The organism is Bacillus sp. UNC125MFCrub1.1, assembly GCF_000701305.1.
Taxonomy (GTDB): domain Bacteria; phylum Bacillota; class Bacilli; order Bacillales; family Bacillaceae; genus Bacillus; species Bacillus altitudinis.
In genome coordinates this window covers 230687-277184 of the sequence record NZ_JNIG01000013.1, presented here as the reverse complement: position 1 = coordinate 277184, position 46498 = coordinate 230687, and the positions used below count along the sequence as shown (strand labels likewise).

Below are 46498 nucleotides of genomic sequence, written 5' to 3'. Positions count from 1 at the left end.
ATGTGCGGACGGGATAAGTGCTGAAAGCATCTAAGCATGAAGCCCCCCTCAAGATGAGATTTCCCATTCCGCAAGGAAGTAAGATCCCTGAAAGATGATCAGGTTGATAGGTCTGAGGTGGAAGCGTGGTGACACGTGGAGCTGACAGATACTAATAGATCGAGGACTTAACCTATATTCTAATGTGAAGCATGAACATTGTTATCTAGTTTTGAGAGAACATTCTCTCCATCAGGTTTGGTGGCGATAGCGAAGAGGTCACACCCGTTCCCATACCGAACACGGAAGTTAAGCTCTTCAGCGCCGATGGTAGTTGGGGGTTTCCCCCTGTGAGAGTAGGACGCCGCCAAGCTTGTCATTTTATATCGTCGCGGGGTGGAGCAGTTCGGTAGCTCGTCGGGCTCATAACCCGAAGGTCGCAGGTTCAAATCCTGCCCCCGCAACCAAATTATTTTACCTATTAAGTAGCGAGTGCTCATTGAGTACAGCCAAAATGGTCCGGTAGTTCAGTTGGTTAGAATGCCTGCCTGTCACGCAGGAGGTCGCGGGTTCGAGTCCCGTCCGGACCGCCATTTTTATGACTTGTAAACGAAAACGTATAGTTTCGTTTTTTTTTATGTCTTTTTCTTTCAATAAGTATCCTAGATGCAATGAAACTCCTTGTGTTTGGCTACACTAAATGTGATAAGAAAAGATCATGACTTCAATAAACAACGCCTGGTTTTTTTATACCAGGCTTTCTTTATATCGTTTTTAGTTGGAACCGAGGCTCATATTCGCTACACTAATACTAACTGTGTCTGACATCATGTTTGCTCAATCAGTTGATTGTATGAAGGGGCTGTCTTTTATGGATGAATTTGATCTTATTCGCCGAATTACACCAAAAGAAACGCATCAGCGTTCTTTGGTCATAGGCATCGGTGATGATGCTAGTGTTTATCAACCTCATTCACATTGTGAAGAGGTCGTTTGTGTTGATACAATGGTAGAGCATATCCATTTTCGATTTGATTTTTCCACACCCTTTGAGGTTGGATTTAAAGCGCTGGCAGTGAATATCAGTGATATTGCAGCCATGGGAGGAACCCCTAAGTATTATCTTGTATCAATCGCGATCCCGCCTCATGGGGATGAAGCAATTGTTGCAGCTTTTTACGAGGGAATGAAAGCATTGGCTGACAGATATCATATGGATTTAATCGGTGGAGATACAGTAGCCACCCGCAGTGACTTTGTCATCACAGTAACGGTCATTGGTGAGATTCCAAAGGGATCAGCCTGTTACCGTCATAGTGCTCAGACAGGAGACGTTGTCTTTGTCACAGGTGAACTAGGTTCATCAGCTGCTGGGCTATCCCTTTTAATGAATGAAGTAAATGCTGCACATTCGATTGACACTGCTTTTTTTCTAGAGCGACACAAAATGCCGCAGCCGCATATTGCTGCTGGCCTTATTTGTTCAAGCTTCCCCCGGGTGACCTTGAATGATGTGAGTGACGGATTAGCGAGTGAGTTAAACGAAATAGCGGAAGCCAGTCGTGTGACGATTGAAATTGAAGCTGATCAGCTCCCAAAACATCCACATCTACCGTTGTTACATAAAGAATGGCTTGAATGGGTCTTGTTCGGTGGAGAGGATTTTGTCTTAACTGGTACGATCCCTGAAACGGATTGGAAGCGATTTGAGACGCAATGTAAAAAAGATCACATTCAGGTCACGCGTATTGGACAAGTCAAAGATGACCGAGCGTCCAGCGTTATTTTAAAAGACCATGATCAACAAACAATTTTAATGAAAAAAGGATATAATCATTTTAAGAAATGAGGTGACTCCACCATGAAGTTAACGTGGACAACAAAAGGTGCGGATGAGACGAAACGAATTGCTGCTGCCTTGGCTACACTTGTGATGCCTGGCGATGTCTTAACATTAGAAGGAGACTTAGGTGCAGGTAAAACGACTTTTTCAAAAGGTTTTGCAGAAGGCTTAGGTATTACCCGTATCGTCAACAGCCCTACTTTTACAATTATTAAAGAATATACGGATGGCAGACTGCCACTTTATCATATGGATGTGTATCGTATGGAAGATGCGGAAGAAGATATTGGACTGGGCGAATATTTTGAGGGGGAAGGTGTGTGTTTGGTTGAATGGGCACATCTCATTGAACCTCAATTGCCTTCATCGTATTTAAAAATTGAAATGCTGAGAACAGAACGTGAAGAAGAACGTCATCTCACGTTTTATGCAAAAGGGGAGCGTTATGAGGCCCTTTGTAAGGAGATGAAAAACATTGACCATACTGGCAATTGATACGTCAAACCATACACTCGGAATAGCTCTTATCCGTGATGACACTGTGGTTGGGGAAAGTATTACGTACTTAAAGAAGAATCATTCAGTACGTGCAATGCCGACAGTTGAAGCACTGATGAAAGAATGCGGCGTAGCACCGAGCGAATTAAGCAAAATTGTTGTAGCCAAAGGGCCCGGTTCTTACACTGGCGTTAGAATCGGTGTGACCATTGCAAAAACACTTGCTTGGACGCTGTCTATTCCGATAGCTGCTGTTTCAAGTTTAGAAACGCTGGCGGCAAATGCTCGATATTTTGATGGAATGATTTCTCCTATATTTGATGCAAGAAGAGGACAAGTTTATACAGGGTTATATACATTTGAAGGTGGAAAGATAAAAGAAGTGAAACCAGATCAAAATATCCTGCTCACTGATTGGCTTCAAGAGCTGAAAAAGGAAGGGAACCCTGTTTTATTTCTTGGACATGATGTGCATCTTCATCAAGAGAATATACTCTCCATACTTGGAGAAACCGCCGTTTTAGCAGACGAGGCATTTCACAACCCAAGACCTTCAGTGCTCGCATTTTTGGGGGCAGACCGCCCTGCTGAAGATGTCCATCAGCTTGTTCCTAATTATATTCGTTTGGCAGAAGCGGAAGTGAAATGGCTTGAAGGACAAAAATAATCTCAACACAGTAGAGATGCGAAGAATGACAGTAGAGGACATCCCAGAGGTATATACGATTGAAGTGCATTCATTTACAGCGCCTTGGAAAAAAGAGTCGTTTGTCTATGAAATTCTCCATAACCAATACAGCCATTATTTCCTCATTGAAGAAGATGGTCAGCCTGTTGGGTATTGCGGCGTTTGGATTGTCATGGATGATGCACAAATTACGAATATTGCGATTCTCCCTGAGCACCGGGGAAAAGGATACGGGGAAGCGCTGCTTCGATATGTCATGGAATTTTGCAAAGAAAAAAAGACAGATCATCTTTCACTAGAAGTGCGGGTATCAAATACGCCAGCACAATCCCTTTATGAAAAGCTAGGTTTTAAACCAGCTTCTATTCGAAAGAATTATTATACGGATAACGGGGAAGATGCATTAGTCATGTGGGTGAAGATAAATGAGTGAAAAAAAAGATCGATTCATATTAGGTATAGAAACAAGCTGTGACGAAACAGCTGCGTCCATTGTGAAAAATGGGAAAGAGATCGTAGCGAATGTTGTCGCCTCACAAATAGAAAGCCATAAACGATTTGGCGGCGTGGTACCAGAAATCGCTTCAAGGCATCATGTGGAACAAATGACGATCGTATTAGAAGAAGTCATGACGCAGGCCAATATGACCTTTCAGGATTTAGATGCCATTGCTGTGACAGAAGGTCCAGGCTTAGTTGGTGCACTTTTGATAGGTGTCAATGCAGCCAAAGCACTGAGTTTCGCACATCAAATTCCGCTTGTAGGTGTTCATCATATTGCTGGACACATTTATGCGAACCAGCTCGTTGGTGAACTGGTGTTTCCTTGTTTAGCTCTAGTCGTCTCTGGTGGGCATACTGAGCTTGTTTTGATGAAAGAGCATGGGTCTTTTGAGGTTATTGGTGAAACGTTGGATGATGCGGCTGGAGAAGCGTATGACAAAGTAGCTCGGACAATGGGTCTGCCATATCCAGGGGGACCTCACATTGATCGATTGGCACATGAAGGGGAGCCAACGATTAAGCTTCCTCGAGCATGGCTTGAAGAAGGGTCCTATCATTTTAGCTTCAGCGGTTTAAAATCAGCGGTCATCAACACACTACACAATGCGTCTCAAAAGGGTGAAACCATTGCGCCAGAGGATTTGGCTGCAAGTTTCCAAGAAAGTGTGATTGAGGTGCTGGTTGGAAAGACATTAAAAGCGGCTGAAGCGTATGGTGTGAAACAAGTCGTTCTAGCTGGCGGGGTTGCTGCCAATAAAGGTCTTAGAGAAGCCCTTACTTCAGCATTTGCGAAGCTACCTGAAGTGAATGTCATGATTCCGCCATTGTCTCTTTGTACAGACAATGCAGCCATGATTGCTGCTGCGGGAACCATTGCATTTGAAAAGGGAATAAGAGGCGACATGGCAATGAACGGTCAACCTGGACTGCCGCTTGTCTCCTATGAATAAGAACTCCTGTTGATACAGGAGTTTCAGCGTGTAGACAAACCCTCGCATTCTTTGTCAGTCCTGCGTGCTGGTGCTCACGAATATCAAATTCGCTCCGCGCCAGTAATCGTCTTTCCTAGACTTCAAGGGCTTTCTATCACGCTGAAAAGAAGACAAAGGGCTAAAATCAAGTTCATTTTAGCCCTTTGTCAACAATTTGGAACTCCGGTGGATATACAGGAGTTTTTTCTATTGAAATGAAAGCGATTTATTCACATGTAAACGTTATATATCCACAATTGTTAGAAAATTCGTTTTAAAATGAAGAGAATGTGTATAAATGTGATCTTTTATGTGGATATGTGATTAAAATACTGTGGATAAAGTGGATAACTTTAAAATATTTAAGAATAATCAAGATGTTATTGTGGGTATCATTGTGGATAAAGATTCTCACCTTAAAAAAAGAGCACCCGTTAGGGCACTCTTTATGCATCTGATAGATCTTCCCATTCCGCAAAAAGTGATTCCATCTCTTGATTGAGCGCATCATTTTCTGTTTGAATGGCTTGTACTTTCTCGTGATCTTGGAAAATAGCAGGATCACATAGAAGCTCTTCGTTTTCAACGAGCTTGTCTTCGATGACAGCGATACGCTCTTCAATTTCTTCAATTCGGCGCTGCTTTTGTCTTTCTTTCTTTTTGAGTTCTTTCTCTTCTGCATAGGAAAGTTTTGCTGTTTCTACTGGTTTTTCTGCTTGTTTTTTATGCGTCTCCTGAGTTTGGAGTGCTTCAAGCTCTAATTGTTCGTTTTTCTTTTCAAGATAATAGTCGTAGTCACCGAGGTATTCTTTTGTTTCATTTGGTGACAACTCGAGAACTTTTGTTGCCAAGCGATTGATAAAGTAACGGTCATGCGAAACAAACAAGATGGTGCCTGGATAATCAATTAGTGCATTCTCTAATATTTCCTTACTGTCTAAATCAAGATGGTTCGTCGGTTCATCGAGAATGAGGAAATTGGCTTTTTGGAGCATCAGCTTTGCCAGTGCAAGTCGTGCTTTTTCTCCACCACTTAAAGCATGTACAGGCTTTAAGACGTCATCACCTGAAAAAAGGAAGTTTCCTAAACAAGTCCGAATGTCTTTTTCAGTCATATGGGGATAATCATCCCAAAGTTCATTTAACACTTTTTTGGAGGATGTCAGCTTGGCTTGTTCCTGATCATAGTAGCCAATCGTCACATGAGAACCAAAGCTGATATCGCCTTTTACTGGTTTTAACGTATCCGTTAAGGTTTTTAAAAGAGTTGATTTCCCGATACCATTAGGACCGATGAGTGCCACGCTATCCTCCCGTTTAATATGAAAAGAGAGGGAGGAGAGGAGCGGCGTTTTTTCATCGTAACTAATATCGAGATCATGCACCTTCAGCACGTCATTTCCGCTTTGCCTCATAATATCGAAATGGAAGTTTGCGGATTTTTCATCTCCTAACGGCTTATCTAAACGATCCATCCGTTCCAGCTGTTTCCGCCTGCTTTGAGCACGCTTTGTGGTGGAGGCTCTTGCTAAGTTGCGATCCACGAAATCTTGAAGCTTCGAAATTTCTTCTTGTTGTTTTTCATACAGCTTCATATCACGCTCTAGCTGCTCAGCTTTTTGGTCAAGATACTTACTATAGTTCCCAGCGAACTTTTTCATCGCTGTTCTTGACACTTCATATACATGGTTCACGACCTTGTCTAAGAAGTACCGGTCATGGGAAACGATGAGAATGGCTCCTGTATAATTTTGCAAATACTGCTCAAGCCATGATAAGGTATCAATATCTAGATGGTTGGTTGGCTCATCCAAAATCAAGAGTTCTGGTTTCATCAATAATAGCTTTCCAAGCGCTAGACGGGTTTTCTGACCGCCGCTTAAGGATTGGACGGTTGTATGATCTTCAAAATGACTAAAGCCGAGTCCGTGTAAAATGGAGCGGACATCTGCTTCATATTGATAGCCGCCTTGATCTTTAAATGCTTGCTGCAGTCTGTCATAGGTTTTCATTAGAGAATCTAATTCTGTTCCTGTGGAAGAAGCCATTTTCTCTTCTATGGTTCTCATCTCTTGTTCCATTTCTTTTAAATGATCGAAAACGGATAGTAGTTCGTCTTTTAGCGTACGTGTAGACGTCACATCTGTATGCTGTGCTAGATATCCAATGGATAGGTCTTTCGGTTTGATGATCTCACCTTGTTCGTAAGACATTTGACCGGCAATGATTTTTAAAAGCGTGGATTTTCCTGCACCGTTACGACCGACAATGGCAATACGATCCCTCGCTTTGACTTCCAATTTTATATTCGTTAAAACGGTATCAGCGCCAAACGATTTGGACAGCTGATTCACTTGTAGAATCATCATGTAACTTCACCTCTGCTATAATATGTTAAGTGTAGCTTATCAGCAGTAAACCGGCAAATCTTACATACGGCTGCCATGGTCAAATGAAAGACAGATAGGAAAAAATAGTGTATGATTTGAGTGAGGGAGCGTTGAAAGATGAGTCAATTTAGCCACTTTAACGAACAAGGAAGAGCAAAGATGGTCGACATTAGTGACAAATCGTCTACAGTGAGAACTGCCGTTGCTGTTTCAAGCGTTCGTATGATAAAAGAAGTATTTCATCAAATACAAAAGCATGGTATTGGAAAAGGGGATGTACTATCTGTCGCACAGGTAGCTGGCATCATGGCAGCAAAGCAAACATCTACTATCATTCCAATGTGCCATCCGCTTGCATTAAAAGGTGTCGATATCTCCTTTGATTGGGAGGAAGACGGAAATGCGTACATTCTGAACATACAAGTACAGGTGAAAACAAAAGGAAGTACGGGTGTGGAGATGGAAGCGCTCACTTCTGCCTCAGTATGTGCACTGACCGTTTATGACATGTGCAAAGCAATAGACAAAGGGATGATTATCGGCCCGACCTATCTAGTAGAAAAAACAGGCGGGAAAAACGGTGATTTTCACAGAGCATCTGATATTTAAGTTGGAGGATCTTATATGAATATAGACCAGTCAAAAATTCCACAAGCGACAGCCAAACGTTTGCCGCTTTACTACCGTTTTTTAAAAAATCTGCATGCATCAGGAAAACAAAGGGTGTCATCGGCAGAGCTTAGTGATGCAGTCAAAGTGGATTCTGCCACCATTCGCCGAGATTTTTCTTACTTTGGTGCACTTGGGAAGAAAGGGTATGGCTATAACGTCGATTACCTCTTGACCTTCTTTAGAAAGACCCTTGACCAAGATGAAATGACGAATGTCATGCTCATCGGTGTCGGGAATTTAGGGACTGCTTTTTTACACTATAATTTCATTAAAAATAATAATACAAAAATTTCAATGGCTTTTGACGTCAATGAGAGTAAAATAGGAAGTGAGATAGGCGGCGTGCCTGTCTATGATTTGGATAAGCTTGAAGAGCATGTGCAAGAGGTAGGAGATATTCCTGTTGCGATTTTGACAGTGCCTGCCGTAGCAGCTCAATCCATTACAGATCGTTTGATTGCCCTTGGCATCAAAGGAATCCTTAACTTTACGCCGGCTCGATTGAATGTGCCGGAACACATTCGAATTCATCATATAGATTTGGCGGTTGAACTTCAGTCTCTTGTGTATTTCTTAAAGCATTACTCTGTTACACAGGAGGACTGACGAAAAGGGGTAAAGGGGGTGGAGCAAATGGGTCCGATCGGTCCTGGAAGTTTGGTTCTGATTGCGGTTGTTGCGCTCATTATTTTTGGGCCGAAAAAGCTTCCTGAATTAGGAAGAGCAGCAGGAGATACATTACGTGAATTCAAAAATGCCACAAAAGGTTTAGCTGATGATCAGGAAGAAAAAAAGAAAAAAGAAGATCAGTAGAATAGGATGAGCTTCATGAATGTCAAAGATATGCCGCTTATGGAGCATATTGTGGAACTGCGAAAACGTTTAGTGATCATTGCGATGTTTTTTGTCACTTTTATGGTGGCAGGTTTTTTTCTCGCTAAGCCGGTCATTGTGTATTTACAAAATACCGATGAAGCGGCCACACTGACATTGAACGCATTTAAGCTCACAGATCCACTGTACGTGTTTATGCAGTTCGCTTTTGTCATTGCTCTTGTTTTGACGTGTCCCGTGATCTTATATCAGCTTTGGGCGTTTGTGAGTCCTGGCTTATATGAAAAAGAAAGAAAGGTGACACTTGCTTATATTCCGATTGCACTGCTTTTATTTCTGAGCGGTGTGGCTTTCTCTTATTTTATTTTGTTTCCATTTGTCGTCGATTTTATGATACGGATGTCAAATGATTTACATGTGGAGCAAGTGATTGGGATTCATGAGTATTTTACATTTCTGATGCAGTTAACACTTCCATTTGGCTTTTTGTTTCAGATGCCTGTCGTGTTGATGTTTCTCACTAGACTGGGTATCATTACACCGATGTTTTTATCAAAAATACGGAAGTATGCCTATTTTGTCCTCCTTGTCATTGCCGCACTGATTACACCGCCAGAGCTCGTTTCTCACCTCATGGTTACCTTGCCAATGCTCGTTTTGTATGAAGTGAGTATTGTCATTTCAAGAGTGACCTATCGCAAAATGCAGCAAACAGAGACAGAGGAGAAAGAAAATGATGTTGTCTCATAAAAAAGCATCGTGATCCAAATAGGGGTCACGATGCTTTTTCTATTGTGAAAGAAATTGATTGATTGCTTGAAAGAGATGCTCATAATAGGCAGATTCATGCGGGACAAAATCATGTACATGGACCTCTCTCTTTTCCTCACGTCGCTTGCCGTCTGCATCCACTTCAAAGCCCTCGATGTTCATTTTTTCGCATTCTCTATTTAAAAGCTGCTGTGCATCCATCAGCCTTGCTCTATAAAGTCCAGCAACTTCTTCTTTCTGTAGATGGACATCCATGTGCTCTTTTTGATCCATATAAAGATACACATGGCAAAACTCACGATCGGTAAACGATGGCATATGGATTTCATCTTTAATGACACCAGCAAAGGTAAGGTTCTCAAACGAGATGGAGAGACCAAGCTCTTCTTCGACTTCTCTGATGCCATCAGAAGGCTGTTCATCTGCGAGAAGGTGGCCTGCTGCTGTGATATCAAATAGAGAAGGGAAATCCTTTTTGGAGGGACTCCTCAGCTGAAAATAGAGAAACACTGTGTCATCTTCCTTTTTTAAAAGCCAGAAATGAAAGGTCTCATGCCAAAGGCCCTCAGCATGGATATCAGATCGAGCGGCTGTACCAATCGTTTCATGCTGATTGTTCATGATGTTCAGTTTTTCGTGTTCCATGAAAACATGACCTCCATAAAAAAACCATTTTCCAAACGACGGAAAATGGTTTCTGCTTTATTTTTGCTGTTGTTTTTTCATTTTGACAGAAAAAGCAAACATTTTTAACGCGATATTAATATTATAGGCCGCAAACACCATCAGCAAAATGCTGTAAAATGACCACATGTCACCTGGATTTTGAATGGCCATATAGGTGAACGCCACACCTACGGCAAAATAAATAATGCCCCATACGACAGGGTTTCTCATGAGAAAAAGCCTCCAATAATCATTTGCATTGTTTGAGATTGTTCTTCAATTATTTTTCTTACTGGCTCAATCTGCACAAGAATGACGAGCGAGTTCATCAGCATGTGTGCGCCGATTGGCACAATGATTCGTTTTGTTTTCGCATATAAAAAGGCAAAGGTAAAGCCCATTGCGGTATAGAGCAAGATATGTGGGAAATCATTGTGTACAGCAGCAAAAACCACTGAACTGACAAGTGCGCCAATGAAAAAATTCGTTTTTTCATAAACGACACCAAAAATGATTTTTCGAAAAATGATTTCTTCTAATATCGGTCCAATCAGAGCGATGACGATGACAAGCCATGGAACTGCATCCATAATGGCTAAAATGTTTTGAGTATTTTCGGATTCTCTGCTAATGCCAAATGCATATTGTTCAATCGCCCCCGCAATGGATTGTGCAAAGAGGGAAAGAAAGAAACCGCCAATGATCCAAGCGATTGCCACGCCGACTGATGCCGGTGCTTCATTTCGAAGTGAAGCTTTTGGTACAGTCCGAAGGATGAGCAGAATAATGATTAGTCCAATACAGAAGCTGATGATTGTCCATGTTCCTGACAATTTGGAGAGCTCTGCTTGTGTCATCGGTGTCTGAATGTAACCTAACCACTTCATGATGAACACATACGGAAACGCAGAAAATTGCACCAATATATACGTTAAGATGATGTACCAATATTGTTTTTTCAAGTAACGAAAACCCCTTTACTAAAAGAACTAGATTTATTGTAACACAAGTCTTCTTTTTCGTTGAAAAGGAAAGAATCTGAGTTGAAAAAAGATCATGAAAGCGTAAAAATTTTTAAAGGTTTTTACTTGAAATTGCAGAAGACATTCTTTATTATAATAAATGTGTTAGCACTCGCTAGTGATGAGTGCTAAAAAAGACTACATATAAAAATTGAGGAGGTTGTTTCTTATGTTAAAGCCATTAGGCGATCGCGTAATCATTGAACTCGTTGAATCTGAGGAAAAAACCGCTAGCGGTATTGTCTTACCGGATTCTGCAAAAGAAAAACCGCAAGAAGGTAAAATTGTTGCAGCAGGTTCAGGTCGTGTACTTGAAAGTGGTGAGCGCGTTGCGTTAGAAGTAAACACAGGCGACCGCATTATCTTCTCAAAATATGCAGGCACTGAAGTGAAATATGAAGGAAAAGAATATTTAATCCTTCGTGAAAGCGACATTTTAGCTGTTATTGGTTAATCACATAAACAAAGATTGAGATATATTTCTAAAAAGACTGAGGAGGTTTCGTTATTATGGCAAAAGATATTAAGTTCAGTGAAGAAGCACGTCGTGCGATGTTACGTGGTGTAGATGCACTTGCAGATGCTGTAAAAGTAACTTTAGGACCTAAAGGACGTAACGTGGTTCTTGAGAAAAAATTCGGTTCTCCACTTATCACAAATGATGGTGTAACGATTGCAAAAGAAATCGAATTAGAAGATGCATTTGAAAACATGGGTGCAAAACTTGTGGCTGAAGTTGCAAGCAAAACAAACGATGTAGCTGGTGACGGTACTACGACTGCAACGGTTCTAGCTCAAGCGATGATCCGTGAAGGTCTTAAAAACGTAACAGCTGGTGCAAACCCTGTTGGCGTTCGTAAAGGAATCGAAGAAGCAGTGAAAGTAGCACTTGAAGGCTTGCATGAGATCTCTAAACCAATCGAAGGTAAAGAATCAATTGCTCAAGTTGCGTCTATTTCTGCAGCAGATGAAGAAGTCGGTAGCCTCATTGCTGAAGCGATGGAGCGTGTAGGAAACGACGGCGTCATCACAATTGAAGAATCTAAAGGTTTCACAACTGAGCTTGAAGTGGTTGAAGGAATGCAGTTTGACCGTGGATATGCTTCACCATACATGGTCACTGATTCTGATAAGATGGAAGCGGTTCTTGAAAATCCTTACATCTTAATCACTGATAAAAAGATCACAAACATTCAAGAAATCCTTCCTGTACTTGAGCAAGTCGTACAACAAGGAAAACCATTATTGATCATTGCTGAAGATGTAGAAGGCGAAGCACTTGCAACACTGGTTGTGAACAAACTTCGTGGAACATTCAACGCAGTGGCAGTAAAAGCTCCTGGATTCGGTGATCGTCGTAAAGCAATGCTTGAAGACATCTCTGTTCTAACAGGCGGAGAATTAATCACAGAAGACCTAGGACTTGACCTGAAATCAACTGAAATTGGTCAGCTTGGCCGTGCGTCTAAAGTGGTTGTTACAAAAGAAAACACAACGATCGTAGAAGGATCAGGAGATTCTGCTCAAATCGCAGCACGCGTGAACCAAATCCGTGCGCAAGTAGAAGAAACAACTTCTGAATTCGATAAAGAAAAATTACAAGAACGTCTTGCAAAACTAGCTGGTGGCGTTGCTGTCATCAAAGTTGGTGCTGCAACTGAAACAGAACTAAAAGAACGTAAACTACGCATTGAGGATGCACTGAACTCAACTCGTGCAGCAGTTGAAGAAGGTATCGTATCCGGTGGTGGTACAGCACTTGTGAATGTATACAATAAAGTTGCTTCCATCGAAGCTGATGGTGACGTTCAAACAGGTGTGAACATCGTTCTACGTTCTCTTGAAGAGCCAATTCGTCAAATCGCTCACAACGCAGGTCTTGAAGGATCAGTCATCGTTGAGCGCTTGAAAAACGAAGAAATTGGTGTAGGCTTCAACGCAGCAACAAACGAATGGGTAAACATGATTGAAAAAGGAATCGTTGACCCAACAAAAGTCACTCGCTCTGCACTTCAAAACGCAGCTTCTGTAGCAGCTATGCTTCTTACAACTGAAGCAGTCGTAGCTGACAAACCAGAAGAAGGCGGCTCAGGCGGCGGAATGCCGGATATGGGCGGCATGGGCGGCATGGGTGGAATGATGTAACACCCCTCGAAAACCCCTTGAAATATAGGGGTTTTTGTTTTGTCTATTTTTTGGTTAAGAGCGTTAAATGAATTGAAACTTTCACCGCTTTACATCCGTTAACTAAAGAGACAGTGATTTTTTTGGTTTTATCTAACATAAAGAGATGATTTTCAAAAGAAAAGCGGTGATCATATGGGCTTTACGACTTGGGTGGCGATTATTGTTGCACTGGCTGTCGTGTTTGGATTGTTTGGATCGAAGAGGCGTGATAAATAAGAGGTTGAACCCACTTCCAGAGAGGAAGTGGGCTTTTTATTGCATATACAATATTCATGAGCTATACTAATTTTTAAAATTTATGTAAATACAATAAAAAAGAGGCGTGATAAATGAGAGAAATTTTGCGGGAGATTGGCGTGATTGCTCGGGCGCTTGATTCCATTAGTAATATTGAATTTAAAGAGTATGATTTAACGAAGGGGCAGTATTTGTATCTTGTGCGTATTTGTGAGGAGCCTGGCATCATTCAGGAAAAACTAGCGGAGATGATCAAGGTAGACCGAACAACGGCGGCCCGGGCTATTCAAAAATTAGAGCTGCATGGTTTTATTGAGAAAAAGGATGACACAGTGAATAGGAAAATCAAGAAGCTGTTTCCAACTGAGAAAGGAAAAGCCGTCTATCCAATGATCAAACGAGAACATGATCATTCAAATCGGGTAGCGCTGGATGGATTTTCTGAAGAGGAAGCGGAACAGATTTATGAGTATCTTCTAAGGGTGCGAAAGAATATCGAAAAAGATTGGGAAGATGTGAAAAAAGGCAAAAAGAGAAGCTACTAATTAAATAAGGGGGGAAGGGAACATGCATGTACCATCATTTTTTCAAGTGAAAGATATGGAGAAAATCAAATCATTTATTCAATCTCATTCATTTGCTACAGTTGTGACGACAACGAATGAAAAGCCCATTGCGACACATATTCCAGTGAGTTTTCATCAAATTGGCGATTCGTATGTGATCTCAGGGCATATGGCGATTGGAAATCCTCAGTGGAAAACGTTTGAAGAGAACGAGAAGGTGCTCGTCATTTTTCAAGGGCCGCATGCCTACATATCCTCTTCATGGTATGAGAAAGAAGCCGTACCGACGTGGAATTATCAAGCTGTACATGTATATGGAAAGGCTGCACTGCTCGAAAAATCAGAACTGGTCAAGGAATTAACAGCGATGCTGGAGACATATGAAAGTCATAGAGATCAGCCAGTGTTATGGGATACGTTGTCTGAGGAACTGCTAGAGAAACAAATGAAAGGGATTGTGGGCTTCAAAATCATCATTGATGAAGTTCAAGCTGCTTTTAAGTTAAGTCAAAATCGCCATGAAAGAGATTATGCTCGCATTATTGAACAGCTGGAAGCAGAGGGTGAAGTGGAAATGGCGGCTGCGATGAAAAAAAGAGAAGAGAATATATGAAAAAAGCACTCTGAAGAAAAAGAGTGCTTTTGTAGTTATCCTTTTATGTTTAAATATTCTTCAAGGGTTTTACCGCTCTTATTTACTTTTTTCGCATTGGTTGATCCGAGGTATCTGAGGTGCCATGGTTCATATTGATAGCCTGTCACTTTTTCTTTACCTTTCGGATAACGGATGATAAAACCAAATTCATGGGCATGTTTGGCTAGCCATTTCGCTTCTTTTGTATTGGCAAAAGAATCTTCAGCCCAATGTTTTGAATTGGCACCGCCGATATCAAAAGCAAGGCCGGTTTGATGTTCGGAATAGCCTGGTCTTGCGCTAAATCGATCTGCTTGTTTTTTGCCATGAGAGGCGACGTAATTGTTGTACAAGACACGCTGACGGTCGTATGAACGGAAGGTGCTAAAAGCGGTGAGTCGGATGTTTGCTTTTTTTGCTTTTGCTGTCATAGCATTTACAGCTTTTCTCGCTTGTTTGTTTTCTCCTGGATTGTATGAAGATGGGAGTCTATGTTTCTTATTCACAACCAATATCCCTTTTACATACGTACCTGGCGTTTTAGTGGAAGGAGCAGCATATGAAGCTGGTGAGCTTTTGCCTGCTTTTTTGATATATTGAAAGCTGACGTAACCCGTCTTTCCTTTATATTTTGTTCCAGGTCCCTTGCGAAGATGAACATTCGCTGTTGTCACGTATTTCGGTGTAGCTGCTTTTGCGACTGGTGTCGCATAAGTCATGTGTAAAAAGGGCAGCTGGACAGGAAAGATTCCAAGCCCAAGTACGAGAACCACACTGACAATAATTCCTTTGATCCACGGGTGTTTCATCTTCATTTCTCTCATCCCTTTCAATCTACTAACATACATATATTGAGATAGATTGAAATAAAGTGCAATGGTTTTTTTATGCCAATTGAGATTGAATCATATCATTAGGTTCTTTTTTTTGTTTAAAATTACATAAAAAAATCCACTATTTCCATAAAAAATCAGGTGAATTCCTTATAATAAAAGTATCTGAGAACGGGGAGTGAGTCGAGATGGACCAAAACGTGCTGCAAATGGATCAAGACAGATCAGAGAATGAATTCGCGGTTCTTAACATATCTTCTAAAGAGATTGGTGCTCTATCAAAGGGAGCAGCGGAGCAGATTTTACAAACGGGAGATACGGACCGTATTCATCAGCTGATGTACGTTCCGATTGAAAAGAAAGAAGATTTGAATTGGCTGATCCAATGTGTTGGGGAGGCGCTAAAGAATGAAGTTGGCGATGACGTTGCTCTAGAAGTAGCTGATTTGCTCTATTTCTTTGTCATTCCGTATTATGGGAAGTATATGTTGAAAGATCGTCATTTGTATGAGTATATCGATCATTTGCTGGTACGATTAGCATCTAGAGCTCACTCGGATATTGATACACTGATTCATATCATAAGAGAAGATTTAAATGAAAATATACAATAAAAGAAGCTTGTAGAGCGACCCTCTACAAGCTTTTTTATATCAACTTTATTCAGCTGGAACTGTTTTGACAGGCTCTTTTCTAAACACACCCATGCATCCTGCGATGAGGATTAATACAGCTGGAAGGATAAAGAACATAGAAATAGAAATAATACCACCAACAGCAGATACTAATAATAAAATCCCGCCAAGCTTTGCTTTTTTCTTCACGATAACAGATGCCACAATTGCAAGAATAGAGAAAAGCATTGCTGCCCAGCCTAATCCTGTGATTTGACTCGTACCTGATTCACTAAATGCGGCATCGAGTCCTCCAAAGGCAATGGCAAACATTGCACCAAAAAACCCAAAAATACCTCCAATTAAGCCTAAAACAAATTCCGTTGTTCTTTTCATAATACTTTCCTCCGATATGTAAATAAGAATTATTGGTACTTAAGAACCAACACAATCTTACTCATCGGCATTCTTTTCACAATGTTAATAGTTTTGTTAAAAAAAACAAGAAAATCCATAAAGGATTTTCTTGTCCAATTACTGGGCTCTCTCCCAGGTAATCTTTGTTTCAATTGTTGTTTTCTTTCCTTTTGCCAGTACTTTTCCGTTTTCCTGTTTCACGGTAATGTTTAGGTCATAAAAGGAGTAGAGGGCACCGAGGCTGTCATTTTCCGGTTTATGCAGGTTGTTTTCCTTTTCAGTGGATGCACCAATAGCTAGTGTTTTGGCAAAGTTCAAACCAATGACTTCAGCGTAATCACTATTGGTCTCAGATGAAGATGTCACGTTTAAGGAAATGACTTTTTTCTTTTGATCAACGGTGATCGCTGTGTCTTTTACGAGCTTAGACTGCTCCATGACCTCTTTCGTTTCATTTTGAATGCGTTGATTAATCGTTGGAAGTGCCGTAGATTCTGTTTTTTCTTCTTTTGCCGTATTTGAGCAAGCTGCTAGGATAGAGAAGGTTGCAACAAGACTCATGAAAACAAGTAGACTTTTTCTCACGTTCTTTCTCCTTTGTTCTTCAAAGTATGTATGCTTATGTTACCACGAATCGATGTTTTGATTAAAAGAGAAGTGTTGATAAGCTGTGAACAATCAAAAGCACCCAAAGGTGGGTGCTCGTGTTTTATTGTGCTGAAAGGGTTGTACTAAGTGGGATAGACGAAATGACCGTGAATTTTGGAGTCGAAGCACCTGATTCTAGATTTTTGCGTAAAAGAGATGATTTGACGGTGCCGTCCCATTTTTTATAGACACTTCCAGATGTATTTGCGCGAAGCTGTACATTAGAGAAACTTGCTTGCGAGTAGCTGTTTGTTCCATTATCTTGTACGCCATGTACCATTTTGACGACATCGAAGTCTTTCAGACGACTAGGATTGAAAACAGGCTGCTTATAACGCAGTTTTCCGTTGACGTATAGTGACACTGTGCCATCACCATTGTTGATGAGCTTTAAGTTGACACGTGCACCATCTTTAATACTTGAATCGTATTCGCTGTTCCAATATTGACTGCCGCCTTGGGAGCCGGTGCCCAGGAATACCTTATAGCCAGAAGATGTTTTTGAAATCCCGCTTTCAACAACGGCAGAACCGAGACCAAGATACCAGTCAGCATAGCCATTTTTAATAGTGGCTGTTTTTGGCAGCACAATATCAGCCGAGATACCTGACCATTTGGCTTCATCCGTTTGTGTCACGATGGCGCCGTGACGAGGACCAGCCGCAGAGGCGGGAATACTTGAAAGCATCAAAACGAAGGTCAAACTTACACTCAAAACGATGAACCACTTTTTCATGGAAATTCCTCCTTATCTTTGATTCATTTCTATTATATAAAACGAAAGGGGAGGTCTACTTACGATGTTCTGGCTGTTTTTGGTGAAATTTATGAACAAAATCGGTCATTAAGTGGTCAACTTGTATTCGAATTGTAATGTGACTGTAAAATAACTGGGTGCATCTTCATGTATAATAGGGTCAGAAACCAAATACGGAGGATTTTTTAATGAATAAAAAGCTTATCGCGACAATCGTAACAGTAGCTAGTTTATTTTTAGCGTTTAGTTTCTCACATGGAGCAAGTGCAAAAAAAGTAAGCGGCAATATTACATGGTATAATGGTGTCGGTAAAAAAGGCGCAGATGGAAAAAAACTCGGTCATTGGGATGCAGCAACGAAAATGGGATTTGACGTACCGAAAAAAGGTACAAAACTAAGAGTGACAACAAAAGCGAAACCACATAAAGTGATTACAGTATATAAATATGATGTAGGTAGAATGCCAAACGCAGTATTAGACGTAAGTCCGAAAGCATTCAAAGCACTTGGGTATAAAACAAGTAAAGGTGTCGTCAAAGGGCATTACACTTATTAATACATAGGCATGCAAAGAAGCGGGAAAAGTTCATTTTCTGGCTTCTTTTCTTGTGGAGAGGGTCTGAAAATCAATGAAAAAATCAACATGGTGGATCGTCACAGTGATTGGAGTCGCAGCAATTGCGGCCGTCATCTTCTTCATGATGAAGCCGGGGCAAGAGGCAAAACATGCAGGAAAAGTGAAAACAAATCAAGATGCAAAAGACGAATTGCTTGTTTCATTTACGGATCAAAAGTTAAACAATACTTATTACTTGCATGACAAGGCGCTTCATACAGAGAAACTGACAGCATATCCTTCAATTGCTTATGATCAGGCAAAACAGCTTTTATACTACACGTATACAGATGAAGACACACAAAAAGTAAGTATACGGGAATTGAATGTGAAAACGGATAAAGAAAAAACGCTCTTTACGAGTGACGATTCAATCGACAGTATGAGACTTTCTGGTGACGGAAAACAGTTATATTTAAGGTATAACAAGGATTCAGGTGAGCAATTTTATGTAGCGTCTTTTGATTTGAAAACACAGAAAGTGAAAGTGTTATATCCAGAAAAAAGTGATGATGATACGGTGAGTTCTTTTGCTTATGATCCAGCATCAAATCTGTTGGTCATTCAGCATTATTCGTTAAAAGAGGATTATAAAAAGACGGATGAGGCAAATGAAAAAGGAATGGATCCTGAACCAACGACCATGAAGATTACCCTACAAACAGGTGAGAAGGGAAAGCGAATTGCACGTATTTCTCAAACCATCAATGATATTTCTTTTTCACCAGATCATAAAAAACTCATTTATACAGAAGTGAAGGTTCGAAATGAAAAAGAAGTATCATCTATTAAGGTGATGGATGTAGATACAGGAAAAACGAAGACACTTGTTAAAAACAGTCAGGATGTACGTATTTTAAGTGCTGCCCAGCCGCAATTTTCTGCGGATGGTACATCTGTTTATTTCTTAGGTGTTGCAAAGAACGCAAAGGAATTAAAGGATGACACAGGACGAAAGGCGAAGGTCAGAACCATTTTTGAATATGATATTAAGAAGAAAACAGTAGAAACCGCTTGGGAGAAAGAAGGCGGGATTGTTAACAATTTCACTGTCAATCGGTAAAAGGTGCGCGTTCAGTTATTTCATATAACTGGACGTTTTTTTATTTTGTCATGGGATGTGTTGGTGAAAAATGCGGATTTGTGAAATCAACATCACTTTTTAAGCAAGGAAATGAGTGGTATTTTGATATTTTGCTACTGTGACAGAATCAGCGTAAGAGAGTAAAGTAAGTGGAAATAAAAAAACGAGAGGACAGAAGACTTCTCGTTTTCTCTTATTTATTGTTTTCATCTAGTAAGTTTTGAAAAATAAACAAGGCATTAATGGAATGAGGGAATCCCGCAACCTTTGTACAGTGCTTAATGATCTCCATAATCTCTATAACAGAGAGCCCGATATGTAATGCTTGTACAAAATGAGCTTTTAACTCTTCATCACAATCACCTTTTGCAATGAGAGCCGATAATGTGCTGATGGCCTTCTGTTTTTCATCTAATATGAAGTGATTGAATTCTTTTTGTTCACCGAGTTCAATTGTTAGTTGTTCAATGTTTGATCGAATGCTCTCGTTTTCATGAATTGAAAGCTTCTCCCTGTTACCTGCCACTGTTTCTTGCTTGACCTGGCAAGTCTCTTTTTCTTCATTCAAATTGAACTCCTCCGTTTTTTATGACGATTTTCTATTTGTTTGTGCATGGTTTCTTAAGTGCCTTTTGATAGAGGTAATGGGTATATAGTAGTATTATCGGTTTACTTCGTCAACTTTTTAAGTGTGTAATGTTCAAAAAAATGCCATTCATGCGATACATTGTTCGTTTTTTCTCATGGAGATTGAAAAGAAAATAGAGGGCTAATATATAGAAGCTGTTAGCCCTTTTTCATATTACGCAATTAACAGAGAGGAGGTTTCATATTTACTAAATGATATCCATCGGCCGCATCATGTCATAATCCTCGTGTTCTAAAATGTGACAATGCCACACATATCGTCCGCTATATGGGACAAACCGAGCGATGATGCGAATGACTTCACCGGCATGCGCCTGAATCGTATCCTTGTAACCTTGTTCATGCAAAGGAGGCGCTTCATTTGGTCCTGTGTACACGATTTCACCTGTCGATTGATAGATGTCTGTATCGAATGGTCTTCTATCAATCACCCGAAATTGAACAAGATGTAAATGAATAGGGTGTGTGCCCCTTGTTGGGTTAACGATGTTCCATACCTCTACACTACCAAGTCGAGGATTTTCCGTAACAGGATCATTCCAAAACTGGTTATCTAGTAATAAAATCGGGCGCCCATATTTATCTTGTGTGCCAGTAAGGGTCAGCGTTCGCTCGTTATCAGCTCGGCTCGGTCGGAGCGGTGGCAGTGGTTTGAAGATCGGACGTAATGTTTTAGCTGCTCTTCCTTTGAGCGGACGAGTGACTTTAAATTGCATAATGTTCGCATCTGTTTCTGGATTGACATCCTGACCGCAACCTGCCGTATTTTTTAAAACAATCGTTTGGTTTTCATAAGCTGAGAAGTCGATGATGACATCAAAACGTTCAGCGGGTGCAATGCTAAAAGATTGATGCTGAACAGGTCTTGGCAAAAAGCCGCCATCAGATCCAATTTGTAAGATTGTGGCGTCATTGTCTAGATGAAGCTCGTAAGTTCTTGTGTTGGATGCGTTTAAGATACGAAAACGATATTTTCGCGGCTCTACTTCTAAATACGGCCATACTTTTCCATTGACTAAAATCGTTTCCCCGCAAAAAAATGGCACGATAGAGGGATCTGGAAGGTCACTATCTTCTGGTGTGTTATTTGGTCTACTTGGGTAAAACAGTGCGCCATCCTCCTGAAACGTCCGGTCCATGATCATTAAAGGGATATCATATTCATCTTTAGGTAATTCCAGTGATTTTTCAAACGCATCTGAGATCAAATAAAAGCCAGCTAATCCGGCGTATACATTTAATCGTGTTAATGCCATGGCATGATCGTGATACCACAATGTGCATGCTTGCTGGTGATTAGGGTATTCGTAAACCTCTCGTTCAAAGAAGGGGCCGGTCGCTTCAAAGTCTCGCGAAAACCAAGCCTCCGGATAACCGTCACTGCTTGCAGGTGTCACGCCCCCATGCAGGTGAACGACTGTTTTGACTTCGGGTTCATCATGATGTCCAGCGTGAATGGTATGATCGACAGGCAGGAAGTGTTTCAGCGGCAATTTGTTCATCCATTTCACTTTGACCTTTTCATTTCGATTCGCTTTAATGGTTGGACCCGGCACACTGCCATTATAGGTCCATAGCTTGGTTGGGGGCAGATCTCTATGAACTTTTAGGAACACCTCCTCCATAGCGATTTCATAATACGTTTGTCTTGGGTTTTTTTTGACGGGCTCTGCGACTTCTGGAATTGGCAGCTCGTCAACAAACTTTTCTAGGTTCATGTTGACTAATCCTCACTTAAAATCAATTTGATACATTATAAGTGCGGACATCCAAATAGGTGAATAAAATAAAAAAACCCGCTTTTCAGCGGGAGAATTAAGGGTGTTTATTTTCAAGCGCTGCACTTGCAGGCACTTTTTTATTCGGTTTAAAGATGAAGTAGGCGGCTAGTACACCGATGGTAATGATGCTTGTCAGTATGAGCTGAGGTCTCATCGATTCGATAAACAGCATAGAGGCCAAGATGGCGCAGATGACCAAAATGGTAAAGTACGTAAGGTATGGGAACAGCCACATTTTGATTTTGAGTTGTTCTGGATTTTCTTTTTCAATTTTACGACGCATTCTTAATTGTGAAACGGCAATCACCAAGTAGACAAGAAGTGCAATGGCACCAGAGGCATTGACTAGAAATAGAAAGATGGTTTCAGGGTAAAAGTAGTTCATCATGACGGCAATATAGGAAAAGAAGGTACCTGCGACTGTCGCTGCTACAGGGACACCGCGTTTGCTGATTTTCATAAAACGTTTTGGTGCTTCGCCTCTTTCAGCTAATGAATAAAGCATTCTGGACGTTGTGTATAGGCCGGAGTTTAAACAAGAAAGAACGGCTGTTAAAACAATGACGTTCATGACTTGGGCGGCTGATGGGACACCGATGTATTCTAATACTGCAACGAACGGGCTTGTTAAAATATTCGCTGAATTCCATGGGAGTAACGTGACAACGACGGCGATCGACCCGACGTAGAACACAATAATACGCCATACAACTGAACGGGTAGCTGTTGTCACAGATTTGACAGGGTCTGCTGATTCACCTGCGGCAATTGCCACAATCTCGGTTCCCATGAAGGAAAAGATGACAACGACAATCCCGAGGAGTACAGAGCCGAATCCGTTTGGAAGGAAACCGCCATTCCCCGTTAAATTGGCAAGACCTGCAGTATGATGACCGCCAAAACCAAAGATAAATGCAAAACCAATGAGTAGGAATAGAATAATGCTGACGACTTTAATCAATGAAAACCAATATTCAAATTCGCCAAAAGATTTAACAGAAAAGATATTTGTCAAAGTTAAGAGGATTGTGAGGATAAGACTTGTGAGCCAAACAGGTGCATCTCCATACCAATATTGAATAATGGCAGCACCGGCAATGGCTTCGATGGCGATGACGATGACCCAGAAGAACCAGTAAAGCCAGCCGATTGTAAACCCGGCCCACGGGCCGATGGCGTCGCTCGCGTATTGTGAGAAAGAGCCGCTTGTCGGATAGGCACATGCCATTTCTCCAAGCATTCTCATAATAAAGATGACCAGAAGTCCGGCAAATGAATAGGAAAGAATCGATCCAGGCCCTGCAGAATGAATGACAGCACCACTACCAACAAATAGCCCTGCCCCAATGACCCCGGCAATGGAGATCATTGAAATATGTCTTGTCTTAAGGTTTTTTTGAAGACCGTTTGTCATGTTGGACATTTCTTTACCTCCAAACATTTCTCTTTTATTCGAGAGTTTGTTTTTAGAATATTTTAAATTTTATCATACTGAATTGTCATTCAGCATTGGACAGGTTATCAAACTGACATTTCAAACCTCTTAACATGATGTTAAAAAGTATAAAGGATTTGAGAGATTATGTTCCCTCATTTTCCTCTGCCCATTCTTAAAAATAGCATAAGAAGGAAGAAAGAAAAGTTGTGTTTTAAAATAAAACTATTCTGACAATTAGATAGTAGAGTGATTTTGTTCTTTTTCATTTTTCGGGGTGGTTTTGAAAAACGTTGATGGGAGTGGGTCTTGAGGTCGATTGACCTTATAAAAATAAGTTTGCTTAGGTCAACACATTTCTATGTATCCTATTTTGCTGATTCAAGCGAATCATGTTGCTGTAGACCCACACGGGCTTGGCTTTGTAAGATAAATATAGAAAAGTAATGTGTGAGGAGGCGCTGTTCGGTATGGAGCGCTACAACGAATTAAGACAAGGTGAAACAGGTGCTTGGGTCAGCATTATAGCCTATGTGATCTTATCTGCTGTCAAACTGATCATTGGGTATGTGTTTCATTCAGAAGCCCTTTCCGCAGATGGCTTGAATAATACGACAGATATCATTGCTTCGCTTGCCGTATTAATTGGGCTGCGTATTTCTCAGAAGCCACCTGATGAGGATCATCCATACGGTCATTTTAGAGCTGAAAATATTGCGTCACTTGTAGCTTCCTTTATTATGATGCTTGTCGGGCTTCAGGTTTTGCTGAGTGCAGGCCAGTCGCTTTTCTCATCAGAGCATCAAACGCCTGATATGATTGCAGCTTGGACGGCAGCAGGAAGTGCTGTTGTGATGTATGGCGTGTATATGTATAACCGTAAACTGTCTAAACGAATTAATAGCCAGGCGCTATATGCGGCAGCGGCTGATAATAAATCAGATGCTTATGTGAGTATCGGGACGTTTGTCGGAATTATCGCCTCTCAATTTCAGCTGGCGTGGGTTGATACGCTTGCTGCGTTTGTGATTGGCTTAATTATCTGTAAAACGGCGTGGGAGATTTTCAGAGATGCGTCTCATTCGTTAACGGACGGTTTTCATATAAAAGATATGTCTAAATATAAAGAGACGATTGAAGCGACACCAGGAGTGGGCGATTTGAAAGACATTAAAGCTCGTTATCTTGGAAGCACCGTCCATGTGGATGTGGTCGTTGAAGTAGAACCGCATTTAAACATCGCAGAAAGCCATGATATTGCAGATGAAATTGAACGCAGAATGAAGCAGGAACATGATATTCTACACTCTCATGTTCATATGGAACCAGCAAGTGAGCCTAAAGAGGAGCAGAAGTCTTTTCCGTCGTGAGAAGGCTTCTTTTTTCTACGTGTTGATGTTTCATGCAAATGCGTGTTGTATGGTAAAGTTAGACTATATGAAAATTGACGGAAACGTGATAGGAGGATCAGGATGGCATTTGATGAACCGATGCATTCAGATTTACAAAAAATCGTAGATAACATCAATAAAGTGATGGTAGGGAAAAAAGATATTGCGATATTAAGCCTTGTTGCGATTTTGGCGAAGGGGCATGTGCTATTAGAGGATGTGCCTGGCGTTGGGAAGACCATGATGGTTCGTGCTCTGGCAAAATCCATTGGGTGTGAGTTTAAGCGAATCCAATTTACGCCTGACCTTTTGCCTTCAGATGTAACAGGTGTGTCGATTTATAATAAAAAGACAAACGAGTTTGAATTTAGACAAGGACCGATTATGGGGCAGATTATTTTGGCTGATGAAATCAACCGAACCTCTCCTAAAACACAATCAGCCCTTCTTGAAGCGATGGAAGAAGGCAGTGTCACAGTAGACGGAGAAACGATGCCGCTGGCAGATCCTTTCTTTGTGATGGCTACGCAAAATCCAGTGGAGTATGAGGGGACCTATCCACTTCCAGAAGCGCAAATGGACCGTTTCTTATTTAAGCTGCAGATGGGGTATCCAACCATGCTGGAGGAGCTTGAGGTGCTGAATTTGCAGGAGAAACAATCGCCAATTGACACGCTTCAGGCAGTCATGACAAAAGATCATATCCATGCTTTGCAGCAAGCGGTTCAGACCGTACATGTGGATGCGTCGATTAAAGAATATATTGTCGAAATCGCCCAAGCGACGCGAAATCATTCGTCTGTCTATTTAGGCGTGAGCCCAAGGGGTTCAATTTCATTGATGAAAGCGGCTCAGGCGTATGCGCTGTTGAACAGGCGGGATTATGTGATTCCTGATGATGTACAGTATTTGGCGCCTTACACATTGCCGCATCGCATGATTTTGACATCAGAAGCAACATATGAAGGGAAGAAGGCGGAGACACTGCTACGACAGATGATTGAGCATATTGGCGTACCAGTTCAAAAGTCGATGACTCAATGAAGTCACGTGACCGTTTCGCTTTTTCACTATGGTTACGGGTGTTTATGCTCTTTCTCCTCACGGCAGCAGCCTTTTGCTATGCCATGTTTCAGGGCGGCTTTGTGAGCTGGTTCCTTTTTTATGCATTTTCACCATATGCTTTGTATGCTTTGCTGTTTGCCCTTGTTCCACTTCGTGCAACAGCCAAAAGGACATTACAGCATACCCGGTTAAAGGCAGGGGAAGTGCTGTCTGTGGACCTTGAAATCAAGCGGACGAATCTATTTCCGTACGTGTACGTCATACTTGAGGATGAACCGCCGGATACCTTCCATTTACAGGAACAGATTGAAATGAAGCGAATGATCTTTCCATGGTTTCGGAAAACGTGGCGATTTTCGTATCAATTCAATGACATCATGCGGGGAGAGCATCAATTGACGGCGATTAGAATCAAAACGGGTGATATGTTTGGGTTTGTTGAAAAAGAAGTGATTCTTCCACTAGAGAAAAAATTGCTTGTGTATCCGAAAATGTTGGATATTCCGGTTGAATCTGCTGCATCGGTGAATGAAAATGGAGGCAAAGCGGTGCACTCTTGGTTAAATGAACCGACAAATGTGACGACAGGTGTGCGTGAATACCAGCAAGGAGACCGTTTCGCTTGGGTGGACTGGAAGACAACAGCTAGAAGAGGTCAGCTTATGACGAAGGAGTTTGAACAGAATCAGACAAAGGATTTGGTGGTGTTTGCTGATTTTACAGATGAAGCCGCTTTTGAAACGATTGTGTCTATGACCGCATCGGTTCTGCAAACGGCTGTGAAAAAAGGGGTGCCGGTAGGCCTTGTCCCGCTTGGGGATCAGCACTTATTTCGAGTGGATCAAGGAGAGTGGCATTTACAGGACATGCTCTACTATTTAACAAAGGTGCAGTATCTGCCTTCTCGTTTACCTGATTATCAATCATTAACAGCGAGTGAGCACCAGCAGACAGGAAAGTATGTGATGACAGGTCATCTGCAAGAAGAGCTTGCTGCCATTTTACTTGGGAATCGAAACAGAAAGAACATCACCGTTCTTTTAGTGAAGAGAGCCGTTGATCGATTGACGGCAAAAGAAAAACAGCTTGTGGACCGGCTTAAAGCTTCTGGGATACACACGACCCTTTTATTTGAGGACCGGCTGCATGAAAGAACTGTGAGGTGACAAACATTTATGCTGCATATGCATCAGCGGCAAAGCCGTTTTGAGTTGTTCATCTATTATGCTGTCGCATTTCTGCTACTTTGGGAGTGGCTTCGTCCGCTTCAAGATTTTACAGAGACGAGTCATACGTCTTATTTCATCATTTTTATAGGGCTTACGTGTTTGTTTACGTTCTTTCGATTGAAGTGGTATGTGACGTTTCCTATTTGTGCTGGATTGATCTTGCTCGCATTATATTTGATTTTTTATCAATCAGAACCAAGTTATCTGCCTGCGCTATTTGTTGATATTAAAGATAATATTTCTTTGATGAGCATGGGCATGTGGAGTGACATGTATCCGTCTTTCCGCACATTGTTGTTTTATATTTTGCTTTGGCTACTTGTTTATTTACTTCATTATTGGGTTGTGTATCAGCAGCGTATCTTCTTCTTTTTACTGATGACGATTGTATATGTCACGATTCTTGATACGTTTACGCCTTATGATGCGACTTTTGCGATCGTTCGAATTATGGTATTTGGCTTTTGTTTACTTGGTCTGCTCTATTTCGACCGGCTTCGTTCGGCTGAAGGTGTGCGGGTGTCACAGAAAGCGCGTCTCAATTGGTTCTTACCCATGCTGGCGCTTGTTCTTGTATCAGCATCACTCGGTGCGTCTTTGCCAAAATCTGATCCGAAATGGCCTGACCCAGTCCCGTTTTTTAAAGCGGTCACGAATCAAGATGGTTCCGCTGGACAGAATAAGGTGGGATATAGTGCGGATGATTCGTCGCTTGGGGGACCGTTTAGTGAGGACCGTACACCGGTATTTAAATGGAGCGGAAAAGAGCCGTCTTATTTTCGTGTAGAAACAAAAAGTATTTACACGGGGAAAGGCTGGGAGGATGCTTCAAATGATACGAAACCTACTCGGTTAAAAGGGAGTGATGTGCCGAACCGGTGGTTTACCAATCTCGTAAAAACAGAGGAGCATGAAACGAGAGTCGATATGGAATCAAATTATCGATTTAATCATGCTGTTTATCCGATTGGTACGGTTATGCTGACGCCAATGGAAAACATTCCACTGCAAATGATGGGCAAAACGGAGAAAATTGTCCCGTCTACTCAAAACCCGCCTAAAAATTTAGGGAACTATCGAGTCAGCTTCTTATCACCTACATTTATCCTAGAGGATTTACAGCGGATCAAAGTACCGACCAAGCAGCAAGTGAACCAGCAGGTCGGACGTGAATACTTGCAGCTCCCATCCTCGCTGCCAGAGCGTGTGAAAACATTGGCGAACAGCTTAACGGAAACGAAGGATAATATGTATGATAAAGCAAAATCGATTGAGGATTATTTAGGATCTGCGAAGTTTTCATATGAAACCCAAAATGTCGCTGTGCCTGGGCGTGACGAAGACTATGTGGATCAGTTCTTATTTGATACGATGATTGGCTATTGTGATAACTTTTCAACCTCGATGATTGTCATGCTTCGCTCGATTGGAATTCCGGCGAGATGGGTGAAAGGATATACGTCTGGTCAGTTATATGAAACACAGATGGATGGAAACAATGTGTATGAAGTGACCAATAACAATGCCCATTCATGGGTAGAGGTGTATTTTCCAAACCGTGGTTGGGTGACTTTTGAACCGACAAAAGGGTTCACGAACCCAGAGACATTTACGAATGAAACCACGGCTAACAACGACCAAGCAGATGATCAAGAGGATGAAAAAGATCAGCCCGCATCTGATCAACAAGAAAACGAGCAGACACAGCAGCCGCAGCAACAAGAACCAGAACAGGCGGCAAAACAAGAGGAACAAGCAGCTAAAGCAAAGCCAAGTATGGTTCATGTTGGTTCAATCTTGGGCTACGCAGCAGGTGCGATTGTCCTTCTTGGCTTCATTGGCTGGGTGCTTTACCGGTTCAGAGCAAGATGGCTGCCAATCTTTATTGTGAGAAAGGTAAAACGTCTGCCAGATGAGGAAGCTTTTTTCTACGCATATGCTGCTCTATTAAAGCAGCTAAGGCGCAGAGGGATCGAGAAAAAGCCAGGCATGACGCTAAGAGAATTTGCTTCTTTGATCGATGACAAGGAAAGGAATCATCACATGTCTGAACTAACGCAGTTCTATGAGCGGGCGCTCTACAGGCGAGAAGATGCGTCGGCGCTTTGGCAGCAGTCGGTGAAGTTATGGGAAAATTTAATAAACAGGAGATAGTCTTGACCACGTACCTTCCTGTTGTTAGAATAGGTGAATATTAAAACCTTCTAAAATACATGAAATTGAAGCGTTCGGATGTGAGTCTGGGCGCTTCAAAAGCGTGATTTACACTGAGAGAGGTTTTCTCCTCTCATTTTTTCTGTGCGTTTATAAAAACTATATTGGACATAGAGGTGACACCATGACAAATTTAGTAAATGAAATGATTTTGGTTCTCGATTTCGGTAGTCAGTACAATCAGCTGATCACTCGCCGTATTCGTGAATTTGGTGTGTACAGTGAGCTTCATCCGCACACTTTAACTGCTGAAGAAATTAAAGAAATGGCGCCGAAAGGAATCATCCTTTCTGGTGGACCAAACAGTGTATATGATGAAGGATCTTTCCGCTGTGACGAAAAGATTTTTGATCTAGGCATTCCGGTTCTAGGCATTTGCTACGGCATGCAGCTGATGACTCACTATTTAGGTGGGAAAGTAGAAGCGGCAAGCCAGCGTGAATATGGAAAAGCAGACATTCATATTAACGGAACACCTGCTCTATTCAAAGACCTTCCAACGGATCAAGTCGTTTGGATGAGCCATGGTGACCTTGTCGTTGAAGTACCAGAAGGCTTTACAGTTGATGCAACAAGTGCACATTGTCCAAACTCAGCGATGAGCTTAGCTGAGAAGAATTTCTATGGCGTTCAGTTCCACCCGGAGGTACGTCACTCTGAGTACGGAAATGATCTATTGAAGAACTTTGTCTTCGGCGTATGTGACTGCGATGGCAAATGGTCAATGGAGAACTTCATTGAAATCGAAATGCAGAAAATCCGTCAAACAGTAGGCGACAAACAAGTATTGTGCGCACTAAGCGGCGGTGTAGATTCATCTGTTGTGGCGGTATTGATCCATAAAGCCATCGGCGATCAGCTGACATGTATTTTCGTTGACCACGGTCTTCTTCGCAAAGGCGAAGCAGAAGGGGTTATGAAAACATTTAGCGAAGGTTTCAACATGAACGTGATTAAAGTAGATGCGAAAGATCGCTTCTTAAACAAGCTAAAAGGTGTGTCTGATCCTGAGCAAAAACGTAAAATCATCGGTAACGAATTCATCTATGTATTCGATGACGAGGCGGACAAGCTAAAAGGAATCGACTACTTAGCACAAGGAACTCTTTACACTGACATCATTGAGAGTGGTACAGCAACGGCACAAACAATCAAATCTCACCACAACGTTGGCGGTCTTCCAGAAGACATGCAGTTTGAATTGATTGAGCCACTTAATACGCTATTCAAGGATGAAGTCCGTGCTCTAGGATCAGAGCTAGGTATTCCAGACGACATCGTATGGAGACAGCCATTCCCAGGTCCAGGACTAGGAATCCGTGTACTAGGTGAAATTTCTGAAGAAAAACTAGAAATCGTCCGTGAATCGGATGCGATTTTACGCGAAGAAATTGCCAACTTCGGCCTTGAGCGAGACATCTGGCAATACTTCACAGTCCTCCCAGACATCCGCAGCGTAGGTGTCATGGGTGACGCAAGAACATACGATTACACAATCGGTATCCGTGCTGTTACGTCTATTGACGGTATGACAAGTGACTGGGCAAGAATCCCTTGGGATGTACTTGAAAAGATCTCGACTCGTATCGTGAATGAAGTGAAGCATATTAACCGTGTGGTGTATGATATTACGAGTAAGCCGCCTGCTACGATTGAGTGGGAGTAGTAAAAAGAAAGCCTCAAACTCTTATTTAAAAGGGTTTGAGGCTCTTTTTTAAGCGTGTGCAAACAAATTGCAAACAAAAAAATCATTAATCATTATAATTTGTTACAATTTGATTGATGTTATCTAATAGAGGTCTAAAGTTTTCGAAATTTATATCCTCATAGTTCTTCCATACATATTTGGAAAAAGCTCTTTTTCCATAGTTTTCAGAGGGATTATACTTTTTTTCACATCGTTCAAATGTTTTCCCGTTAAGTTCTGTTTTTAAGATATCTAATTCGAATAAATCTTCTATTTCACATTCTTTTAGTTCGTTAACCAATGGATTAGTAACGATATAAAGGTTCGAAGTAATCTTTAAATAATTTTTATCGCATAACTCCTCAATTTTTCCTTCTTTTAAACTCATATAGTTTGTTAGAGTTTTTAATGGTTTCTCTTTATTATTAAGTTCATTATCTAGTATAAATATACAGGGATTTTTAGAATTCACATTCATTTTTTTGAAAATTTCACTATAGTTTGGACAATCTTTTTTTTCTTTATTAGAAACATAGAAATTATAGATTTGTTTCATGGTATCCGCACCATCTTTCTCTAAACCAAAGAAGTATTGCAATTTTGATGTCTTCTTTCCTTTTATTTTTTTTTGTGCTTTTGATGCTTTTGAATCTTCTCCTCTCTTTAAAAAGGAAATTTTGAATATAAAATCATCATTTACTTTTTTAATTAAATTTGGATAATCTGTATAGAGATTTTTGAGGGCACTCTTTAAGTAAATAATATCTGTAGGGCCTTCTGTTAAAATACAAGGTTTTTCATTATTGAAGAAATATTTATAAAACAGAAATTTTTGATATTCTTTTTCTTGTCCATTTAAAAGTCTGAAACTTAATTTCAAATTTTTATCATTTTTTTTCTTTTCTTTATTATTCTCTTTGTTTATATGATTTATAAATGAAAAACGACCTTCAAGCTGTTTTAAACTACCCTCTACCCCATTTATAGTGAATGATCCATTTTTATATAAAGAGTTTGCCATTGCCCGAGTGTTTTTATAAAAGTTTCTGGGCACATTCACTTTTTTATTTACGACTAGCCCCGTTACAACTTGTCTAGATTGCTTATATTGAAGTCGAGTTTTTTTTTGATTAATTTTAAAGCCAGATTGTTTAATAATGATTTCTAATTGACTTATAAATTCTTCTGACCTTTCATCGAAACTTTTATAGTTTGTTGAAAAAGTTAAATCATCAGCATATCTTGTGTAATCTAATTTATATTTTTTTGCAATTTTTAATAATTTCATATCTAAAATATTGCAAATTAAATTAGTTATTATAGGGGAGGAAGGAGCACCTTGCGGTAAAGAACCGTTATAGCAAGTTAATTGAGCTAATACTGTTGCTATATTTTTGGGAAACAAATAATTTTTGTTTTTTTCAAAGTAACCTTGTACTCTTCCAAAATGAAAACTTTCAAAGAAATTTTCTAAATCTATATTAAGAACAAAACGTTTGTTTTTATGTATTTTAGCGTTTGTTATAATGCTTTTTTCTTTGGTAAAAGCATGAGCAATGTTCGTCTTAATCTTATTTTGATAATTGAATATTTTTTGTTGATTTAATAACATATTCACAATACTTCTTTGAATATCCTTTAAATCTTTAGATGGAGCATTAATAATTCTCTGGCCACCACTTTTTTTGGGAATTTGGAAAGTTGTATATGAATTTTGAATTTTCTTAATATATAACATGTAAGTTAACTTTTTTTTCGGTATTCTTAAAATATTTGAGAGATTATCTATTGATGTTATGTCTTCAAAAGTGATCATAGTTTGCCTCCAAAAAAAAATAGAACGTGTGGTTACTCATTACGTTCTATTAGGAATAGATACTATACGATACAATTATACGAATAATAAGGAACAAATCTCCCTACCATTTTTGTCAAAACTTGCGAAACACAAGTTAAGAATCTAACCACACGTTCTTAATCATTATAATACTATATGTCTAATAATAAAAGTTTATATATTTCTTTTTACGTAATGGTTTGAAACCATCTTTCTATCCGCAATTTGAGTATGTTGCACGTTGATAACATTTTAAAGTCTATTAGCAACTCCACGATTTATATTAGCATATAAATGTCCGTAAGTTCCTAATGTTGTTTGTATGTCCTCGTGTTCTAATCTATAACGTATAAGTACAGTCTCTTCAATTACTAATACAATAGAGTCATGATTATCATGATCTATTATTTAAACGATATTGATGTGGTGTTAGATGATACTTTTTCTTAAATAAACGAATGAAATGCTCTACATTTTGATAACCAACGGCTCCCGCAATATCATCTATTTGTAATTCACTACCGGTTATCATTTCGCAGGCTTTTTCCAATCTTATTTCTTGTCGAATCTCACGAAATGATTTGCCGAGTTTACGAGCTATATATCTAGACAGATAAGATTGTGAAAGGTTAAATTCCTCTGCCATCTTCTGGATTGTTATATGCTCACAACATTGCTGAATATATTGAAGCATTTGAATCATACGTATATCACTATATGGTTTGACCTGAATGACGTTCATATGACTTGGTTTGAATCTTAATAAAAGACATAATAATATCTCAAACAAATTATTCATAATCAACTGGTATCCAGGAAACCGATTGTGATTTTCTGTAAATAGATGCAGAGAGCAGTCTAGCAAATTTTTATCCAAGTGACTATGGAAAATAAGAATATGTTTATTTTCTTTTATATACAATGCATTCAAAAAGAACTCTGAAATGACATGATTGCCTTTTAACATTTTAAAAAACACTTTTTGAAAAGTACTTTTACGGATCATGATTTGGATTGCGATTGTATTCTCCATTACAAGTGGCTTGTGTATTGTGTCAGGTGGAATAAAGGCAATATCTCCTGATTTCAAAACGATTTTTTTATCTTCCACTTCTACATACATCTCATTTTCCAGAACATAAATCATCTCAAAGAAATCATGGATAGCCGACAATTGAGGCATAAAACGGCTATACTTTCTCACTTCGATATCTTTTTCCTGACCTAACCACATGGTATCCTCTTTTTCAAATTCGTTCTGCCCTCTTAGCAAAAATTCTTCTATATATATTTGCTTTTGCATGAAATTGTTATGATCATAATCCTTCAAAAGTAATTGCAATGATTGATTGTCATGCTTTTTCTGTTGGTATTGTTGATAAAAGATTTCTTGTTCGTTGTACTCTCTTAAATATTGCATCGCTTCATGTTTTTCAAGTGTATCTGTTTCCATCTACATCCAAACCTCTAGTTTATTTACTGCAACCACCAGGGCCTTCACTGTTGCTTCTATAATATCTTTATCGATTCCAGCACCCCAATGCATTTTTCCTTGATATGAAATACCAATCTGTGCACAGGCTTTTGCTTGAGAATCCTTGCCCAAAGAATTCTGTTCATAGACTTCCAAATCATACTCGAGATGAAAATGTGCTTTTAACGCATTACTGATTGCATCTAAACTTCCAGTGCCAGTTCCTTGTATGTCAATTTGTTGATGATCTCTCAGCAAAGTTAAGGTGACTTCTTGCTTCTCTCCTTTATGAAATTGATAATCAAGCAGCTGGAAATGAGGGTGAAAATCAACATACTGCTCTTTAAAAACATGATATATTTCTTCGACAGACAATTCCCTATTTGTCTGATCAGATACTTTCTTCGCTGCATATCCCATGGCTTCATTCATTTGATAAGGAAGTTGAATGCCATAATTTGTTTCTAATATATAGCCTATGCCGCCTTTTCCAGACTGGCTATTGATTCGAATCACATCCGTTTGATAATTCCTCCCCAAGTCAACTGGATCTATTGGGATATACGGAACGTCCCATTTATCAACATGATGTTCCTTTCTATATTTCATCCCTTTAGATATCGCATCTTGATGTGACCCAGAAAATGCGGTGAAAACCATCTCCCCAGAATATGGCTGTCTCTCATGAACAGTGATTTTTGTTAGTTTTTCATATTTTTTACGAATCGCTTCTAGGTTATTGAAATTCAATTGTGGATCATAACCTTGTGAGTACATATTCATCGCCAAAGTAATCAAGTCTACGTTCCCTGTACGTTCACCGATACCAAATAATGTCCCTTCGACTCTTTCGGCACCAGCTAGCACACCAAATTCTGCATCACTCACCCCAGACCCGCGGTCATTATGAGGGTGAACAGACAATGTCACACTGTCTCGGTAAGACAGATTTTTGTGTATATACTCAATCTGACTTGCAAAGATATGAGGCATTGAATATTCAACTGTTGTCGGAATATTGATGATCGCTTTGTGATGTGGTGTCGGTTTCCAAATATCTAAAACACTATTACAAATATCTAACGCGTAATCCACTTCTGTTCCTGGAAAGCTTTCAGGACTATATTGAAAATAAATATCACTTTCTGTTTTTTCGGCCAGTTCTTTTACTAAAATAGCGCCATCAATGGCAATTTGTTTAATTTCATCTTTTGTTTTCTTAAATACTTGTCTGCGCTGCGCTTCTGACGTCGAATTATATAAATGAACAATCGCTTTCGGTACTCCCTTAATGGCTTCGAAGGTTCGGCGGATAATATGCTCTCTCGCTTGCGTGATCACCATAATCGTGACATCGTCTGGAATCATATGACGATCAATCAGTGTCCGTAACAGCCTAAACTCTGTATCAGAAGCAGCTGGAAATGCGATTTCAATTTCTTTAAAACCTATCTCCACTAGTAACTGAAACATTTCTAATTTTTCTTCTAAGTTCATAGGAATAGGTAATGCTTGATTACCATCCCGTAAGTCCACACTGCACCATATCGGAGCACTTTCTAATGTTTCGTTCTTCACCCAATCATAAGTAAGGTTCGGTGGCAAAAAGTATTTCTTTTCGTATTTTTTGTGGTTAAACATCATCCATTCCTCCTGTAATTGGAATATAAAAAAAGCCTATCATCTCCAAGATTGAACTTGGAGACGAAAGACTTCTTCTTACGCGGTACCACCCCTGTTTCATGATAACGTTACATTATCATGCCCTTATTCGGATACAGATTGTTATATCTTATATCCTTCCCATATAACGGTGGGGCGCCGACCTTAACTACATCCATCCTTTGCATTTCACTAAGGCTACTCTAAGGTGAGTTCCTTGCCTTTTTGTTATTGCTTCTCATCAACCAGCAACTTTCTGAAAACATTTCGGCAAGTACTATTCCTTATCATCGCATTCTCATTTTTCTGATTTTTTCTATTATACCAAGATGACAAAAAAGAGATAGTGGTAGGGATGTCTTTTTTAATTGATTTTTTTTGTCCTGTGGGTGTCTTGTCTTCATTTTTAATTTTATTTTACTTCTGTTTTAATGGTAGAATAACTAGCGTTTTTTGCTAGAGTTTGAAGCGGTAATTTATCTTTCAGATGTTAATGGTCCTTGAATCGTTTTCTCATGTTCTTGATAGGACAACCGAGCACATCTTTACCTTACGAGTTTAGTATAACGGAAATCATTTTTAAGAAACTTGACTTTTTGTGCTATGGAAATTGAATGAATATTTTGTGGAAGGTTATTTAAAAATAGCACAAATGATCAAAAAATAAGAGGAGGGAAGTAATAAAATAAAAGGTAGAGGAGGGAGAAACAATGGATTACTATAAGAGAATACAGCTTTCGATTGAATTTATTGAGGAGAATCTTCAAAACAATATAAGTATAAAAGATATTTCCTCGAAATCCTGCTTTTCAGCGTTTCATTTTCAACGACTGTTTCAAGCCATTACAGGTTTTTCTGTGCAAGAGTATATCAGAAATAGAAGGCTCTCTGAAGCTGCTAGGTTACTGAAAGAAACAAATCAAAATATTTTACACATAGCGATTGCTTTCCAGTATGGTTCTCAGAAGCGTTTACTCGTGCTTTTTTACAATTCTTTGGGGTGACACCAGCTAGGTTTAGAAAAGAGGAAATGGTGTTAAAGCAACAAAACAAAATGGATTTTTTAGCATACCAATCTATGTTAGACAGTGAATTCAATATGAATAAACCTGTCATGACTCAATTAAACAAATTTTATATTATTGGTTACGAGTATCAAACGAATCTTCAAAGTGAGGAATATTTCACGGACATTCCTTTGTTTTATATGGATTTTGGAAAAAAGGAGTATTATCAACAGATTCCAAAGAGAAAAGCACCTCATATGGCTTATGGTGTATCTACTTCCTTTCATGATGATGGCCGTTTTTCGTTTGTGGTAGGGGAAGAAGTGGAGGAATCCGATATAGATTTAAATGAAGGGTTTGTAAATATAGTGATTCCTGAGGGGAGATATGCAGAATTTAAAGTGAGTGGCTCTCATGAAATGGTGCAAAACACTAGAAGATATATCTATGGTAGCTGGCTTCCAAATTCTAATTATGAAAGAACGAGTGGACCAGATTTTGAAATAACAGATGTCTTACATTCGAATGGCCCGAACGATATCAAAATGAAAATCTATATTCCTATCGAGGAATAAGGAGGATTAAGAGATGAAAATAGAAAATCTTTTTGGCACTTTTCCTGTAGTTGCGTCAAAGAATCTATTATTAAAAAAGGTGGAAGAACGTCATTTGCCAGAGTTATTTTCAATTTACGACAATGACACAGTCTTTCAGTATTGTGGGATCATTCCCAAACATAATCTCCAAACGGTAAAAAAAATGGTTGGACATTTTGAACGAGATTATACGAAGAAAAGCAGAGTGAAATGGGGAATCTTTCAAAAGGATAATCCTCATACGCTAGTTGGTATCATCGAAACAATGGACATCAATCAAAAAGTGAATGCGGTGACGATTGGCTATTTCTTTGCAGAGGAACATTGGGGAAAAGGCATCGCAACAGAAGCTGTCTCTACACTAGTGAAATTTCTGTTTGAAGAGATTGATATCAATAGAATTCAAGCGGAAGTCATGCCAGCAAATGAGGTATCAAAAAAAGTCCTGTTGAAAAATGGTTTTATCAAAGAAGGACTGCTTAGACAAGCTGTTTTATGGTCTGGCAAAGGAGTTGTTGATGTAGAAATATACAGCATGCTGAAAGAGGATTACATGAGTGAATAAGCTTGATAACATGATGCTGATATAGCGTTTAAGATATCAGCTTTTTATGATCTCATTTTTCTTTTATCGGAACCCTTTTAGAAAATAAAAAAGCGAACACTGAGCTCGCTCATTATGGTTAATTCAATTCGTTGGAAAATCGAATTTGTCTATCTTTTAGTTCATCATAGAATGTGAAGTGTTGCAACTTCAATTCTTCACAGACTTTTTTGATCATCCATTTGCCTCGTTCTTCAATCCTAATATTGACTTTATGTAGGTACTCACTTAATTCTTGTTCATTTTGAGGTTTTAATTGATTGTAATTTCCGATCCCTGCAAAATGACCTTCCCAAAATTCACTCACTGTCCGTTCCTCATCATCGTTCACATAAGGTTGAAGGAAATATCGTTCGACGAACTGTTTCCAACAGCCTAATGGTTGAAAGAATTCAAATAGTGAATACATCGTAACATCCCAATAATCTTGAGAAAATTTATAACGGCCCGTATTCATCCAATGTGGTAATACGATGAAGTTCCCAATGCAGTGGGTGGCAGTAGCGAATTTTTCAAACTTATGTTTGATATGAGAAACATAAGTTAGTGTTTTAGAATGATTGAAAGTCGTTATAAACGAATTCATTGTTTCTCCACGGATCAAGTTGTAACGGTCTAAATTAAGCTGTGATTTAGGCTCTGGCTTATAATCAGTACTCCAAAGTAATTGATAAATATAAAAAGGTTCTTTATCACAGTCAGCATCACGACCTCTTCTTTTAGTGACATTGCAAATTCCGATTTCGGTCAGTTTACGACTTTTATAATCTAATATTAACTCAATTGATGATTTATCTTTCGGTATCGGCTCTTTGATATAACTTTGTTTAAAATCCCATTCCCAAGGCTTGATTTCAAGTTCTTCACACTTTTGAAACCAGCCTTCTATCCATGTGTTCCCCTTCATCTCTTTCCTCCTCTTTTCATTATCTATTGAACACTTTTTTCATTCTTAATCTTCTCCACAACACCACCGCAAGAACAAGCAAAATGACACATTGAATCGAAAGCAAAAGCATTTGCATCCCCACAGACGTTTGCCCATTTGTGGTTTGATCCACGATATTATGAACCGCGTGCCATAAGATTACCCATTGCAGGCTGTTCGTGAGTGCAACGATTTCAGCTGCAACGAATCCAAATAAAAAGGCGAATAGGATTTGTGCGACTGTTAAGGTGAGGCTTTTTCCGCTTAGTAGATTCGCAGCATGACCGAGACCGAATAGTACGGCGGAGCCCCATATGGCAGTGCTCAAGTTAATTTGTTTTAAATATTGAAACAGAATGCCTCGAAAGATTCCTTCTTCAAAAAGACCGACACACACCATGAAGAAACAAAGTGCTAGAAAGGAAGAAACAGTTAAATCCTTGTTGAATCCAGCAATAAACGGAATGGCCTCGATGATCAGGATCGGAAATATCCACATACCGAGAGAGCCTTTTCGAAAACCTATTTCTTTCAAGTGAAAACGACTTTTTTGAATAATGAATAGAAGTAAAAGACACCCAGCTAGCATGGCACTGCCATTGATGATATAGATGGTCATTGTATCGGTCACTTGTTTTATGGATATATAGACACCTGCACTTGTTGGAATAATTAAAGAAAACAGCAGTAAAAGTACAGCTTTTCGAATGATTGTCATTGGTTTCATTGTTGATTCCTCCTCTAACGTCAGAGTAATGGAATCAAGCAGAAGTCACAATGAAATCTTCCTAACATGTCAATTTTTAGCCCTAAGATGCATATTAAGATGTTGTTCGTTTCTTTCGCTGCTGTAAAAGATCGTTGATTTCCTCAGCGGTTGCTTGATCTTTTTTATACAATAGGTACTTGATCACAAAGAATAAAGCCATGACTACAAGGAAATTCACGATAAACGAAAGGGGGCTGATTTGACCGCTCACAATAATGATGGTGGTCATAATCATACACATCACAAGGACGATATATAGAATTTGTTGAAAAAGAATCCGTTGATGGCTGTACGTTTGTTTTGGGTATAGCAAGAAGGTCAGGGCGCTTGAAAAAAAGGAATTGAACATGATGGCTTGTAAAATATAGATGGGCATCGTTCCAAACGTGAAACAGTAAATCAATACGAGTGCAGTAAAGATTATACAAAATGTGATCAAAAGATTTGTGATATAACGTTTCATCCTGTTCACTTCCTTCGTAACCCAAGTTTCTCTTTTAATGATTGGATATAAAAACGTGAAATCATCACCTTTTCCTCATTTGTAAGCTTTGCTTCAAAACGACCGCTTGTTTTAGGAGAAATAGCGGCAATAGAATCTATATTTAGAATCATCGATTTTGAAATCCTGACATAATCGTGCGCTTCAAGCTGTTTTTCAAGTTCAAATAACTTTTCCTTTAAGAGAAACACTCCATCTGACGTATACAAGAACGATCTTTTATCAACGCTTTCTATATATAAAATGTCGTGATAATAGACCTTTTTCACTCTTTCTTTCGTGGGTTCTTGTGCTAAGAAATAGGGAGCTGACTGCTCCACTTGCTGGACAAGTTTTTCAATCGCTGGATTGAGTTCATAAATGTGAAAAGAAACATACTCTGGTTGCGGCTTTTGGATGAAATGAATATCCGTTTTCATTTGTTTCTCCTCTGTTTAATAGGATTTTTCGTAATCTCTCTTCAAAATCGAATACATATACACATCATCGAATCCCTTCTGACCTAATTCATACTCTCTTAATAAACCCTCTTGTACAAAATGTATCTTCTCCAATAATTGAACAGAGGACCTATTAGCTGGATCAATGATCGCTTCAATCCGATTCAAGTTCATCTCCTGAAATCCATACCGCAACACCGCAGTAATCGCTTCATTCATGATGCCTTTTCTCCAATGATCATGGTGTAATTCATAGCCAATTTCCGTACGGCGGTGCTGTTTTTCTAGATTGAGAAAGCCGCAGCTGCCGATGATGGTAGGGTTATCTTTTAAAGAAATTCCCCAGCGGATGCCTGTTTGTTTTTTGTAGATATTGTCATACCACTTGATTTCTCCTTTTGTGTCTTCGATGGTTTCATGTGCATCAATGCCCATATAGCGGCACACGGTTTCATTGGATAAGTAGAAGTGCATATCCTCGGCATCTGCGATCGTTGCTTGTTTTAAGATCAGTCTTTCGGTCTGTATCGTTGGAAATGATTGTGGAAATATCAGTTTATGTCTAGTCATATGTATCTCCTATAGTTTATTTTATTTAAATTATACCTGTATTGGCACAATTTGTGGACTGCTCTGATATAATATGAATTTATCATTGGGGTAATCATGTACATTCGAATTTTACAAAAAAGAGGATAAAAAAAATGGGCATTTTTCTGATCATGATTTGTATCATGATGATCACCGTATCTTTAATGATTTATTTATTTAAAAAAGGTGCCATTCGTTCTAAGGTGTTAGTGATAATAGGTTCTGTTTTAGGTGGAGCCATACTAGTTGTCTGGATAGCAATGTTTTTTAATTTTCACTCTATCACTTTAACAGATGAATCGATAGGTCATTTTAAGATCGGTCAAACATTTAAGGGAGATCATCAGTTTGTTGAGAATTCTCAATTCTCTCATCAAAAACAGACGGTCTACATGGAAAAAGAAAATGAAGATTTTGTCGTATCAGTTGATCAGCATCATCGAGTAACATCTATTTACAATCAGTCAAAACAGAAAAATCTTCAAACATCTAAGGGAGTTAAAATAGGAGAAGATTATTCATCTGTGATACAAACATATGGAGAGCAATTCAAGAAGCTCTGGTTTGTCGAAGGGTATAGCAAAGGTATACAATATCAAGATCAATCAAACGGTATCATTCTAGAGTTCTTTTTCAATGACAATAAACTAGCACTCATTGAACTTCGTAGTAAGCGGGAGTGAAATAGTAGAAAGTAAAAACGAGCATTCTATTGAAGTGCTCGTCTTTATGTTGTTTTTTCATAACATGCCTTACAATAAAAAACCCCTTCATTTCTTAGCCAAGCCTTTACTTCTGTCATTCCTCGTCTCTTTGGATAGATCAGCTTAACGTACACTTCTTCGTTACCTTCTATTTTCTTTTGGCAGCTAGCACAAGCAGGTTCTTCAAATAGAAACAATCAATATCCTCCTTTTTGCAGATATTTCTTCCATTATATCAAAAGTTCAATACGATCTTTGCGGCCTATTCTTCACTTTCTCTGTTTTTGTCCGACATATGCTAAGTAAAAGAAATTTCCGATTGTTGAAACCGTTTGAGAGAAACCTTGCTCTAACAGGTGTAGGAGGTGTGAATGAGATGAAGCAAGTGCGTCTAATTAAAAAAGCACAAAAAGGGAATGTCCCGGCATTTGAGACATTAATGCTGATGTATCAAGAGCGTTTATATAAAACGGCTTTTCTCTATACAAGAAATAAAGAGGATTCGTTGGATGCTGTTCAGGAGACGGTCATGAAAGCATTTAAGCATTTATCTGGATTAAAAGAACCGGCTTATTTTTCTACATGGCTGACTAGGATTTTGATTCATACGATTTTTGCGATGAAGAAAAAGCAGCAAGATGTTGTTCCGTTTGAACAGCATCATGAAAGCGTTGAGCGTCATGATTTTTTGGAAGACAAGCTCGATTTAAAAAATGCACTAGATGTATTAGATGAGCAATATCAGCTCGTGATTCAGCTATTTTATTTTCAAGATTATTCGATTTCAATGATTTCTGAACAGATGGGTGTGCCCGAAGGAACGGTCAAAACTCATTTGTATCGAGCAAGAAAGTTATTAAAGCAAACATTGGAGAAGGAGGAGAGTGTCGATGGAACGAAAAGAAATGAAAAAGCTTTATGAAGAGATTGATGTACCAAAAGTTGAATTGACCTCTGCAATTCGTCAAGCAATGGGAGATGTGAAAGCGGAAAAGAAAAGACGTTGGTTCACATGGAATTGGAGAACGCCAATCTATTCAGTTATCGCCCTTGTTGTCCTTTACTTTTCATCAGGCTTCCTTTTTCCTTCTCTTAATACAGCGATGGCTCGAGTGCCGTTTGTTGGACAGTTATATATGATGTTTCACGATAAAGTAGGAATGTCTCTTTTTCAGAGTGAGTTGGTGAAGCATGTCAATGAGGGGGCTGAATCAAGAGGGGTTACTGTGAAAGTAAACAGTGTGTATTATGATGCAGGGCGGCTTGTTTATACGTTTACTGTGGAGAATTTGAATACAAAGGAAGATTCTGTACCATTCATAGTCAACAACTTCGATCGTATAAATGACACTTTCCAACCGAGTTACGACAATCAGGGATTGAAAAAAATGAAAGATGGCCGCTATGTTGGGCAGACGGAAGTCTATACAAATGGACAAACGATCAAACAAGGTCAGCAAGTACCGCTTGTTATTTCGAAGATTGGGGATATTGTAGGGAATTGGCGCTTCAAGTTACCTGTGGTCAAGCAAAAAACCACTTTATTAGCGGGACAAAAAGACGTGTCTATTTTAAATGGACGTTATCAAATAAGAAATGTAAAGGTAGAAAATGGAGTGAATGGCTCTGCAATTCAATATGCCATTGATTACAATGGTTTTGCCAAAGATGATAAAGTCAGTATAGATGGAATGAAGGATAATTTAGGGAATGAGTATCAGCTTGAGATTGGGACCGTTTTAAGAAAAAAACAAATGTCTTCTGACAAAACTAGAAAAGATCATTTAACGATTTTGAATCAGCCGATCAATCCAAAGGCGACTGAATTGACATTTGACACATATGTGAATATCGAACGGGAAGAAAGCAAAATCATTCCTCTTCAGACAAAGCTGCCTGTTCAGTTCAAAACAAAACACCATGGCATCGGAATCAAAATCAATAAGATAGAGCAAAAAGACCGTTCTGTGATTGTTGATTATCAATTTACTGGAATAGATCAAAAAGAATTAGATCAGGATGTAATGGAGAATATAGGTGAATTCATTGGATTAGGCGATGTTGAAAAGATGAAATCATGGCCCAATCCACAAGCAGACTATGAAAGCGGATATTACTTGAAGGGGAACCATGCGAAGATGACGAATTTAAAGACAGCTTCCATGCAATCCACCTTTGAATTTGATGATAAGAATTTAGAAACTTTATCATTAAAACATTTTTCTTTTAAAGAATATGGGCTTTACCTTGATTTGTCAGAACTGAATATGTTGGCACCACAGAAGGCGATAACGGTAACCATTCCAGTCAAAAAAGAAACATCAAAAGCTAGTCAATAAATAAGAAAGCGAACATGATTACACATGTTCGCTTTTTGTCTGCTTTTGAACCAGCTGATTGAACGAGTACCGAATCAACATCAACGCAACAAAACTGGCTAGCCCGCCAATCCAACTTAAATTCGTTACATTTGAATATTGAATAATCAGACCACCCATTGACGAGCCAAGCATCATGCCGATATTCATAATCGCTGTATTAAAACTCAGCACGGTTTCCGATGTTTCAGGTTTTAGGGAGATGAGATAAAATTGCTTGGCTGGTGTTGTTGTCCATGTGGCGGTGCCCCAAATGGCGAGCGTGATGAAGACGCCAACTACTGAAAATTGTGTAAAGGATAATGCAAAGAGCATGAGCATCTGAACCGTGATGCTGATTAAAATGGTTCGGTTTGGTCCCCATTGATCGACAGCGTATCCACCAAAGCGTGAGCCAATAAAAGCAGAGATGCCTAAGACAAGCAAGGCAATGCTTGTCAGTTCAAGTGTAAATCCGGATGTCTGTCGCAATAATGGCGAAATGTAAGCAAATACCATCGTGTAACCTAAAATCCAAAAGACTGTCGTGGCTAAGCCGCTTAACACCCTACGGTCTTGAAGAATTTGAATTTGCTGCTTAAATGGCACATGGGAATGTCCCGCCATAGGCGGTAATAATCGATACAGAAGAAACAAGAGACAAGCGGTCCCTATTGCAATGATGAGAAAAATGGCATGCCAATCTACATATCCTGCTAAAAATGTTCCAATCGGTACACCGAGTACTAGTGAAACTGTAAATCCAGTGATCACCGTTGCCATCGCACTCCCCTTTTTTTCTGGCGGGGCGAGCTGCGCTGCATAATTTGTTGCGAGCACAATATATAAGCCGCCACTCATGGCCATGATGACCCGCGAGAGCATGAGCAGCATAAAGTGATGGCTAAAAAAGGCGAGCACATTCCCCGCTATAAACATGGAAATCGCCGATAAAAGAACCTTTTTTCGATTCAATTTCGATGTGGCCATGACTAAAAAGAGGGCACCCACCGCATAAAAAAGAGAATAGATGGTGATGAGCTGTCCCGCAACCGGGATGGAGATGCGCAGATCGTCAGAAATGATGTCCAGTATGCCTGATACGACGAATTCTGAAGTGCCTGTGACGAAAGAACCGACGGCTAAAAGAAATATGAGCAATGGATAAGATGTACTTTTCATTTTGAACCCTTCCTTTATGTTGAAACGTTGTATTCATTTTAAATTCCGTGCTAACATAAGTAAAATTGATGTTTTTCATGAAAGGGATGAGTGAATACTCATGAGCTTTGTTCGATTCGAGACGATGGCTAAAGTGGTTGAGCTAGGCAGTTTTACCGCTGCAGCTGAAGCATTAAATATGACACAGTCTGCCGTGAGTCATGCGGTGGCAAGTTTAGAAACGGAGTGGGGCGTGTCTTTATTCGTGCGTGACCGAAAAAAGGGCATCACGCTGACAGATACCGGTGAAACCCTTCTTCCGCATATAAGAGAAGTGCTAAATAGAGTAGAGAAAATTCAGCAGGAAATTGCGCTCACCAAAAATATTGAATCTGGCTTGATTCGGATTGGAACTTTTGCCAGTGCATCCGCTTGTTTATTGCCAAAGCTACTTGTGAGCTATCAGAAAAAGCATCCAAAGATTGAATTTAAATTCTATGAGGGGACATATGAAGAAATATTGGAGTGGCTCGATTCTGGCATTATTGATGTTGGGTTTGTTGTAAAAGGTAAAGCGGATGAAGCGTTTCATCTATTGCCACTTATGAAAGATAAAATGGTGGTCGCCTATCACGAAAATCATCGTTTTAATCAGCAGCCAATTGTAGACATGGAAGAATTAGCAGATGAACCGTTTATTATGCCAACTGGCATGTATCAATCCCATGTAGAGGATATTTTTTCAGAGGCGCAAATCAAGCCGTCTATTTTATTTGAAGTGCATGATTGTACGACCATTGCCCGCATGGTTGGGGAAGGACTTGGTGTGACGATAGGTCCTGAGTTATTCCTAAAAACGCAGCAACTTGTGCAGATCAGTCATCTGAATGTATCGCATCATCGTGAGGTGGCGCTTGCCTGTCCATCGCTCACGCAAGCTTCTCCTGCTGTGAAGGCATTTTTCGATGTAGCAGAAACGGTTTT

47 protein-coding genes, 2 tRNA genes, 2 rRNA genes, 2 pseudogenes and 1 other annotated feature (1 of these 54 only partly in view) are annotated in these 46498 nt (G+C 39.6%); of the genes and pseudogenes, 31 read left to right on the top strand and 22 right to left on the bottom strand.

From position 1 onward, the window contains the following. The 9 genes from N521_RS12105 to tsaD all read left to right on the top strand — a co-directional run. Positions 1–175 (top strand): 23S ribosomal RNA (locus N521_RS12105); the annotation flags it as partial. 61 nt (positions 176–236) lie between these two features. Continuing rightward, a 5S ribosomal RNA gene (gene rrf / locus N521_RS12100) occupies positions 237–352 on the top strand. A 17-nt stretch (positions 353–369) separates the two neighbouring features. Beyond that, a tRNA-Met gene (locus N521_RS12095) sits at positions 370–446 on the top strand. Between the two features lie 49 nt (positions 447–495). Beyond that, positions 496–572, top strand: a tRNA-Asp gene (locus N521_RS12090). A 278-nt stretch (positions 573–850) separates the two neighbouring features. Beyond that, entirely contained in the window at positions 851–1828 is a 978-nt protein-coding gene (gene thiL / locus N521_RS12085; protein WP_035391509.1) for a thiamine-phosphate kinase, read from the top strand. A gap of 12 nt (positions 1829–1840) precedes the next feature. Beyond that, positions 1841–2317 carry a tRNA (adenosine(37)-N6)-threonylcarbamoyltransferase complex ATPase subunit type 1 TsaE gene (gene tsaE, locus N521_RS12080; RefSeq protein WP_017359859.1) on the top strand — a complete coding sequence of 159 codons (477 nt, stop codon included), beginning with the start codon at positions 1841–1843 and terminating at the stop codon, positions 2315–2317. Continuing rightward, positions 2298–2987 (top strand): tRNA (adenosine(37)-N6)-threonylcarbamoyltransferase complex dimerization subunit type 1 TsaB, encoded by a 690-nt coding sequence (tsaB, locus tag N521_RS12075; protein WP_035391507.1) that lies wholly within the window; start codon positions 2298–2300, stop codon positions 2985–2987. The genes tsaE and tsaB overlap by 20 nt, the downstream gene beginning before the upstream one ends. Before the next feature lie 25 nt (positions 2988–3012). Then, positions 3013–3441 (top strand): ribosomal protein S18-alanine N-acetyltransferase, encoded by a 429-nt coding sequence (gene rimI / locus N521_RS12070; protein ID WP_008344382.1) that lies wholly within the window; start codon positions 3013–3015, stop codon positions 3439–3441. After that, the gene (tsaD, locus tag N521_RS12065) at positions 3434–4462 is read left to right on the top strand and encodes a tRNA (adenosine(37)-N6)-threonylcarbamoyltransferase complex transferase subunit TsaD (RefSeq protein ID WP_017359857.1); all 1029 of its coding nucleotides are present in this window, start codon (positions 3434–3436) and stop codon (positions 4460–4462) included. The genes rimI and tsaD overlap by 8 nt, the downstream gene beginning before the upstream one ends. A gap of 467 nt (positions 4463–4929) precedes the next feature. On the opposite strand, the gene N521_RS12060 is transcribed toward tsaD, so the two are convergent. Continuing rightward, positions 4930–6852 carry an ABC-F family ATP-binding cassette domain-containing protein gene (locus N521_RS12060; protein ID WP_017366706.1) on the bottom strand — a complete coding sequence of 641 codons (1923 nt, stop codon included), beginning with the start codon at positions 6850–6852 and terminating at the stop codon, positions 4930–4932. A 138-nt stretch (positions 6853–6990) separates the two neighbouring features. Here N521_RS12060 and moaC point away from each other — a divergent pair, with 138 nt between their 5' ends. The 4 genes from moaC to tatC are packed head-to-tail and all read left to right on the top strand — an operon-like array spanning position 6991 to position 9129. Then, positions 6991–7482 (top strand): cyclic pyranopterin monophosphate synthase MoaC, encoded by a 492-nt coding sequence (gene moaC, locus N521_RS12055; RefSeq protein WP_035391505.1) that lies wholly within the window; start codon positions 6991–6993, stop codon positions 7480–7482. A 15-nt stretch (positions 7483–7497) separates the two neighbouring features. Beyond that, on the top strand, positions 7498–8151 hold the full coding sequence (locus tag N521_RS12050) for a redox-sensing transcriptional repressor Rex (RefSeq protein WP_008355687.1): 654 nt from the start codon (positions 7498–7500) through the stop codon (positions 8149–8151). 27 nt (positions 8152–8178) lie between these two features. Beyond that, complete coding sequence (locus tag N521_RS12045) at positions 8179–8358, top strand: twin-arginine translocase TatA/TatE family subunit (protein WP_008344374.1); 180 nt, start codon at positions 8179–8181, stop codon at positions 8356–8358. Positions 8359–8364: 6 nt separating this feature from the next. Beyond that, a complete protein-coding gene (tatC, locus tag N521_RS12040; RefSeq protein ID WP_096881072.1) occupies positions 8365–9129 on the top strand; it encodes a twin-arginine translocase subunit TatC in 765 nt (254 codons plus the stop codon). A gap of 39 nt (positions 9130–9168) precedes the next feature. Here tatC and N521_RS12035 read toward each other — a convergent pair whose 3' ends face one another. The 3 genes from N521_RS12035 to N521_RS12025 are packed head-to-tail and all read right to left on the bottom strand — an operon-like array spanning position 9169 to position 10778. Continuing rightward, complete coding sequence (locus N521_RS12035; RefSeq protein ID WP_035391502.1) at positions 9169–9795, bottom strand: NUDIX hydrolase; 627 nt, start codon at positions 9793–9795, stop codon at positions 9169–9171. A 57-nt stretch (positions 9796–9852) separates the two neighbouring features. After that, positions 9853–10047 (bottom strand): YdiK family protein, encoded by a 195-nt coding sequence (locus tag N521_RS12030; protein ID WP_017366710.1) that lies wholly within the window; start codon positions 10045–10047, stop codon positions 9853–9855. Beyond that, positions 10044–10778, bottom strand: a complete 735-nt coding sequence (locus N521_RS12025; protein WP_017366711.1) for a CPBP family intramembrane glutamic endopeptidase — start codon at positions 10776–10778, stop codon at positions 10044–10046. The genes N521_RS12030 and N521_RS12025 overlap by 4 nt, the downstream gene beginning before the upstream one ends. A gap of 229 nt (positions 10779–11007) precedes the next feature. On the opposite strand from N521_RS12025, the gene groES reads away from it, so the two are divergent. From groES to N521_RS12005, 4 genes are all read left to right on the top strand, one after another. Beyond that, positions 11008–11292 carry a co-chaperone GroES gene (groES, locus tag N521_RS12020; protein ID WP_003214120.1) on the top strand — a complete coding sequence of 95 codons (285 nt, stop codon included), beginning with the start codon at positions 11008–11010 and terminating at the stop codon, positions 11290–11292. Positions 11293–11348: 56 nt separating this feature from the next. Next, positions 11349–12983 carry a chaperonin GroEL gene (gene groL, locus N521_RS12015; RefSeq protein ID WP_007496015.1) on the top strand — a complete coding sequence of 545 codons (1635 nt, stop codon included), beginning with the start codon at positions 11349–11351 and terminating at the stop codon, positions 12981–12983. Positions 12984–13354: 371 nt separating this feature from the next. Next, on the top strand, positions 13355–13807 hold the full coding sequence (locus tag N521_RS12010) for a MarR family winged helix-turn-helix transcriptional regulator (RefSeq protein WP_008344363.1): 453 nt from the start codon (positions 13355–13357) through the stop codon (positions 13805–13807). 22 nt (positions 13808–13829) lie between these two features. Beyond that, the gene (locus tag N521_RS12005; RefSeq protein WP_035391498.1) at positions 13830–14441 is read left to right on the top strand and encodes an FMN-binding negative transcriptional regulator; all 612 of its coding nucleotides are present in this window, start codon (positions 13830–13832) and stop codon (positions 14439–14441) included. Between the two features lie 35 nt (positions 14442–14476). On the opposite strand, the gene N521_RS12000 is transcribed toward N521_RS12005, so the two are convergent. Further along, positions 14477–15277 carry a M15 family metallopeptidase gene (locus N521_RS12000; RefSeq protein WP_035391496.1) on the bottom strand — a complete coding sequence of 267 codons (801 nt, stop codon included), beginning with the start codon at positions 15275–15277 and terminating at the stop codon, positions 14477–14479. Between the two features lie 206 nt (positions 15278–15483). On the opposite strand from N521_RS12000, the gene N521_RS11995 reads away from it, so the two are divergent. Continuing rightward, a complete protein-coding gene (locus N521_RS11995; RefSeq protein WP_035391494.1) occupies positions 15484–15909 on the top strand; it encodes a hypothetical protein in 426 nt (141 codons plus the stop codon). A gap of 45 nt (positions 15910–15954) precedes the next feature. Here the strand turns inward: N521_RS11995 and N521_RS11990 are convergent, their stop codons facing one another. From N521_RS11990 to N521_RS11980, 3 genes are all read right to left on the bottom strand, one after another. Further along, entirely contained in the window at positions 15955–16305 is a 351-nt protein-coding gene (locus N521_RS11990; protein WP_008344359.1) for a DUF4064 domain-containing protein, read from the bottom strand. A gap of 138 nt (positions 16306–16443) precedes the next feature. Next, positions 16444–16911, bottom strand: a complete 468-nt coding sequence (locus N521_RS11985) for a hypothetical protein (protein ID WP_035391492.1) — start codon at positions 16909–16911, stop codon at positions 16444–16446. A gap of 124 nt (positions 16912–17035) precedes the next feature. After that, positions 17036–17710: a hypothetical protein gene (locus N521_RS11980; protein ID WP_035391490.1), complete on the bottom strand. Its 675-nt coding sequence runs from the start codon at positions 17708–17710 to the stop codon at positions 17036–17038. A gap of 209 nt (positions 17711–17919) precedes the next feature. On the opposite strand from N521_RS11980, the gene N521_RS11975 reads away from it, so the two are divergent. Together N521_RS11975 and N521_RS11970 are read left to right on the top strand one after the other, a co-directional pair. Then, positions 17920–18288, top strand: a complete 369-nt coding sequence (locus N521_RS11975; protein ID WP_003213878.1) for an RlpA-like double-psi beta-barrel domain-containing protein — start codon at positions 17920–17922, stop codon at positions 18286–18288. Positions 18289–18361: 73 nt separating this feature from the next. Further along, positions 18362–19411, top strand: coding sequence for a TolB family protein (locus N521_RS11970; protein WP_035391488.1), 1050 nt, complete (start codon positions 18362–18364; stop codon positions 19409–19411). A gap of 214 nt (positions 19412–19625) precedes the next feature. Here the strand turns inward: N521_RS11970 and N521_RS11965 are convergent, their stop codons facing one another. The 3 genes from N521_RS11965 to gabP form a co-directional block, all read right to left on the bottom strand. Beyond that, complete coding sequence (locus tag N521_RS11965) at positions 19626–20000, bottom strand: carboxymuconolactone decarboxylase family protein (protein WP_007496965.1); 375 nt, start codon at positions 19998–20000, stop codon at positions 19626–19628. Positions 20001–20268: 268 nt separating this feature from the next. Then, positions 20269–21798, bottom strand: a complete 1530-nt coding sequence (locus tag N521_RS11960; protein ID WP_035391485.1) for a multicopper oxidase family protein — start codon at positions 21796–21798, stop codon at positions 20269–20271. A gap of 97 nt (positions 21799–21895) precedes the next feature. Beyond that, positions 21896–23284, bottom strand: coding sequence for a GABA permease (gene gabP / locus N521_RS11955; RefSeq protein ID WP_024719380.1), 1389 nt, complete (start codon positions 23282–23284; stop codon positions 21896–21898). 482 nt (positions 23285–23766) lie between these two features. On the opposite strand from gabP, the gene N521_RS11950 reads away from it, so the two are divergent. The 5 genes from N521_RS11950 to guaA all read left to right on the top strand — a co-directional run bounded on the left by N521_RS11950 (position 23767) and on the right by guaA (position 30861). Then, positions 23767–24666, top strand: a complete 900-nt coding sequence (locus N521_RS11950) for a cation diffusion facilitator family transporter (RefSeq protein WP_008344349.1) — start codon at positions 23767–23769, stop codon at positions 24664–24666. 102 nt (positions 24667–24768) lie between these two features. Continuing rightward, entirely contained in the window at positions 24769–25731 is a 963-nt protein-coding gene (locus N521_RS11945; RefSeq protein WP_035391483.1) for an AAA family ATPase, read from the top strand. Beyond that, entirely contained in the window at positions 25728–26918 is a 1191-nt protein-coding gene (locus N521_RS11940) for a DUF58 domain-containing protein (RefSeq protein ID WP_035391481.1), read from the top strand. Before N521_RS11945 ends, N521_RS11940 begins: the two co-directional genes overlap by 4 nt. Positions 26919–26927: 9 nt before the next feature. Beyond that, positions 26928–29135, top strand: coding sequence for a transglutaminase TgpA family protein (locus tag N521_RS11935; RefSeq protein WP_035391479.1), 2208 nt, complete (start codon positions 26928–26930; stop codon positions 29133–29135). 184 nt (positions 29136–29319) lie between these two features. Beyond that, on the top strand, positions 29320–30861 hold the full coding sequence (guaA, locus tag N521_RS11930; protein ID WP_008344342.1) for a glutamine-hydrolyzing GMP synthase: 1542 nt from the start codon (positions 29320–29322) through the stop codon (positions 30859–30861). Positions 30862–30946: 85 nt separating this feature from the next. Here guaA and N521_RS11925 read toward each other — a convergent pair whose 3' ends face one another. The 4 genes and pseudogenes from N521_RS11925 to N521_RS11915 form a co-directional block, all read right to left on the bottom strand. Further along, positions 30947–32698: a retron Ec67 family RNA-directed DNA polymerase/endonuclease gene (locus tag N521_RS11925; RefSeq protein WP_035391476.1), complete on the bottom strand. Its 1752-nt coding sequence runs from the start codon at positions 32696–32698 to the stop codon at positions 30947–30949. A 276-nt stretch (positions 32699–32974) separates the two neighbouring features. Continuing rightward, positions 32975–33070: pseudogene (locus N521_RS20005) on the bottom strand (site-specific integrase); the annotation flags it as partial. 43 nt (positions 33071–33113) lie between these two features. Continuing rightward, positions 33114–34172: a helix-turn-helix domain-containing protein gene (locus tag N521_RS11920; RefSeq protein ID WP_035391474.1), complete on the bottom strand. Its 1059-nt coding sequence runs from the start codon at positions 34170–34172 to the stop codon at positions 33114–33116. Then, positions 34173–35834: a 2-isopropylmalate synthase gene (locus N521_RS11915; protein ID WP_035391472.1), complete on the bottom strand. Its 1662-nt coding sequence runs from the start codon at positions 35832–35834 to the stop codon at positions 34173–34175. A 56-nt stretch (positions 35835–35890) separates the two neighbouring features. After that, positions 35891–36155: a binding site (T-box leader), on the bottom strand. A 410-nt stretch (positions 36156–36565) separates the two neighbouring features. Here N521_RS11915 and N521_RS11910 point away from each other — a divergent pair. Further along, positions 36566–37437 (top strand): annotated as a pseudogene (locus N521_RS11910) (AraC family transcriptional regulator). A 13-nt stretch (positions 37438–37450) separates the two neighbouring features. After that, positions 37451–38023: a GNAT family N-acetyltransferase gene (locus N521_RS11905; protein WP_019743770.1), complete on the top strand. Its 573-nt coding sequence runs from the start codon at positions 37451–37453 to the stop codon at positions 38021–38023. Positions 38024–38141: 118 nt separating this feature from the next. On the opposite strand, the gene N521_RS11900 is transcribed toward N521_RS11905, so the two are convergent. The 5 genes from N521_RS11900 to N521_RS11880 all read right to left on the bottom strand — a co-directional run bounded on the left by N521_RS11900 (position 38142) and on the right by N521_RS11880 (position 41271). Then, positions 38142–38969: a hypothetical protein gene (locus N521_RS11900; protein WP_035391471.1), complete on the bottom strand. Its 828-nt coding sequence runs from the start codon at positions 38967–38969 to the stop codon at positions 38142–38144. A 19-nt stretch (positions 38970–38988) separates the two neighbouring features. Beyond that, positions 38989–39717 carry a CPBP family intramembrane glutamic endopeptidase gene (locus N521_RS11895; protein WP_035391470.1) on the bottom strand — a complete coding sequence of 243 codons (729 nt, stop codon included), beginning with the start codon at positions 39715–39717 and terminating at the stop codon, positions 38989–38991. A 94-nt stretch (positions 39718–39811) separates the two neighbouring features. Continuing rightward, positions 39812–40222, bottom strand: a complete 411-nt coding sequence (locus tag N521_RS11890) for a hypothetical protein (protein ID WP_008344327.1) — start codon at positions 40220–40222, stop codon at positions 39812–39814. Positions 40223–40227: 5 nt separating this feature from the next. Further along, complete coding sequence (locus tag N521_RS11885; RefSeq protein WP_035391468.1) at positions 40228–40680, bottom strand: LytTR family DNA-binding domain-containing protein; 453 nt, start codon at positions 40678–40680, stop codon at positions 40228–40230. A 15-nt stretch (positions 40681–40695) separates the two neighbouring features. Beyond that, positions 40696–41271, bottom strand: coding sequence for a GNAT family N-acetyltransferase (locus tag N521_RS11880; RefSeq protein WP_035391466.1), 576 nt, complete (start codon positions 41269–41271; stop codon positions 40696–40698). 134 nt (positions 41272–41405) lie between these two features. On the opposite strand from N521_RS11880, the gene N521_RS11875 reads away from it, so the two are divergent. Continuing rightward, positions 41406–41975 carry a hypothetical protein gene (locus N521_RS11875; RefSeq protein WP_035391464.1) on the top strand — a complete coding sequence of 190 codons (570 nt, stop codon included), beginning with the start codon at positions 41406–41408 and terminating at the stop codon, positions 41973–41975. Between the two features lie 44 nt (positions 41976–42019). Here the strand turns inward: N521_RS11875 and N521_RS11870 are convergent, their stop codons facing one another. Further along, positions 42020–42193, bottom strand: coding sequence for a hypothetical protein (locus tag N521_RS11870; RefSeq protein WP_035391462.1), 174 nt, complete (start codon positions 42191–42193; stop codon positions 42020–42022). Positions 42194–42372: 179 nt separating this feature from the next. Here N521_RS11870 and N521_RS11865 point away from each other — a divergent pair, with 179 nt between their 5' ends. Both N521_RS11865 and N521_RS11860 read left to right on the top strand, forming a co-directional pair. After that, positions 42373–42918: a sigma-70 family RNA polymerase sigma factor gene (locus N521_RS11865; protein WP_035391460.1), complete on the top strand. Its 546-nt coding sequence runs from the start codon at positions 42373–42375 to the stop codon at positions 42916–42918. Then, a complete protein-coding gene (locus N521_RS11860) occupies positions 42887–44335 on the top strand; it encodes a DUF4179 domain-containing protein (RefSeq protein ID WP_035391458.1) in 1449 nt (482 codons plus the stop codon). Before N521_RS11865 ends, N521_RS11860 begins: the two co-directional genes overlap by 32 nt. 18 nt (positions 44336–44353) lie before the next feature. On the opposite strand, the gene N521_RS11855 is transcribed toward N521_RS11860, so the two are convergent. Further along, positions 44354–45535 (bottom strand): MFS transporter, encoded by a 1182-nt coding sequence (locus tag N521_RS11855; RefSeq protein WP_035391456.1) that lies wholly within the window; start codon positions 45533–45535, stop codon positions 44354–44356. 100 nt (positions 45536–45635) lie between these two features. Here N521_RS11855 and N521_RS11850 point away from each other — a divergent pair, with 100 nt between their 5' ends. Beyond that, a protein-coding gene (locus N521_RS11850) for a LysR family transcriptional regulator (RefSeq protein WP_035391454.1) crosses the window boundary here: on the top strand, positions 45636–46498 show its 5' portion. It continues 16 nt past the right edge of the window; the window shows 863 of its 879 coding nt (coding positions 1–863); it begins with the start codon at positions 45636–45638; the stop codon falls past the right edge of the window.

Coding starts and splice junctions, on each gene's coding strand:
- N521_RS11950 (WP_008344349.1), top strand. CDS start 23,767: ATGGAGCGCTACAACGAATTAAGACAAGGTGAAACAGGTGCTTGGGTC.
- thiL (WP_035391509.1), top strand. CDS start 851: ATGGATGAATTTGATCTTATTCGCCGAATTACACCAAAAGAAACGCAT.
- N521_RS11975 (WP_003213878.1), top strand. CDS start 17,920: ATGAATAAAAAGCTTATCGCGACAATCGTAACAGTAGCTAGTTTATTT.
- tsaE (WP_017359859.1), top strand. CDS start 1,841: ATGAAGTTAACGTGGACAACAAAAGGTGCGGATGAGACGAAACGAATT.
- N521_RS11945 (WP_035391483.1), top strand. CDS start 24,769: ATGGCATTTGATGAACCGATGCATTCAGATTTACAAAAAATCGTAGAT.
- groES (WP_003214120.1), top strand. CDS start 11,008: ATGTTAAAGCCATTAGGCGATCGCGTAATCATTGAACTCGTTGAATCT.
- guaA (WP_008344342.1), top strand. CDS start 29,320: ATGACAAATTTAGTAAATGAAATGATTTTGGTTCTCGATTTCGGTAGT.
- N521_RS12060 (WP_017366706.1), bottom strand. CDS start 6,852: ATGATGATTCTACAAGTGAATCAGCTGTCCAAATCGTTTGGCGCTGAT.
- N521_RS11890 (WP_008344327.1), bottom strand. CDS start 40,222: ATGAAACGTTATATCACAAATCTTTTGATCACATTTTGTATAATCTTT.
- N521_RS12030 (WP_017366710.1), bottom strand. CDS start 10,047: ATGAGAAACCCTGTCGTATGGGGCATTATTTATTTTGCCGTAGGTGTG.
- groL (WP_007496015.1), top strand. CDS start 11,349: ATGGCAAAAGATATTAAGTTCAGTGAAGAAGCACGTCGTGCGATGTTA.
- N521_RS11895 (WP_035391470.1), bottom strand. CDS start 39,717: ATGAAACCAATGACAATCATTCGAAAAGCTGTACTTTTACTGCTGTTT.
- N521_RS11980 (WP_035391490.1), bottom strand. CDS start 17,710: ATGAAAAAGTGGTTCATCGTTTTGAGTGTAAGTTTGACCTTCGTTTTG.
- moaC (WP_035391505.1), top strand. CDS start 6,991: ATGAGTCAATTTAGCCACTTTAACGAACAAGGAAGAGCAAAGATGGTC.
- rimI (WP_008344382.1), top strand. CDS start 3,013: ATGACAGTAGAGGACATCCCAGAGGTATATACGATTGAAGTGCATTCA.
- N521_RS11935 (WP_035391479.1), top strand. CDS start 26,928: ATGCTGCATATGCATCAGCGGCAAAGCCGTTTTGAGTTGTTCATCTAT.
- N521_RS11925 (WP_035391476.1), bottom strand. CDS start 32,698: ATGATCACTTTTGAAGACATAACATCAATAGATAATCTCTCAAATATT.
- N521_RS11900 (WP_035391471.1), bottom strand. CDS start 38,969: ATGAAGGGGAACACATGGATAGAAGGCTGGTTTCAAAAGTGTGAAGAA.
- N521_RS12000 (WP_035391496.1), bottom strand. CDS start 15,277: ATGAAGATGAAACACCCGTGGATCAAAGGAATTATTGTCAGTGTGGTT.
- N521_RS11855 (WP_035391456.1), bottom strand. CDS start 45,535: ATGAAAAGTACATCTTATCCATTGCTCATATTTCTTTTAGCCGTCGGT.
- N521_RS11865 (WP_035391460.1), top strand. CDS start 42,373: ATGAAGCAAGTGCGTCTAATTAAAAAAGCACAAAAAGGGAATGTCCCG.
- N521_RS12045 (WP_008344374.1), top strand. CDS start 8,179: ATGGGTCCGATCGGTCCTGGAAGTTTGGTTCTGATTGCGGTTGTTGCG.
- N521_RS11940 (WP_035391481.1), top strand. CDS start 25,728: ATGAAGTCACGTGACCGTTTCGCTTTTTCACTATGGTTACGGGTGTTT.
- N521_RS11860 (WP_035391458.1), top strand. CDS start 42,887: ATGGAACGAAAAGAAATGAAAAAGCTTTATGAAGAGATTGATGTACCA.
- N521_RS11915 (WP_035391472.1), bottom strand. CDS start 35,834: ATGTTTAACCACAAAAAATACGAAAAGAAATACTTTTTGCCACCGAAC.
- gabP (WP_024719380.1), bottom strand. CDS start 23,284: ATGTCCAACATGACAAACGGTCTTCAAAAAAACCTTAAGACAAGACAT.
- N521_RS12035 (WP_035391502.1), bottom strand. CDS start 9,795: ATGGAACACGAAAAACTGAACATCATGAACAATCAGCATGAAACGATT.
- N521_RS11920 (WP_035391474.1), bottom strand. CDS start 34,172: ATGGAAACAGATACACTTGAAAAACATGAAGCGATGCAATATTTAAGA.
- N521_RS11970 (WP_035391488.1), top strand. CDS start 18,362: ATGAAAAAATCAACATGGTGGATCGTCACAGTGATTGGAGTCGCAGCA.
- N521_RS11905 (WP_019743770.1), top strand. CDS start 37,451: ATGAAAATAGAAAATCTTTTTGGCACTTTTCCTGTAGTTGCGTCAAAG.
- N521_RS11995 (WP_035391494.1), top strand. CDS start 15,484: ATGGACCAAAACGTGCTGCAAATGGATCAAGACAGATCAGAGAATGAA.
- N521_RS11960 (WP_035391485.1), bottom strand. CDS start 21,798: ATGAACCTAGAAAAGTTTGTTGACGAGCTGCCAATTCCAGAAGTCGCA.
- N521_RS11875 (WP_035391464.1), top strand. CDS start 41,406: ATGGGCATTTTTCTGATCATGATTTGTATCATGATGATCACCGTATCT.
- tsaD (WP_017359857.1), top strand. CDS start 3,434: ATGAGTGAAAAAAAAGATCGATTCATATTAGGTATAGAAACAAGCTGT.
- N521_RS11880 (WP_035391466.1), bottom strand. CDS start 41,271: ATGACTAGACATAAACTGATATTTCCACAATCATTTCCAACGATACAG.
- N521_RS12005 (WP_035391498.1), top strand. CDS start 13,830: ATGCATGTACCATCATTTTTTCAAGTGAAAGATATGGAGAAAATCAAA.
- N521_RS11885 (WP_035391468.1), bottom strand. CDS start 40,680: ATGAAAACGGATATTCATTTCATCCAAAAGCCGCAACCAGAGTATGTT.
- tatC (WP_096881072.1), top strand. CDS start 8,365: ATGAGCTTCATGAATGTCAAAGATATGCCGCTTATGGAGCATATTGTG.
- N521_RS11990 (WP_008344359.1), bottom strand. CDS start 16,305: ATGAAAAGAACAACGGAATTTGTTTTAGGCTTAATTGGAGGTATTTTT.
- N521_RS12050 (WP_008355687.1), top strand. CDS start 7,498: ATGAATATAGACCAGTCAAAAATTCCACAAGCGACAGCCAAACGTTTG.
- N521_RS12010 (WP_008344363.1), top strand. CDS start 13,355: ATGAGAGAAATTTTGCGGGAGATTGGCGTGATTGCTCGGGCGCTTGAT.